The organism is Streptomyces sp. NPDC051320 (genome assembly GCF_040682175.1).
GTDB lineage: Bacteria > Actinomycetota > Actinomycetes > Streptomycetales > Streptomycetaceae > Streptomyces.
Map to the genome: position 1 here is coordinate 1 of NZ_JBFBAL010000011.1, position 55,171 is coordinate 55,171.

Below are 55,171 nucleotides of genomic sequence, written 5' to 3' on the forward strand. Positions count from 1 at the left end.
CGGGGGCGGGCGGTCCCCCCCGGGGGTGGCGGCCCGCCCGCGGCCCCGCCCCCCGGCGGGGGGCCGGGGGGGCCGCCCCCCCCCCCCCCCCCGGCGGGGGGCTGCGGCGCGCGCCGCGCTTGCGCGGCGCCTTGAACCCGTAGAGAAGGTTTCTACCAACCCTTGGTCGTGATGACTTTCCGTCCATCGTGGGAGCGCACATGCGGGGCGTCGTCCTGGAGGGCATCCGTCACGCGCACCGCGTAGACCTCGCCCATGCGGCTGGTGATCTCGGCGGGCGTCAACCACTCGACTGCGGTGGACTCGTCCGAGAGCTGTTCCCGTCCGCCTTCGGCGTGGCAGCGGAAGACCAGGGCGACGATGCCCCGGGTTGTGTTCTTGTAGACCCCGGTCAGTCGGTCCACCTGGACTTTGACCCCGGTCTCTTCGTAGACCTCGCGGCGCACACCGTCCTCAGGCGCTTCCGACAGTTCGAGCACACCGCCGGGCGGCTCCCAGGTTCCGTTGTCGGCGCGCTTGATCGTCAGTACGCGCCCGTCTTCGCGGATGACCACCCCGGCTACAGACACGGAGTGGAGCGGCGTTGACGGGGTCTCCTGGCGGCTGTTACTCATGTACATGAGAATAGGAGACTGAGAAGGACTATGGCGAGTAGCGAAGTGGCATCGTCGGCCAAGGCGAAGTATCTCCAGATCGCCGACGACCTTGCCGCACAGATCAGCTCGGGCACGCTGGCAGCTGGAGCCGCCGTGCCGAGTGAAGCGGACCTGATGGAGCGCTACGGCGTGGCCTCGGGGACCGTGCGCAAGGCTGTCGCGGAGCTGCGGACGACTCAGCTCATCGAGACGCATCACGGCCGCGGCTCCTTCGTCCGCTCCCGGCCTCCTGTGCAGAGGAAGTCTTCGGACCGGTTCCGCCGCTCTCACCGGAAGGCAGGTAAGGCGGCCTACCTGGCAGAGGCTGAGCAGTCGGGCGGCAAGCCGTCCGTGAACGTCCTGTTCATCGGTCCCACCGAGGCGCCGCCGGAGATCGCGGAGCGGCTGGGCATCGCGGCCGGCACTCAGGTGCTCGCCCGCAAGCGTCGCTACTTCCGCGACGGGGTGCCCACGGAAGAGGCCACCTCGTATCTGCCCTGGGACGTGGTGAAGGACATCCCCGAGACGTTCGCCGAGAACCCCGGCGGTGGCGGGATCTACGCCCGTCTTGAGGATCACGGGCACGTCCTCGCGGAGTTCACCGAGACGGTACGGGCGAGGCTCGCGACCAAGGCTGAAGCCTCGGCTCTGGCGCTGAGCCCCGGATCTCCTGTGATTCACCTCATTCGCAATGCGACAACGTCGGCTGACCGGGTCGTGGAGGTCTGCGACACGATCATGGCCGCTGATCAGTTCGTTCTCGACTACCGCTTCCCCGCAGGGGACTGACGACCACTCATTTCTGACGGCCCGTCACGAGATTCTTTCCGTGGCGGGTTGACTCATGTACAGGAGTCCTGCACTCTTCTAGTCCTAGCTCCTGTACATGAGTGCAGGAGATGATCTCTTCTAGAGGAGAACCATCGTGTCGTCCTTCAAGATCGATCTCTCGTCCGCCGTCGTGTTCGTCGCTGTTGAGCCGAAGCTCAAGGTGATCAACAAGGAGACCGGCGAGATCGCCATCGACCGCGAGACCAAGGCGAAGATGATGACGGTCGGCCTGACCGTCGCCGACGACGGTGAAGCGAACCTCTACACCGTCTCCATCCCGGAGACCGGCATCCCGGCCGGACTCAAGCTCGGTATGCCGATCAGCGTCGTTGGGCTCAAGGCCCGTGACTGGGAGAACACCTTCAACGGTGAGAAGCGGTTCGGTATCGCCTTCCGCGCGGTGGCTCTGGTCACCCCCTCCGGCGCCAAGGCCTGAGCGCCATGTCGGGGAACGTCTTCCTGATCGGGTTCGTGGTCCTGGTCGCGGCCGTGCTGGTGCTGCGGTCGCTGCGTCCGGCCTGGTACTGGATGGCCTTCGGTATCGCCTTCGCGATGCTTCGGGTGTCCGTCCGGTACGCCTCGGTGATGGACGCCTGTGGGCTGACGGTTCCGCCGTCCCGGCTGAGGCTGACGCTGGCGCGGGTCGCGAGTCGTCCGGCTCCGAACTCCCGGCCTCCGCGCATCGTTCGGATGCGGCCCACCCGGACTGGGCTGGTGCTGCGGCTGAAGATGCGGCCCGGTCAGGACGCCTTCGACTTCACCGCCTCCACGGACCGCCTGCGTCACTCGTTCTCCATGCAGGGCGTCACCTCGCGTGAGATCCGCTCGGGTGTGGTGGAGCTGCGGATGACGGGCTACGACGTACTCAAGCGGGTGAAGATGCCCGCCACCGTGGAGCGCGGAACCGGTCTGCGTATCCCGGTCGCACTGCGGGAGGACGGAGAGGTCCACTACCGCGACTACCGGCAGGTTCCGCACGCCCTGAACCTGGGTGCGACGGAGTCGGGGAAGTCGGTCTACCAGCGGCAGTTGGTCAAGGAACTCGCCGCCCGTGATGTGGCGCTGGTCGGGATCGACTGCAAGCAGGGTGTGGAGCTCTTCCCTCTGGCTCGCCGCTTCTCCGCCCTTGCCGACAACCCCGACACCGCCGCCGAACTCCTGGAAGCCCTCGTAGGGCGGATGGCGGACACCTATCAGGTCATCCGCCGGGAACAGCGGATCAGCTCGGACACACCGGATGCGGAGATCACCGCCGACATCTGGGGCCTGCCCGACCCGCTGCGCCCGGTCCCCGTCGTGCTCCTGGTCGACGAGGTCGCGGAGCTGGCTCTGTTCGCTAACAGTGCGGAGAAGAAGCGCCGGGAGCGGATCATCACCGCCCTCGTCCGCCTGGTCCAGCTCGGCCGTGCGGCAGGCATCTACGTCGAAATCTGCGGGCAGCGCTTCGGCGCCGAACTCGGCGACGGAATCACCATGCTCCGCGCCCAGTTGACCGGCCGTGTCTCGCACCGGGTCAACGATGAAGCCTCCGCCAAGATGGCGTTCGGCGACATCTCCCCGGACGCCGTCACCGCCACCACACAGATCCCCATCGAACGGCCCGGCATGGCAGTCGCCGGAGACTCGGCAGGCGGCTGGGTCCGCATCCGCACCCCCTTCACGTCGCTGCGGCAGGCCGTGACCGCCTGCAACACCCACGCCCACCGCACCCCGGATATTGCCGAGCTTGCCGCGTTCCGGCCGGTGCTGCCGAGCGTGTCCCTGGTCAAGGTCCCCGGCCAGGCCACCGCGCCCGCCACCGCCTGACCCACCCCGCTCGACGGTCGGCGTGACCGCACCCGCGCCATGTCCCTACCCCCGCCATGCCCGAAGGAGGAAGCCGTGACCCGCTCGATTCGCGTGGATGCCGTTCTGGTGCAAGCCGTGATTGCCGGGGCCCTGTCCTTCGCCCACCTGCACGACATCGCCCAGGCCGCCGGACAGGACGGCTGGAAAGCGTGGGCCTACCCCATCAGCGTGGACCTGCTCCTGGTCGCGGCCTGGCGGCGGCTGCGCAACCTGCGCACCGCACACGAGCCCACCCGTGCGGCCTGGACGTGGTTCGCCGTAGCCCTCACCGCGTCGCTGGGCGCGAATATCGCCACCGCCGGGCTCCTCGACCTCGACCACGTGCCCGCCTGGCTGTGCATCCTCGTCGCCGGATGGCCTGCCCTGGCCTTCCTCGGCGGAACGCTCCTCGTCCACACCCGGGCCACCGAGCCGGACACCGCACCCGACCCCGAGCCGCTGCCCTCGGCCGATCGCCCGGTCCCCGTGCCGGCCGAATCAGCACCCGAATCGGAGCCCTCGCCTGAGCAGCTGCCCGCCGCTGAGCCTGTCCCGGCTCTGCCCGCCCCGGCGGCCGTGGACGTTCCGCCCGCTCTGCTCGATCACGCCCGCAAGGTCGCCGACGCACACCGCACCGCTACCGGGGCCCCGATCGACGCCGACACCCTGCGCGCCCGCCTCGGCCTTCCCGGCCCGATGGCTGACCAACTCGCCGCCCAATTCGCCTGAAAGGACCCGCTCACCATGCATGGACGCGAAACGACCCGAGACGAATACCTGACCGCCGCCCGCGAGATGACCGAAGCAGGCCGACCGACCCTGGCCCGCCTCCTCGCCGAAGAGGCCGCCGAACGCACCCCCGACCCCGTGGCAGCGGCCCGCATCCTCGCCGAGTTCCCCGGCCACAGCCTGCGAACGCAGCTCTGAGCCCGATGGCTGCCCGCGACTTCTTCCACTCCGTGATGCGGATCGGACCGGTGCAGATCGGTACCCACCGCGACCGCAACGGCCGCACCAAGCACGCCGCCGTGTGCTCCAACGACAACTGCGGCTGGTCCGCCGACTTCTCCTCCCAGTCCGCCGCACAGCTCGCCGCCCGTACCCACCGCTGCACCGTCCGCTGACAAGGAGAGCACCGCCATGGACGTCCCGCTCTGGCTCGCCCTGATCGTCGTCGGCTACCTCGGCATCAAGCTCTTTCGCCCCCCGGCCTGGCTCGTCGCCGTGATTCTCCTGGGCGGCTACCTCCTCGCCGACAGCCTGCTCGCCCCGGTCATCAACACCGCCATCAAGTAACCCGCCCCCGAAGGGAGTACCGCCGTGTTCAAGCCCAAGTACCCGACCCCCGACGTCTTCGCCCCCGCCGTCATCACCTCGGCCCCGGCCCCGGTCGCCGACCCGGCGCCCGTCGTGATTCACCAGGCCCCGGCGCCCACGCCCACCGCGCTCGGCACTGCCCTGGAGGTCGTGAAGGAGCACCCGCTCGGTGTCGCGGCCGGTCTGGTGATCGTCGGCTTCGTCTTCGTCTCGATGTTCCTCGCCGTCGCCATCACCGCCGCCTCCGTCGCCGTGCTCGCCGTCGTCCTCCGCTCCCTGATGAACACCCCCAAGGGCCGGTGACCGCCGTGGACCTGCAAGCCATCGCCCCCGCCTTACCCGCCCTCGGCTGGGCCCTGCACAGCGGCTTCCTCACCCGCCGTCTGGCCACCGCCCGCCGCGATCCCCTGACCGGCCTCCACACCCGCGCCGGATGGACCACCCGCGCCGAACGCCTCATCACCCGCAACCCCGGCGCCCTGGTCCTGCTCCTCGACCTGGACGACTTCAAGGCCGTCAACGACACCCACGGCCACGCCGCCGGGGACGCGGTCCTCGCCGCCACCGCCGCCCGCCTCGACACCTGGTGCGACCGGCACGGCCTGGCCGCCCGAATCGGCGGAGACGAGTTCACCGCCATCGTCACCGACCCCACCCGCACACCCGGCCTCGACTCCCTGGCCGCGTCCCTGTGCCGGCCGATTTCCTACCGCGGCTTCCCACTCCCGGTCTCCGCCTCGGTCGGCGCCTGCTACGTCGCGGATCTGCCCGTACCCACGCTCACTGACGCGCTCGCCGCCGCTGACGCCGCCATGTACGCGGCCAAGGGCCACGGCCGCCGCACCACCCACCTGTAACCGGCCCTCGGGGCGGCCTCCACGACCAAGTTTCCGCCGCCCCGAGAGCCCAGCCCCTCCATCCCAAACAGAACGAAGGAGAAACCCATCATGACCCACCCCACCACCGCCCCCGTGCGTATCTGCCCGGCCTGCGACGGCTTCGCGTCCGTCGCCATCACCCTCGGCGGCCGCACCCGCACCGGCGCCCGGCGGACCATCACCGCCCACTGCCACACCTGCCACGGAACCGGCACCGTCCCGAACCTGCGGGCCCTGCTCGACACCGCCGCCACCGCCGCCTTCACCCACCGCTGACCCGCCGCCGGGACACCGCACGCCACCGCACCCGGTGTCCCGGCCCGGTCCCTTTGAGAGGAGGACCCACGTTGACCACCACAACCCCGCCCCCGGTAGGCGATCTCGCCTTCCTCGCACGGCAGGGCACCATGCCCGAACTCGTCCGCCAACTGCGCGGCCTCGGCGGCTGCACTACCCCCATCCGCCTCGACGGCCACCGCACCGACATCCACCCCGCCACCGGCGAAATCCTCCGCCACCTGAACGCCACCGACCTCCCGGCCGGGCACCTCCTGGTGCGCTGCAACAACCGCCGCGCCACCCGCTGCCCAACCTGCGCGGAGACCTACCGCCGCGACACCTATCAGCTCATCACCGCCGGACTCAGGGGCGGCAAAGGCACCCCCGAACAAGTCGCCACCCACCCCCGGGTGTTCGCGACGTTCACCGCCCCCAGCTTCGGCCCCGTACACAACCGGCCCACCAACGGCCGCTGCCGCTGCGGCACCCAGCACCCCGACGACACACTCGAGCTGGGCACCCCGCTGGACCCTGACCGGTACGACTACGAAGCGGCCGTGCTCTGGAACGCGCACGCATCCAAGATCTGGGCCCGCTTCTCCATCTACCTGCGCCGCGAAGTCGCCAAGCGCGCCGGACTCACCCGGACCGCCTTCGCCGACTGCGCCCGGATCTCCTTCGCCAAGGTCGCCGAATACCAGAAGCGCGGCGCGATCCACTTCCACGCCGTGATCCGCCTCGACGGCCCCGAAGGAGGCGACACCCCGCCCCCGGCCTGGGCCACGCCCGAACTCCTCGCCGACGCCATCCGCGCCGCCGCCACCGCAACCGAGGTGCCCGGCCCGGTCATCGGCGAGCGCGTCCACTCCTTCGCCTTCGGCCGCCAGCTAGACATCCGCCCCATCCGCTCCGCCGACTTCGACGGCGGCACCGAGCTGACCGAACGGGCGGTGGCCGCGTACATCGCGAAGTACGCCACCAAGGGAGCTGAGATCGCGACGGGCACCCTTGACCGGCCGCTCAAGTTCCTCGCCGAACTCGCCCGGATGACCATCTCCGAGCACGCCCGCCGCATGATCCGCACCGCCTGGACCCTCGGCGCCCGCAAGGACCTGGAAGACCTCCGGCTGCGGGCCTGGGCTCACATGCTCGGCTTCCGGGGCCACTTCTCAACCAAGACGCGCCGCTACTCCACCACCCTCGGCGCCCTGCGGACCGCCCGCGCCGAATGGCGACGCCTCCAAGCCGCCATCGCGCACGGTGACCAAACTCCCGTGCCGGCCGATTCGGAGGGTGACAAAACCACGCTCGTCCTTGCGCACTGGACCTTCGCTGGGACCGGCCTCTCACGCGGCGAGGAATGGCTCGCCGCAGCTTTCACACCCGATATGGAAGGAGCCGCAGCATGACTACCGCCACCGCTGAACTGCTGACCGTGCCCGAGGTCATGATGCGGCTCAAGCTCGGCCGCTCCACGGTCTACGACCTGATCCGTTCACGCCGACTGACCTCGATCACCATCGGCCGCTCGCGTCGCATCCCCGCTGACGCCGTGCGTGACTTCATCGTGCACGAAATCGATGAGGCGGCCTGATGCCTTCACAGCGCAAGCGCAACCCCAACGGCGCGGGCACGATCACCAAGCGCAAGGACGGCCGCTATCAGGCAGCGGTCTACGTGCTGCAGCCGGACGGCACGCGTGCTCGCAAGTTCGCCTACGGCAAGACCTGGGCCGAGTGCGATGCCAAGCGCCGTGATCTGCTCGCGAAGGCAGACAGCGGCATCCCGGTGCCGACTCGTTCCGCCAAGCTCGCCGACTGGCTGCCGTACTGGCTGGACAACGTGATCAAACCGCGCCGCAAGCTCAGCACGTACGACAAGTATGAGGCGCACGTACGCCTCTACCTCGTGCCGATGATCGGAACCAAGCGACTCGAATCGCTGGGCGTCGCTGACGTACGGCGCTTCCTGGTGCAGCTGGAGAAGAAGACCACCGCCGCTACGGCCAAAGAGTCGCATCGGGTGCTCCGCACGTCTCTGACGGCTGCCTGCCGGGAGGAACTGATCAGCCGGAACGTGGCCAGCCTCGTTGAGCCTCCGCGTGCCAAGTCCCGTGAGCTGAGCCCCTGGACGCTGGACGAGACGCTCGATTTCCTCGCCGCCGCCCGGATGGATCCGCTCTATGCGGCCTTCGTCCTCGCCATCACCATGGGCCTGCGCCGGGGTGAGATCGTCGGACTCCGATGGGCTGACCTGGACCTTGAGCACCGCGTTCTCTACGTCCGACAGCAGACCCAACGGCGGCGCGGCGTCCTCTACGACGACGACCCCAAGGGACGCCGCCGCCGGGCGGTCCCCCTGCCCGCCATGTGCATTGCTCCGCTGCGGTGGCACCGGATGCGGCAGTTGGACGCGAAGAAGCGAGCGGGGGAGAGGTGGCAGGAGAGTGGCCACGTCTTCGCCACCCGCACCGGCCACGCCGTCGAGCCGCGCAACGTCTACCGCTCCTTCACCCGCATCGCGGAATCCGCCGGCCTCCGGGTCATCCGGCTGCACGACGCACGGCACGGCTGCGCCACGATCCTCACCGCGGCCGGGGTGGCTCCTCGTATCGTGATGGAGATCCTCGGCCATAGTCAGATCAGCATCACCATGGACGTGTACACACACGTCGTCCAGGACACGCAGCGCGAGGCAATCAGCCACATGGACCGGCTGCTCAAGAGGAGGCCAGGCCGTGAGTGACCGTCGCCGTTGATGTCAGCCGTAGATGTCAAAGGCCACCTACCAAGATCGGTAGGTGGCCTTTTCGCTTGTGCCCCCGGCAGGATTCGAACCTGCGACACCCGCTTTAGGAGAGCGGTGCTCTATCCCCTGAGCTACGAAGGCGGGGCTATAGGAAACCTTGCCGAAAACCATAACAAGCGGGCCATCGGTTCGGCACTGGGAAGTCCCTGGCCAGACGCCCCGCGACCGTTTGCCTGAGCGCGCGGATCGGGGATGCACGGACGAGGGGTGCGACCGTGACCATCTGACCCCCGACAGGGTACCGGATCGGTCGTTCGCCGCTGCGCTGTGCGCTGCCCGTCCGTCGGGACCGGCCAGACTCAAGACGCTCGAGCGACGCAGGCGGCCGTCCGAGCGCGGCGCGGACCTGATCCGGGAGTGACCGGCGACGGGTGAAACATTCTGCCGGGTCCGCCGCATCAGAGAGATGTAAGGCCATGCAGGAGGAGGACGGGAAGCGTATGAGGCGACAGGCCCGCACGGACGACTTTCGCGAGTTCGCGGTCGGCCGGGCCAGTCATCTCTATCGCTCTGCCTGCCTCCTGACCAGCGGCGACACCCACCTCGCCGAGGACCTCGTGCAGGAGACGCTGGGGCGGATGTACGCGCTGTGGGGGCGGATCGCCCGGATCGACAATCCGGCGGGGTACGCGCAGACCGTTCTCGTACGGAACTTCCTCACTCACCAGCGCCGCCGATCGGCCACCGAGCGCCCGGTCGGAGAGGTGCCCGAGGGGGTGGCGGCCGGTGACGACCCGGCGCTGCGGGTGGCACTGCTGGATGCGCTGGCGCGGCTCGCGCCGAAGGACCGGGCGGTGGTGGTGCTGCGGTACTGGGAGGACCGCTCCATCGAGGAAACCGCCGATGTGCTGAACGTCAGCTCGGCCGCGGTGCGGACCAGGGCGGTGCGGGCGCTGGCGAAGCTGCGCGACCACCTGGGCGGCAGTCTGGCGGAGTTCGCCTCCCTCTAAGACGCTTTCACTTCGTATCTAGGTGAATGGGTAGGTTTGCTATGCCATTTGAAGAGCAGTTGAGTGACTCGCTCCGCCGAACCGGCGACAGCTTCCAACTCGAGGACCGCCCCGCGCTGGTCGAGGGCGGCCTGCGCAGGGGCCGCCGGACGATCCTCCGTCGACGCACGGCGGCCGTCACCGGCAGCGTGGTCGCACTGGCCCTGGTGGGGTTCGGCGGGGCGTATGCGGGCGGGATGTTCGACGGGGGCGGGGTGCACCGTGTATCGGTGGCGGCGCCGTCCAAGTCCGGGCCGCTCACGGTCACCGGCGATCAGATGGTCAAGACGCTCAAGTCCCTGCTCCCCGGCGGCAAGCTCACCAAGACGGCCGGCCGCGGATCGGGCGGCACGGTCCCGCCGCTGGCCTATGGGGTGTACGACGACGGCAAGGGCAAGAGTGCGATCTCACTGGTCGTGGACCGGATCGAACCCTCGGCGGTGGCGCAGTTCAAGAAGGAGTCCGGCTGCGGGAGCGCGGTGCTGGTGCGCCACGACTCGTGCACGGCCGAGACGCTCGCCGACGGCTCCTGGCTGAAGATCGACAAGGGGTACGAGTACCCGGACCACCGGACCGAGACCAAGGACTGGACCGCCTCGCTCATCACACCCCAGGGCTACCGGGTCGATGTCAGCGAGTGGAACGCCGCAGCGGAGAAGGGCGCTCCGGTCAGCCGACCTGAACCGCCGCTCTCCTCGGCCCAGTTGAAGTCGCTGGTCACGGCCGGGGAGTGGAAGCCGGTGCTCGCCACGCTCCCGGCGCCCAAGAAGCCGTCCGCCGGAGGTGTGCCCGACAGCGGCACGCCGGACCCGAGCGCCGCGTCCGTGCAGAAGGCGCTGTTGCGGTCGCTGCCCAAGAACCTGAAGGTCTCCGGCCGGGGAAGCCAGGACGGCTATGCGTTCGCGGTGGTCAACGACGGGAAGGGCGAGAGCCTCATTCAGATCAATGTCCAGCGGAAGATGTCGGACGTCACGCCGCAGGGCGACCGCACGACCCTGCCCAACGGCACGGTGCTGGGTCTGAGCAAGCAGTCGGGCGAGAAGGGCGGGGCGGGTGTGGTGAGGTGGACGGCGGACGCGGTGGCGCCCGACGGCTTCCGGGTTGTCATCTCCGCCTTCAACACCGGTGACCAGGCGAGCGCCGCGACCCGCGCCGAGCCGGCTCTCACGCTTGCCGAGCTGAAGAAGATCGCGCTGGACCCGAAGTGGCGCAAGTTGAGGTAGTCGAAGGAGGGGACGCCCGCGCGGCCCGGCGGATGACGTCGGGCGGATGGCAGCGGGCGTTCCCTTGTTTCTACAACGTGTAGTAGATTCGCCGCAGTCCCTGGGACGCGCCTGCCGCAACGGCGGGCCGTTCCGGTCGGCTGCGGCTTTGCGTGCCTGGAACCTGGTTCGGTGGCGGGGTCGGTGCTCGTCCCGTCGTTGCCAGGCCAGGTCCGTGAGGAGCTCGATCGGCTGTGTCCCATCGCGACAGCCCGGCAGATGACCGGACGCTCCCGCAGCCTGTGCCGCAGGAGCCGGCGGCCCGGCGGGTCGTGATCATCTCGGCGGCGGTGGGTGCGGGGCACGACGGTGCGGCCGAGGAGATCGCGTTGCGGCTTCGGAGCGACGGGTTCCTGGTGGATCGGCACGACTTTCTGGAGTTGCTGCCGGCTCGATTGGGGAGGCTGCTGGCAGGCGTCTATCACCGGCTGCTGACCTGGGCGCCCGGCGGCTACCAGCGGATTTACGCCGCGACCGAGCACACCGGGCGGCCCGGGCTCGCGGTGCGGCTGCTGTTCGGGAGCGCGCAGCGTCGCACGCTGCGGGCCATACCGGCGGACGCCTGCGCGGTCGTCTCGACCTATCCGGGGGCCAGCCAGGTGCTGGGAAGGTTGCGGCTGCGGGGGCGGCTGGCGGTGCCGGCGATCACCTATCTCACCGACTTCTCGGTGCACGCCCTGTGGGTGGCGTCCGGGGTGGACGCGCATCTGGCCGCGCACCCGATACCGGCCGGGCAGGCGTATGCCCGGGGCGCTGCCGGGGTCACCGTGAGCGGGCCGCTGGCCGGCGCTCGGTTCGCCCCCAGCACCGTGGAACAGCGACGGGCCGCCCGGGCCCGGTTCGGGCTGCCCGAGCGTTCCGCGCTCGCCCTGCTGGTCGCGGGGTCCTGGGGGGTCGGCCCCGTCGAGCGGGTGGCCGCCGAGATCGAGGCGAGTGGGGTCGCGGTGCCGGTGGTGGTGTGCGGGCGCAACGAGGTGCTGGCCGAGACGCTGCGGCGCAACGGGCTCCGGCATGTGTACGGCTGGGTCGACGACATGCCCGCACTGATGGCCGCCACCGACGTGCTGGTGCAGAACGCGGGCGGCCTCACCTCGCTCGAGGCGTTCGCCAGCGGTCTGCCGGTTGCCAGTTACCGCTGTATACCCGGGCACGGGCAGACCAACGCGGCAGCTCTGCAGGAGGCAGGGCTCGCCGGCTGGATACGTGGTCACGGCGAGCTGGTGCCGGTGCTCACCGAGCTGTTGTACGGGTCGCTGGGGCAGCAACAGCGGGACCGGGGACTGGAGTTGATGGCACACCGACCGGTGGGCGGCCCCGCGCAGGCCATCGCCGAAGCGGTGGGCCGCGGCGCGCCCGCCCCCGTGGCGGTGGGCCGCGGCGCCCCCGGCCCCGAAGCGGTGGCCTGCGGCGCGCCCGGCCCCGTGGTGCCGGCGCGGCGAGCAGTACGTACAACCGGCCGGAGGCGACCGCGGGTCGGCGTCCCGGTGATGGTCGCGACCGTGGCCGCCACCCTGGCGATGGGCATCGGGGCCCCGCTCGCCGAGGCGTATGGAGACGCGCCGGGCCGGTTCGGCGCGGTGGCCCACTTCCTGGACGGAGACAGGCGATGACACCCCAACGGTCAACCGGGGCAGCCCGGTCAGCACGGTCGGCCCGCACTCTGCTGCGCGCGGGATCCGTCGCGCTGCCGGTGCTCGCCCTCGCGCACGGTGCACCCACCGTCGCCACCTTCGGGCCGCTGCGCAACAGATTCATGCCCCGGCTGTCCGGGCAGGGGCGGCCGGGTCATGTCGCGCTCACCTTCGACGACGGCCCCGATGATCTGTCCACCCCGCACTTCCTGCGGCTGCTGGACACACGGGGACTGCGGGCCACGTTCTTTCTGCTCGGCTCCATGGCGGTGCGATCGCCGTGGCTCGTACGGGAGATGACGGCAGCCGGACACGAGGTCGCGCTGCACGGCTGGGCGCACCGTCCGCTGTTGTTGCGCGGGCCCCGCTCCACGTACGAGGACCTGGCGCGTGCCCGCGATACGGTCGGCGGCCTGACCGGCACGCAGCCGCTCCTCTTCCGCCCCCCGTACGGCGTGCTCACCACCGGCGCTCAGCTGGCCTGTCACCGACTCGGTCTCACCCCCGTGCTGTGGACGGCCTGGGGCGAGGACTGGCGCAGGCGGGCGACGCCGGAGAGCGTCCACGACACGGTGGTGGCCGACCTGCGCGGGGGCGGGACCATCCTGCTGCACGATTCCGACTGCACCTCGGCCGTCGGCTCCTGGCGCAACACCCTCATCGCACTGCCCCGGATCCTGGACACCTGCCAGGAACGTGGCTGGCAGGTCGGTCCGCTGCGCGAGCACGGCACCCGTGGCGCGGCCGGTCGGAAACGGTGACTGCGGCGGGTCCGGCCGGCCGGCCGCGGAGTACTTTGGGCACCCGACGGTGACGAAGGGACGGGGCGCGTGAGCGAGCAGGACCGCAGGACACCCGGGCGCCGGGCGCCCGGCGAGCTGGAGAGCGAAGTGCTGGCGGCTCTCTGGTCGGCCGGGGAACCGGTGGGTGCGGGCACCGTGCGCGAGCAGGTGGCCGGGAGGCCCGCTTACACCACGGTCCTGACGATCCTGTCCCGGCTGTACGACAAGGGGCTGGTCACCCGGGAACGCGCGGGGCGCGGGTACTTCTACTCCCCGGTGCGCGACGAGGCCGGTCACGCGGCGGCGGGCATGCGCGATCTGCTGGAGCACGGCGGGGACCGGGCCGCGGTCCTGGCCCGCTTCGTCTCCGAGCTGCCGGCCGAGGACGAGAAACTCCTCGAACAGCTGCTGCGCGGCCACCCGGAGGACTAGCCGTGGGGATCACTGGCTTCGCTCTCTGGCTGCCCCTGCTGGTCAGTGCGGCCGTCGCGCTGACCGCACCGGCGGCGGGCCGCAGGCTGCCGCCCCGCACGGCTGCCTGGCTGCTGACCACCGCTGCGGTGATCGCGGCCGGCGCCTGGGTGACGGTGCCGGCGATGATCGGGTTCACCCTGGTCGGCCAGATCCCCGAGGTGGCGGAGGAGGGGCGCTGGTCGCCACACCTGCTGGCCGCGGACACCCCGGTCGACCGGCCGGTGGCCGCGATGTGCGCGCTGGCCGTGCTGGTCTGCACGGTGACGCTGACGGTGGTGTCCTGGCGGCAGGCGCGGCTGCTGGTCGGCACCTGGCGGGAGTGCCGGGACCTGCCGGTCGCCGGTGACCTCGTGGTGGTCGACGATCCGGTGCCGACCGCCTTCGCGCTGCCCGGCCTGCCGGGCCGGGTGGTGGTGTCGTCGGGGATGCTGCGCGCACTGTCCGCCGACGAGCGCCGCGCCCTGCTGGCCCACGAGCGCGCCCATCTGCGCCACCGTCACCACGTCTTCCTGCTGGTGCTGCAGCTCACCGCGGCCGTCAACCCGCTGCTGCGGCGGGTGGTCGGGGTGGGCGGGTTCGCCCTCGAACGCTGGGCGGACGAGGAGGCCGGAGCCGTCGTCGCCGACCGTGGTCTGGTGGCCCGTGCGGTGGCCCGCGCGGCCCTCGCCACCCGCGGTGCGCCCGCCGCGGCACTTGCCGCCACCGGTGGCCCGGTTCCGCAGCGGGTCAGAGCCCTGCTCGCGCCGCCCCCGCCGGTGCGCCGCCGGCCCGCTCTGGCGTTCGCCGCCCTGCTGGTGGCCTGCTGCGCCAGCCTGGCGGTGGCGGGCCAGGACATCGACGGGCTGTTCGACGCCGCCACGACGGCCAACACCGCCGGAGCCGCGCACTGCACCGTGCATCCGCGCTGACGTTCACCCGTCCGTACGCACCCGAGCCCGGATCCGCGTACCCCCGGGCCCGCGCCCGTGGTACCGGGGTACCACGGGCGCCGTGCAGATGGGGCCTGGGTACCACGGTTCGCGCGGATCCGGTTCCTAGCCTGAGGCTGAGGTGGTCGGGGAGGCCCACCACCCGAAGGCGAGGACGATTCCATGATCGTTGCACAACAGCTGACGAAGCGGTACGGAGAGAAGACGGCGGTGGACCGGCTCGACTTCACCGTCAAGCCGGGAACCGTCACCGGGTTCCTCGGGCCCAACGGCGCCGGCAAGTCCACCACGATGCGCATGATCGTGGGCCTGGACGCCCCCTCCGGGGGCACGGTCACCGTGAACGGCCGCCGGTATGCGGAGCACACCGCGCCGCTCCAGGAGGTCGGTGCACTGCTGGAGGCGAAGTCGATCCACCCCGGGCGGTCCGCGTACGACCACCTGATGGCACAGGCGTACACCCACGGCATCGAGCGCCGCCGGGTGGAGGAGGTCATCGAGATGACCGGCCTGCAGACCGTCGCCAAGAAGCGCGCCGGTGCGTTCTCCCTGGGCATGGGCCAGCGGCTCGGCATCGCCGCAGCGCTGCTCGGCGACCCGGCGACCGTCATGCTCGACGAGCCGGTCAACGGGCTCGACCCGGAAGGCGTGCTGTGGATCCGCAACCTGCTCACCGGACTGGCCGCCGAAGGCCGTACGGTGTTCGTCTCCTCGCACTTGATGAGTGAGATCGCGCTGGTGGCGGACCATCTGATCGTGGTCGGCCGGGGCAGGCTGCTCGCCGACACCACCGTCCAGGAACTGGTCGGCCAGGCCGGCGGGGACACCGTGAAGGTCGCCACCGAGGACCCGGCCCGGCTGCGTGAGGTACTGGCGGGTCCCGGGGTCGAGATCACCGGCCGGGCCGGTTCCGAGGAGCTGGACGTCACCGGGATGTCGCCCAGGGAGATCGGTACCAGGGCCGCGAAGGCCGGCATCGCGCTGTTCGAACTCACCGCGAGGGCGGTCTCCCTCGAAGAGGCGTTCATGGAGCTGACCAGGGACGCGGTCGAATACCACGGCACCACCGAGACAACCGGGAGTGCGGCATGAGCACCATCACCTCCACGCCCGAACCCACCGTCACCCCCACCTCCCGGGGCACCCGACCGCAGTACCGGGTGACCGGGCGGCGCGTGCTGCGCTCGGAGTGGGCCAAGCTGTGGTCGCTCCGCTCCACCTGGATCACCCTCGCCCTGGGACTGGTGTTCCTGGTGGCGTTCGGCCTCATCGCCGCGGCGCAGTACAAGTCCCGGCTCACCTCCGGGCACCACATGGACCCCGACTTCGCCAGCTCCACGGCGGTCAGCCTGTCGCTGTTCGGTACGAACTTCGCCCAGCTGGCGCTGGGCGTGCTGGGGGTACTGGTCACGGCGGGCGAGTACTCCACCGGCATGATCCGCTCCACCCTGGCGGCGGTCCCGCGCCGGCTGCCGGTGCTCTGGTCCAAGTCGACGGTGTTCGGCCTGATCGCCCTGGTCCTCGGGCTGGTCGGTGCCTTCCTCACGTTCCAGATCGCCAGCGGTATCGTCTCCGGCACCCCGGCCGCCCTGACCATGTCCGACAGCGGCGTGGTCCGCAGTCTGCTGGGGGCCGGGCTCTACCTGGGGCTGGTCGGCGTGATCGGCACCGCACTGGGCGCCCTGCTGCGCTCGGTGGCGGGCGGTATCTCGGTGCTGGTCGGCGCGCTGATGCTGGTACCCGGGCTGATCTCGCTGCTGCCCAGTTCCTGGCAGAACACGGTGGAGCCCTACCTGCCCAGCAACGCGGGCGAGTCGATGTTCGCCCTGCACCACCAGGCGCACACCCTGACGCCGACGGCCGGGCTGCTGGTGTTCCTGGCCTGGACCGTGCTGGCCCTGGCGGGTGCCGCCTGGCGCCTGGTGCGTACCGACGCCTGAGTGGCGTGGTGGCGCGGGGGCGGGTGGTGGCACATGTGGCGCGGTGACCGCGGTCCTCGGGGGCCGTGCCGGTTCCGGTGCCGCACGATGGACAGGTGATTTCCTTGACTTCCGTGACTCCTGAGGGCGCCCCGGCTGCAGGTGCGGCGGCGGTCCCCGGCGGGGAACTCGATCCGTTGTGGGGACATCCGCTGGTCGTGCGGATGTCCCGGGTCGCCAGGCGGATGCGACAGACCGACCGGAACCACCCGTGGCTGCTGGACTCCGCGGTGGCCCTCGGTGTCGTCCTGTTGTTCTGCGTACCGGACCTGGTGCACGGCGGACGCCCGCCTGACGCGGCCGCCGGCGTCCCGCGGCCACCCGTTGCCGAGGTGCTTGCCCTGCAGGCCGCCCTGGTGCTCCCGCTGCTGTGGCGGCGCCGGGCCCCGTCGGCGACGTTCACGGTGGTCACCGCGGTGTTCCTGTTCCAGTGGTCGCTCGGCGTGTGGCTGCGGGCGGACGTGGCACTGATGGTGGCCCTGTACAGCCTGGCTCTGCACGGGCGGCTACGGCATCTGCCGTGGGCCTGCGCGGTGATGGCCGGTGCGATGGCACTGGTCGCGGTACGGCTGGCGGCCGCGGTGTCGGTGGGGGACGCGATGTTCGTCCTGTTCAGTGCCGCGACAGCGGCGCTCGCCCTGGGGCTGGTAGTGCGCATCAGGCGGGCTCAGCTCGCCGGTCTGCGCGACCACGCGGCCCGGCTGGAAATCGAACGCGACCAGCGCAGCAAGCTGGCCGCGGCGGCCGAACGCACCAGGGTGGCCCGTGAGATGCACGACATCGTGGGCCACAATCTGTCCGTCATCATCACGCTGGCCGACGGCGGCGCCTACGCGGCGAAGGTCACTCCGCATCGCGGTGCCCAGGCCCTCGAACTCATCGGCGACACCGGTCGGCAGGCCCTGGGAGAACTCCGGCGGATGCTCGGCGTGCTGCGCGAGCAAGCGGACGCCCCGCAGCTCAGCCCGCAGCCGGGAGTCGCCGACATCGACGCGCTGTGCCGGCGTATCCGCGCCGCCGGTCCGGACGTCGTCTACCGCACGACCGGTGAGGTGGACGCGCTGGACGCCGGCGTGCAGCTGACCGTCTACCGCATCGCGCAGGAGGCGCTCACCAACGCCCTGAAGCACGCCGGTGCCGGCACCCGGATCCAGCTGGCCGTGGCCCTGCGCGGCAGGCAGTTGTGTATCCAGGTGGTGGACACCGGACCGCCCCCCGGGACCCTGCCGCCGGTACCGGGCGACGGGGAGGGGCATGGTCTGGCGGGGATGCGCGAGCGCGCCGCGCTGTACAGCGGCAGCGTCACCGCAGGGCCCCGGCCGGGTGGCGGATGGACCGCGCGGGCGGTTCTCGACCTCACGCCGCTGCCCGAAACGCCGGCGGACGCCCGCTTGCTTCCCGACGCCCGCTTGCTTCCCGACACCGCCTCGCTCGCCGACACCGCCTCGCTCCCCGACACCCCGGAAGGCGTCTCATGACCACCGTGCTCATCGTGGACGACCAGCCTCTGCAGCGCTTCGGCTTCCGCATCCTGCTGGAGTCCGTCCCGGAAACCGATGTGGTCGGTGAGGCGGCACACGGCGCCGAGGCCGTACGGCAGGCCGCCGAACTCCGTCCCGACGTGGTCCTCATGGATGTACGGATGCCGGGAATGGACGGCATCGAGGCGACCCGCAGGATCACCGCTGCCGGTGGGCGTTCACGCGTTCTGGTGCTGACCACTTTCGACCTGGACGAATACGCGCATGCCGCGCTGCGTGCCGGAGCCAGCGGCTTTCTGCTCAAGGACGCGCGCCCCGAGGAACTGCTGTCCGGTATCCGCGCCGTGGCCACCGGTGACGCCGTCATCGCCCCGGCCCTCACCAGGCGCCTCCTGGACACCTACGCCCATCACCTGCCCGGCCGCCCGCAGGACGGTGCAGCCGACCCGCGACTGAGCGCTCTGACCGAGCGGGAGCACGAGATCCTCGTCGCGATCGGCCGGGGCTGGACCAACACGGAGATCGCCGAGCGCCTGTTCCTGTCGGAGTCCACCGTCAAGACCCACGTCGGCCGGGTGCTGGCGAAGATCGGTGCCCGCGACCGGATCCAGGCGGTGATCTGCGCCTACGACCTCGGGCTCACCCACCCCAATGCAGCGGCCACCGATTGACCGGGAGGGGCGGGTGGCGCGGGGCACCGGGAAACGTACGTCAGTCCTCGACGAGCATTCCGGTGCGCAGGCGCTTCAGAATGCGGGCCAGCAGGCGGGACACATGCATCTGGGAGATGCCGAGTTGCTCACCGATCTGGGACTGGGTCAGCTCCTCGCCGAAGCGCATCTCCACGATGCGGCGTTCGCGCCCGTCCAGCTGCTGGATCAGCGGAGCCAGCGCGTGCAGGTCTTCCACCGTCTGCATCGCCGGGTCCGGCTCGCCCAGGACGTCGGCGAAGGTGCGTCCGTTCTTCGGTGTCTGGCCGTCGGCCGCGTCACTGGGCATGTCCAGCGAGCCGGCCGTGTAGCCGTTGCTGGCGACGATGCCCTCGATGACCTCTTCCTCGGTCAGATTCAGGTGCCCGGCGAGCTCGGCGACCGTCGGATCCCGGTCCAGGGTGACCGCGAGGCGCTCCTTGCCCTTCGCGATCTCCACCCGGAGCTCCTGGAGCCTGCGCGGTACGTGGACGGCCCAGCTGGTGTCACGGAAGAAGCGCTTGATCTCGCCGACGATGTAGGGAACCGCAAAGGTGGTGAATTCGACTTCCCGGCTCAGATCGAAGCGGTCGATCGCCTTGATGAGGCCGATGGTGCCGACCTGAATGATGTCTTCCATCTCGCCGCTGCCGCGGTGCCGGAATCGGTTCGCGGCGAACCGGACGAGCGAAAGATTCATTTCGATCAGGGTATTGCGGGCGTACTGGTATTCGTGGGTGCCCTCTTCGAGCACCTGGAGCTGATCGAAGAAGACCTTGGAAAGCTGTCGGGCGTCGCGCGGGGCGATCTTGCCCGCGTCCTCGATCCACGGGAGTCCGTCGGCTTCCGTCGCCGATGGAGCAAGTGCGGATGACACAGGTGCTGACTTGGTCATGGCATCTGCTGCAGACATCGGCATCATGATGTTTCGGCCTCCGAAGTAGCGGACTCGGTGATGTAACCGCTCCTGCCCCCGGTCTGCGGCTTCAATCGCCCCGAGCCGAAAGGCGGCCAGTATGGGGGTATTTGCACCGGTTTGCACCCCCACACCGACCGCCTGGCTCCCATGGTGTGGCAACTACCAGCGGTACCACCGGCCCCTACGGCCGCCACTCCCTGCCGGGCGGACCACAAACCCGAGCAGCCACACGACGAGCACGGCGATGGCTATCCACCACAGCGCCTTCAGAGCAAACCCGGCGCCGAAAAGAATCAGGGCGAGAAGGAGAACAAGAAGAACGGGAACCATGGAAATTCGCCTCCACTTCATCGATGCTTCGGCCATCCTTGTGCCCCTGATTTCGTCGTTCACGCACGCGGGTGAATCGGGATGTGCAAACGCTGGATCGGAAGGGCCGGGGTAGGCGTGTGGCAGAAAGGAACCGCGTGGCATTCGGATTGGCGAGGTGAGTGGGATGAGTGCCCATTTCGACGGCGAGCGTGACGACAAAGGCGATGGCGACACCATCTGCCACCCGGAGATGGCGGCCGATGCCCGGGAGGCCGTATCCGGTTTTCTCGCAGGTCTGCACCCCGCGCCACCACCGCAGACCACGCAGAACCTGGTGCTGCTGGCCTCCGAACTGGTCACCAACGCCCTGCGTCATGCCGGCGGCGTGACCGCGTTGCGGCTCCATGCCGACCGGCGGTCCCTGGAGGTCGCGGTCGCCGATCCCAGCCCCGCGTACCCCCAGGACCGCACCCCCGATCTGACCGGCCGCAAGGGGGGCTTCGGCTGGCCCATGGTGCAGCGGCTCGCCCGTACGGTCGCCGTGTGGTCCGTGCCGGACGGCGGCAAGGTCGTGTCGGCGACGCTGAGCCGATGAACGGCTCGGGACGGCCGGGGTGGATTGACCGGAGCGGAGCGGGAGGCATAGCGTCCGAACGTACTGAGCAAGCGCTTGGAAAGGGACTTCCGTGCCGCAGTCCGAACCCTCCGAGATCGAGGCCGCGCTCCGCGCGCCCGGTGCGCCCTTCGCCGTGAACGCCGCCGAGGACGGCTCGCCGGTGTTCGAGAACGGGCCACGCACGCTGCGCGAGTTCGTCGAGACGGTCTGGTCCTTCGGCGACACACCGTTCCTGGTGGCCGAGAGCGCGACGTACACCTACGGCGAGTTCTTCGCCGAGGCCTCCGCACTCGCCCGCCGCTTCGTCGAGGAGTACGGACTGACGCCGGGCGACCGCGCGGTGGTCGCGATGCGCAACCTCCCGGAGTGGCAGATCGCGTTCTGGGCGGCCCAGCTGGCCGGACTCGTCGCCGTGCCGCTCAACGCCTGGTGGACCGAGGACGAGTTCGGCTACGCGCTCGACGACTGCGGCCCCCGGGTGCTGCTGGTCGACGGGGAACGACTGGCGCGGGTCGACCCGTGGGCGCGGCGGCAGGCGGAGCTGCACGGTGAGCGGCCCTGGATCGTCACCTTCCACCACGACGGGGAGGTGGCCGAACGCACCGAACGGTTCGAGCTGCGGTCGGCCGCCGATCCCGCGCTGGGTCCGCCGGACGTGCAGGTGCACCCCGAGGACGACGCCACCATCATCTACACCTCGGGCACCACCGGGCGCCCCAAGGGCGCGGTGGCCACCCACCTGGCACAGGCCGGGGCCATGCTGAACCCGCGGTACTTCGCCGCGGCCGCCGCCCTCGAACGCGGGGTGATCCCCGGCCAGGGACCGGCGCCGGTGGTGCTGATGACCTTCCCGTTCTTCCATGTGGCCGCCTTCACCAGCGTCTACTCGGCGATGGCGGCGGGCGGCACGCTGGTGCTGATGCACAAGTGGGAGGCGGACAAGGCGCTGGAGGCCATCCGCCGGCACGCCGTCACGCACTACGCGGGCGTACCGGCCACCGCGCTGCAAATGCTGGCCGCTGCCGAGCAGCACGGGGACGGCCTGGAGAGTCTGGCGATGCTCAACACGGGCGGCGCCGCCGCCCCGCCGGATCTGGTCACCCGGCTGACCGAGCGGTACGGGGAGCGCATCGAACCGCGTAACGGGTACGGCCTGACCGAGACCAGCGGCGGCGTGCTGGCCATCTTCGGCGCCGAATACCGCGCGCACCCGGAGAGCGCCGGCCGTCCGACACCGGCCACCGAGGTACGGATCGCGGACCCGGCGGGCGAGCCGCTGCCCGAAGGGGGGATCGGCGAGCTGTGGCTGCGCGGGCAGGCACTGGTCCGCGGGTACTGGAACGCGCCCGAGGCCACCGCGGCCGCCTTCCACGACGGCTGGTTCAGGACGGGTGACCTGGCGACCGTTCAGGACGGCCGGGTCACCGTCGTCGACAGGATGAAGGACATGGTCATCCGCGGCGGCGAGAACGTCTACTGCGTCGAGGTCGAGGCGGTGCTGCACGACCATCCGGACGTACTGGACGCCGCGGTCATCGGGGTCGCCCACCCGGTGCTCGGCGAGGAGGTGGCCGCCGTCGTTCAGCTCAGGTCTGGCGCCGCCGTCACCGTCGACGAGCTGCGGGCCCACGCGGCGGCGTCGCTGGCCGGCTTCAAGGTCCCGGCGCACGTCCTCGTACGGGACGAGCCGCTGCCCCGCAACGCGACCGGCAAGGTACTCAAGCGGGAGCTGCGCGGGCCGGTTCAGGAGCGGGTGACGCGCACCCGGTAGTTACCGGAACGATCCTTCGCGGCCACCATGATGCGGATTCCCGCCGCCCGGTCGGTGAAGGTCCGGCCCACCGTGTACGGGGCGTCGGAGAGCTCCGCCTGCACATTGGGGCTCAGGGTGCAGCCGCCGCTGTCCGGGGTGCTGTCCTTGACGGAGATCGGGCCCTGGCCGGTGTCGACGTCCCCGTCGACCCGGTAGATGAGCACTCCGGGCCGGCAGACCTCTCCGTCGTTGCCCGCTTGGGTACGGACCTCGGCGACATAGCCCGACGAGTCCGACAGCGGGACCACGGCGAGCTTGGTGCCGCCCCTGGTCTCCAGCGGGGAGAGCACCGTGTCGTACACGCCCTGCGCCGAGGCGCAGCTGATCTGGCGGTCGTCCAGCCAGCCGAGCTTCCATTTGTGCCAGCCCAGCATGTCGTTGTTGGCGCCCCAGTCCTCGGACATGATGTCCCAGTGCCCGACCGCTCCGCCGCCGCCGGCGGTGTAGAGGTCGGGGAGGCCGAAGGTGTGGCCGTTCTCGTGCGGCAGCACCCGGTAGCCGGTGTGGGAGTAGGAACCCGAGCCGTCGTCCTGGCGGCTGTAGACGAAGGACATGTTGGCCAGCGGGACGCCGTCGGCGACCGGGGCGTCGTCGTTGCCGGAGAACGTCACGGAGAGCACGGTGTCCAGCGCCGAGGGGCCCGCGTTCGGGGTGGCGATCACGTTGATCAGGTCGTACTTGCGGAAGTCCACCTGACGGTCGGCGACGGACACGATGTCCTCGGCGAGGTGGTGGTAGCCCGGCTTGTACGGCGAGCCGCGCTCTATTCCGTACGCGTCGAACGGGCTGGGCATCCGCAGCCAGTGCTTGATGGGTGCCTCGGGGCGGTAGTCGAGCCGCCCGTACGAAGCCGTCCGGTACCAGGCGGCGGTCTGCGGGAAGAACTCGTCGAAGCGGCTCATCGCGCTGCCCCTGCCGGGTGCGTCCGGGAAGTCGATCATGAGGGTGAGCGCGTGGATCCGGCCGGTCGAGCGGGCGTACCCCGGCGCGGTCGACAGCCCCTCGGACATCTGGACGCCCATCGAGCCGCCGATCCGGCAGGGGCCCAGTGCCAGGGCCGAGCCCGCCTGGTCGGCGTGCGGCGGGAGCCCGGCGGACGCCGCAGGGCCGCCGGGTGCGGAACCGGAACCGAGGGTGGCGCCGGCCGAGGTCAGTCCGGCCAGGGCGAGCGCGGACAGGACGAAGAAGGCCACCGGGCGGCCGGAGATACGTATCCGTGCGCGGCCGGACCGGGTGCCGTCCGTGCGCGAGCCGCTGGTCCGGGGGCGGGTCGGATGCATGCCTTCGCCTTCGGGCTCACGGCAGCCGGGCGATTCCTCGCTGCGCTCGTGCGATCACCCTCTGTCGGTGGGGGTGGGGGCGCGCGCTGAGTGAGCCGGTCGGGCGGTTTCGCGGCGAATTCGTGTGACGCAGGTCACAAAAGGCTGGGAAATAACTGGGGACGCTTTCCCCGTTTGCACCGTTGGATACAGCGAACCGGGGAAACTTCCCCCGGTTGCGCGCAACTCACTTACCGAAGCTCACTGACCGAAGCTCACTGACCACCGAGGGAAGGATGGCTACCGTGGACACCGCCACCGCCGCCCGGCAGCGCCCCAGGGCCGACGCCCTGCGCAATCGGGAGCGGATCGTCTCGGCCGCGCGTGAGATGTTCGTCGAGCAGGGGCCCGACGTGCCCCTCGACGACATCGCGCGCCGGGCCGGCGTCGGCAATGCCACGCTCTACCGTCACTTCCCCGACCGTGTCGGCCTCTTCCGGCAGGTGGTCCTCTCCGTCATGGCCCATGTAGCGGACCAGGTGGAGGCGGCCGCCGCCGAGGAGCCCGACGGGTTCACGGCTCTTCGCCGCTTCGTGCACGCCGCGGCCGACGAGAAGATCGGCGCCCTGTGCCCGATGCGCTCCGACGACTTCGACCGCGACGACCCGGAGATCCTGGCGGAGCGCGACCGGCTCGAGAGGTCCGTCGTCGGCCTCATGGACCGTGCGCGCCAGGAGGGGCAGCTGCGCTCCGACATTGCCGTCGGAGACCTCTTCGTAGCGCTGTTCCAGCTCACCCGGCCCTTGCCAGGCACGTCCTGTCTCGGCCTCGACCGCTTTGTCCACCGTCATCTGCAGCTGTTCCTCGACGGGCTTCAGGCCCCGGCGCGGAGCCCGCTTCCGGGGTCACCGGTGACCTTCGAAGAGCTGCGGCGCACCTCATGAGTCGGCCGTGAACCCGTCGTAACCGGTCGCCGACCCACCGTCTTTCGTCCCACCGTTTCGCCCACCGTCTTTCGTCCTTTTTCGCTCCAAGCCCTTAGGTGGCTCCCGCCATGTCGAAAACTGCCGACATATCACTCCCTGATCCGAATCGCTGGAGAGCGCTGGTCTTCATCGCGCTGGCCCAGCTGATGGTCGTGCTCGACGCGACGATCGTGAACATCGCTCTGCCGCACGCCCAGGCCGACCTGGGCATATCGGACGCCAACAAGCAGTGGGTCATCACGGCCTACGCCCTCGCCTTCGGCGGGCTGCTGTTGTTCGGTGGCCGGCTCGGCGACCTGTTGGGCCGTAAGCGCACCTTCGTCGTCGGACTCCTCGGTTTCGCGGCCGCGTCCGCGGTCGGCGGTGCCGCCGCCAACCAGGCGATGCTGCTCAGCTCGCGCGCCGCACAGGGCGTCTTCGGCGCCCTGCTCGCGCCGGCCGCACTCTCCCTGCTCGCGGTGACCTTCACCGACGCCAAGGAGCGCGCCAAGGCCTTCGGCATCTTCGGTGCGATCGCCGGTGGTGGCGGCGCCGTTGGCCTGCTGCTCGGTGGGTTCCTCACCGAGTACCTGAACTGGCGCTGGACGTTCTTCGTCAACATCCCCTTCGCGATCGTCGCCGCACTGGGCGCCTACTTCGTGATCCGGGAGCCGGCCGGTGGCCGCAACCGCTCGCCGCTGGACATCCCCGGTGTCGTTCTCTCCTCGCTGGGCCTGGCCTCGCTGGTCTACGGCTTCACCCGCGCCGAGACCAACGGCTGGTCCGACCCGGTCACCATCGGTCTGTTCGTCGCGTCCGTGGTACTGCTCGCGGCGTTCGCCCTGGTCGAGTCGAAGGTCAAGGCCCCGCTGCTGCCGATGCGGGTGGTCACCGACCGCAGCCGTGGTGGCATCTACCTGTCGCTGGGTCTCGCCGTCATCGGGATGTTCGGGCTGTTCCTCTTCCTGACCTACTACCTGCAGGTCGTCCAGGGGTACTCCGCCGTCAAGACCGGCTTCGCCTTCCTGCCGATGGTCGCGGCCATGATCACCGGCTCCACCCAGATCGGTGCCCGGCTGATGACCCGAGTGCCGGCCCGGCTGCTGATGGGCCCCGGCTTCGCGGTCGCAGCCGTGGGCCTGCTGCTGCTGACGCAGCTGCAGGTGGACTCCTCCTACGTCGGCGGGATCCTGCCCGGCATGGTGCTGCTCGGCCTCGGCATGGGTACGGCGTTCATGCCCGCCATGTCACTGGCCACCTACGGCATCGCTCCGCGTGACGCCGGTGTCGCCTCCGCGATGGTCAACACCTCGCAGCAGGTGGGCGGCGCGATCGGTACGGCGCTGCTGAACACCATCGCCGCCTCCGCCACCACCGCGTACCTCGCGGGTCACGCGGCGGCGGGTGCCAACCCGAAGCTGCTCCAGGCCCAGGCGCTGGTGCACGGCTACACCAACGCCATCTGGGTCGCGGTGGGCATCCTGGCGGTCGCCTCCGCGATCGCCCTGACGTTCATCAACGCCGGCCGTCCCTCGATGACCATGACGGGCTCGGGCGACAGCTCCGGCTCGGCCTCGGGCGACAGCGAGGGGATCGAGGACGAGATCCAGATCCCGGTCGTCGCGCACTGACCGGCGCGCACTGACCGTCGCGCACCGGCGGTCGGGTACCGACCCTCACGATCTGCCCTGGCTCCGCAGCACGATCAGCGGAGCCAGGGCAGATCCGCGTTCGCGCCCTCGGGCTGCAGGCCCTGGGCGATCAGCCGCATGATCTCGGTGAGCTGCTCGGTCTGCTCGGGGGAGAGCCGGTCGAACAGCGCCTGGCGTACCGCGGCGACATGTCCGGGCGCGGTCCGCTCCAGCACTTGCATACCTTCCGGCGTCAGTACGGCGTTCTGCCCGCGCTTGTCCGAAGGGCAGTTCTCGCGGCGCACCCAGCCGTTCCGCTCCAGCCGGGCGATCGCGTGCGAGAGCCGGGACCGGGTGATCTTGGCGTGCATGGCGAGTTCCGTCATCCGCAGCCGCCGCTCGGGCGCCTGGGAGAGCTGCACCAGCAGTCCGTAATAGACGTGCGGCATACCGGCGTCGCGCTGCAACTGGCGGTCGAGATGGTCCTCCAGGAGCGTGGTCGCTTGGAGATAGGCGCGCCAGGCGCCCTGCTCATCGTCGGTGAGCCAGCGGGGCGGGTCGGGCTGTGCCGACGAATCGGGCAGGGCTGCCGTGGTCATGCCTTCCACTGTACGGCCTTTCTTGAACTTTAAACTAGATGGGTCTAAGGTCGAACCGAAAGCTTGATACTTCAAGTGCCGGAGTTGTCACCATGACCGCCATCGTCCCGGAGCGCATGCCGGCCCTCTACCTCTCGCACGGCGCACCGCCGCTCGCCGACGACCCGCTCTGGCCGGGTCAGCTCGCGGCCTGGTCGGCGACCCTGCCGCGGCCCCGGGCGATCCTGATGGTCTCCGCGCACTGGGAGGAGGCCCCGCTCGCGCTCGGTGCGACCGCGACCGCGCCGCTGACGTACGACTTCCGGGGCTTTCCGGCGCACTACTACGAGGTCCGCTACGAGGCGCCGGGCGCGCCCCGACTGGCCGAAAGCGTACGGAAGTTGCTGCGTGGCGCCGGGATGCCGGTGCAGGACGTGCCGGACCGGGGCCTCGACCACGGAGCGTACGTACCGCTGGTGGAGATGTACCCGGAGGCCGACATCCCGGTCCTCCAGATCTCCATGCCCACACTCGACCCCCGCAAGCTCATGGAGATCGGGCGCAAGCTCGCGCCGCTGCGCGACGAGGGAGTGCTGATCGTCGGCAGCGGTTTCTTCACGCACAACCTGGCGGCGCTGCGGCACGGCGGTGGGGGAGTGCCCGGCTGGTCGGCGGAGTTCGACGCCTGGGGGCGGGAGGCGCTGCGGGCACGGGACATCGACGCACTGCTGGACTTCGAGAACAAGTCCCCCGCCGGACGTCTGGCGCACCCCCGCACCGAGCACTTCGCCCCGCTGTTCGTGACGCTCGGGGCGTCCGGGGACGGGGACGAGGATCGGCGCGATGTGATCGACGGTTTCTGGATGGGGCTCGCGAAGCGGTCGCTGCAGTTCGGCTGAGGGACAGTCCCCCCGGGGCCGCCGATCGGTCAGTGCTCGAGTTCCTTCTCGAACCAGGCGACGTCGTGGTATCGGCCGAATTTCCGCCCCACCTCGCGGTAGGTGCCGACCGGCGTGAAGCCGAAGCGGGTGTGCAGCCGGACCGACGCCTCGTTGGGCAGGGTGACGCCGGCGTACGCACGGTGCACGTCCTCGTTCTGCAGTTCCTCGAAGAGCGACTTGTAGAGCAGCGTGCCTATGCCTTGCCCCGCTGCCTCCGGTGCGCAGTAGACGGTCGCCTCGACCGAGGTGGAGTACGCGGCCTTCGGCCGGAAGCCGCTGCTGGTTGCGTACCCCAGAATGCGGGCAGACGGAACGTCCTGAGCAACCAGGAGACGGTGTGCGCCGTCTTCACGGTGGGAGAGCAGCCATGGCCGACGTTGTTCCGGGGTGAAGATCTCGGTGTCGAATGTGATGGCGGTCTCACGGATGTAGTGGTTGTAAAGGTCGGTGAGGGCGACCAGGTCGCCCTCGTTGCCGGGCCTGACCTGCACTTCTGCGCGTCCCACTGACATTCGCTCTCCCTCGGTGGCCGGACAGGGTACTGCATGATCACGAAAATGAAGGCGTGTCATGGGAATTCTGTCCGGATTCCAGTCGTTGTTTCCATCAGATGCAGGGCACCCGAGAGGGTGTTCCGCACCACATGAGGCCCTGATTTCCGACCTCATCACGTTACCCACGTTAGGGAGCACGCATGGCAACCCGTGCCGTCGCCCGTCGTTCCGACCGGGCAAGCAGCGTTCGCGCCGGAGGCGGCGAGATCGCCGACCGCGACCTGGTCGGCATGTACCTCGACGAAATCGCTCGTACGCCGCTGCTCGACGCCGCCAAGGAGGTCGAGCTGTCCCAGACCATCGAGGCCGGGGTGTACGCCCAGCAGATCCTCGACGGTTCCGTGCAGAGCGAGGCCGCCGGTGCCTCGCGTGAGGAACTCGAGGCGCTGGTCGCTGCCAGCGAGCGCGCCAAGGACATCTTCATCCGTTCCAACCTCCGACTGGTGGTCGCGGTGGCCCGCCGCTACCCGCGAGCCGGACTGCCGCTGCTCGACCTGATCCAGGAGGGGAACGCGGGCCTGGTGCGCGCAGTCGAGAAGTTCGACTACGCCAAGGGCTTCAAGTTCTCCACCTATGCGACCTGGTGGATCCGTCAGGCCATCACCCGCTCGATAGCGGACCAGTCGCGCACCATCCGGCTGCCCGTCCACCTGGTGGAGGAACTGGGCCGTATCCGCCGGGTGCAGCGGGAGTTCAACCGCGAGCACGGCCGGGACCCGGAGCATGCCGAGATCGCCGCCGAGTTGGGTGCCAAGCCGGAGCGGGTGAGCGACGTGCTGGACTGGGCCCGTGATCCGGTCAGTCTCAACATGCCGGTGGACGACCAGGGCGAGACGCAGTTCGGTGACCTCCTGGAGGACACCTCGGCGGTGTCGCCCGAGCAGTCCGTGATGACCCTGCTGCGCAGTGAGGAGCTCGACGACCTCATCGGCAAGCTCGACAACCGCACGGCTTCCATCATCAAGATGCGGTTCGGCATCGAGGACGGCCGGGAGCGCACGCTGACCGAGGTCGGCAAGGAGCACGGCCTGACCCGCGAGCGGATCCGCCAGATCGAGAAGCACGCGCTGCTCGAACTGAAGAAGATGGCGCGCGACACCGGCTTCGACGCGGCGGCGTGACACCGCCCCCCAACAACCGCGCCGCCCCCGTACCGGAGCCCCTTGACACAACCCCCCCCGTGTCAGGGGGCTCCTTCCGTGCTCCTTCCGGTGGGTCGTTGTGTTGCCGCCCGGGTCAGCCGGGAGCCCAGGCCGGACAGGTAATCGACCAGCTCCGGTGGCTGATGGACCGTGAACTCGGCGTCCACCAGGGCTATCCGCAGACCCAGCCACTCCACCGAATCGGTTGCTGAAGCGCGCAGCCTGCAGCGGCGATCGCCCAGCGGCTGAGGCGCCGGCAGTGAGCCCGGCAGCCGGGCCGCCACGAACTCGGCGGGGGCCTCGAAGGTGACGTCGAAGTCGACCGAAGGCTGTCGGCGCGACATGGACCGGATGACGAACTCGGCCGCGTCACCGGTGGGCAGCTCACGCGGGACGAACCGCGCTCCGGTCGCGAACGGCTCGCTGACCCGGTCGACCCGGAACGTGCGCCAGTCCTCGCGGTCGATGTCGTAAGCGACCAGATACCAGCGCCGCCCGGTGGAGACCAGCCGGTACGGCTCCACCAGCCGCTTCGTCTGCCGGCCGTCCCCCGCCCGATAGCTGAACCGCAACCGCTCGGGACCGATGGCCGCACCGGCGATCACGGTCAGCGTGTCCGGGTCGATGGTCGCGCCGTCGCCGCTGGTCAGCGGGATGGTGGCGGCCTGGAGAGTGGCCACGCGGTGGCGGAGCCGGGACGGCAGCACCTGCTCCAGCTTGGCCAGCGCCCGGACCGATGCCTCCTCGATGCCCTCCACCGCGTGCCCGGCTCCGGCGCGCAGCCCGACCGCGATGGCCACCGCCTCCTCGTCGTCGAGGACCAGCGGGGGCATGGCCTTGCCCGCGACCAGGCGATAGCCGCCGTCCGAGCCCATGGTGGCCTGCACCGGATAGCCGAGATCGCGCAGCCGGTCGATATCGCGCCGGATGGTGCGGCGGCTGACCGCCAGGCGGTCGGCGAGCTCACCCCCGGGCCATTCCCGCGGAGTCTGGAGCAGCGAAAGCAATTGCAGCAGCCGTGCCGGAGTGTCCGTCATGCGATTCAGGATGCCGGACCATTGGGACATGATCTGTCCTATATCCCGTTTAGCTTGAGGCCATGACTTCCACACCCCAGCAGACCGTGCTGCAGTCGGACCGCCGCCGGTGGTTCGCGCTCGCCATCGTCATGACGGCAGCATTCATGGACCTGGTCGACGTGACGATCGTGAACATCGCGATCCCGTCCATCCAGGACGACACCGGCGCCACCTTCAGCCAGATCCAGTGGATCACCGCGGGTTACGCGCTGGCGTTCGCCGCCGGACTGATCACCGGCGGCCGGCTCGGCGACATCCACGGCCGCAAGAGGCTCTTCCTCATCGGCATCTCCGGATTCACCCTGGCATCCGCGCTCTGCGGCTTCGCCGCCAATCCGGAGATGCTGGTCGCCTCCCGCGTCCTGCAGGGCGGCATGGCCGCGATGATGGTGCCGCAGGTGCTGTCGATCGTGCACGCGACGTTCCCGGCGGAGGAGCGCGGCAAGGTCTTCGGCCTGTTCGGCGCGGTCGTCGGGCTGGGTGCGGTGACCGGCCCGCTGCTCGGCGCACTGCTCACCGAGTGGAACATCGCGGGCCTGGAATGGCGGCCGATCTTCCTGATCAATCTGCCGGTGGGCATCGCAGGTCTGATCCTCGGCATCAGGTTTATCGGCGAATCCAAGGCCCCGAGGGCGCTCAGGCTCGACCTGGTCGGCGTCGTACTGGTCATCATCGGTCTGCTGATGCTGCTCTACCCGCTCACCCGGGGCCGCGAGCTGGGCTGGCCGCTGTGGGGGTATCTCTCGATGGCAGGCAGTGCGGTCGTCTTCGCCGCACTGGTGGCGTACGAGAAGCGCAAAGCCCGCAGGGACGGCTCCCCCCTGGTGGAGCTCTCGCTGTTCAAGGTCAAGAGCTTCGCGGCCGGTATCGCCGTGCAGACCACCTTCGGGGTGGCGCTCGGCATATTCTTCCTGGTCTGGACGCTGTACATGCAGATCGGCCTCGGCTGGAGCCCACTGAAGGCGGGGACCACCGGCATTCCGTTCTCCATCGCGGTGTCGGCCGCGGCGGGCATGTCCGTACAGAAGCTGGTGCCCCGATTCGGCCGGAAGGTGCTGCAGGCGGGCGCGCTGACGATGGTGGCCGGTCTGCTGATCTACATCTGGGAGGCGGACCGTTACGGCACGGGTATCGCACCCTGGCAGATGGCGCTGCCGCTGGTCGTCATGGGCGTCGGTATGGGCCTGATCGTCGCTCCGCTGACCGACGCGGTCCTCTCCGACGTGCCGAAGGAGCACGCCGGCTCGGCGTCCGGCTTGATCAACACAGTCCAGCAGATGGGGAACGCGCTGGGGCTCGGTCTGGTGTCGGTGGTCTTCTTCGGCTCGATCAGCGACCGCTTGGCGCCGACGGAGGTGGGCGACGCCTTCGCCCATGCGTTCATGGACTCGCTGTGGTGGGTCGCCGCGGTTCTCGGCGTCATCTTCCTGGTGATGTTCGCTCTGCCGAAGCGGGGCGGGGCGGGGGTCACCGTGGTTCCGCCGGCCGCGGTGGCGGAGGAGCGAGCGGCGGAGCGGGTGCCGGTGTCCTGAGGCGGCGGCTGCGCGAGGTGGGGCGGCTTTGCTCCGGCCCCACCTCGCGTTCCAGCCCCTGTGGCGGGCCCGATCGTGCCCAGATGTGCCCGGGTGTGTTTACTTTCCGGACCCGGCCTCGTAACCTGACGGCGAAATCACAGGTTCGGGCATCGAACGGACGTAAACCCACATGTACGCACCGGAACGTCAGCAAGAGATTATCCGCCTTGCCCGCGACAGCGGGCGCGTGGACGTCCTCTCGCTCGCCGACGAGTTCCAGGTCACCGCGGAGACCGTTCGCCGCGACCTGAAGGCCCTCGACCGGGCCGGCCTGTTGCGGCGGGTGCACGGCGGGGCCATCCCGGCGGGGCGGCTCGACTTCGAGCCGGATCTCGCGGAGCGCGAGTCGACCGCCGCGGGTGAGAAGGACCGGATCGCGCTGGCGGCCGTCGCCGAACTCCCCGCCGAGGGCAGCGTCATCCTCGACGCCGGCTCCACCGTGGCCCGGCTCGCGAACGTGGTGCCGCTCGACTGCGGGCTGACCGTCGTCACCCACGCGCTGCCCGTCGCCGCGCGCCTCGCCGACCACCCGGGTATCGACCTCCACCTGGTCGGCGGCCGGGTCCGCCACCGTACCCGCGCCGCCGTCGACGCCTGGGCGCTGCGGGCGTACGGCGAGATCCGCGCCGATGTCGCCTTCATCGGCGCGAACGGGTTCTCGCCCGGTTCCGGACTGACCACCCCCGATCTCGCCGAGGCCGCCGTCAAGCAGGCCGTGGCCGCGGCCGCCCGCCGCGTCGTCCTGCTCGCCGACTCGGCCAAGTACGGCCAGGAGCACTTCGCCCGGTTCGGCGCCCTCAGCGGTGTCGATCTGCTCATCACCGACACCGGGCTCAGCCCCGAGGACGCCGCCGCCATCGAAGCGGCCGGCACGGAGGTCGTACGCGCATGATCCTCACCGTCACACCCAACCCGTCCCTGGACCGCACCTACGAGGTGCCCGTCCTGGAACGCGGTGAGGTGCTGCGCGCCACCGCCGAGCGGATGGACCCGGGCGGCAAGGGCGTCAACGTCTCACGCGCCGTCTCCGCCGCCGGACACCGTACGGTCGCCGTGCTGCCGCTGGGCGGCGCGCCGGGCGCGGTGGTGGCCGAGCTGCTGGTGGCCGAGGGGATCCTGGTCGCGCCGGTACGGGTCGCCGAACCCACCCGCTCCAACATCTCGGTCGCCGAACCCGACGGCACCCTGACCAAGATCAACGCACCCGGCCCCGAACTCTCCGCCGCCGAAGCCGCGGCGCTGCTCACCGCCATCCGTACGCACGCGGCCGACGCCGACTGGATCGCCTGCTGCGGCAGCCTTCCGCCGGGCCTCGCGCCGGGGTGGTACGCGGACCTGGTGGCCGGTGCGCACAGTGCGGGGAAGCGGATCGCGCTGGACACCTCGGGGCCGTCGCTGCTGGCGGCACTCCGGGAGCGCCCGGACGTCGTCAAGCCCAACGCCGACGAACTCGCCCAGGCCGTGGGCCGCCCCCTGGCCACCGTGGGCGACGCGGTCAAGGCGGCGGGCGCACTGCTGGACCTGGGGGCGCGCGCGGTGCTGGCGAGTCTCGGTGCGGACGGCCAGTTGCTGGTCACCGAGTCGGGCGCACACTTCGGGTCCGCCCCGGTCGCCGCCGTACGCAGCAACGTCGGCGCCGGCGACGCCTCACTGGCCGGTTTTCTCACGGCCGGGGGAGACGCCGGGCCGGACGCCCTTCGGTCGGCGGTCGCCCACGGGGCGGCTGCGGTGCAACTACCCGGCAGCGTGATGCCGACCCCACATGATCTGGACCTGGCTGCGGTCACCGTGACCGCGGAGGTCCCGCTTGACCACGTACTGGTGGAGCAAGGGAGCCCCCGATGAGCGAGATGATCACCGCGGACCTGGTCGACCTCGACCTGACCGCCGACACCAAAGAGGCAGCGGCCCGCTCGCTGGCCGAACGGATGGTGGCCCTCGGCCGGGTCACCGACCTGGACGGCTTCCTCGCCGACGTCGCCGCCCGCGAGGCACAGATGCCGACCGGCCTGGATGGCGGCATCGGCATTCCGCACTGCCGCAGCGCCCATGTCAGCGAGCCGACGCTGGCCTTCGGCCGCAGCGCCGAAGGCATCGACTTCGGCGCCCCCGACGGGCCGGCGGACCTGATCTTCCTGATCGCGGCGCCGGCGGGAGCGGACGACGCACACCTGACCATCCTGTCCGCGCTGGCCCGCAAGCTGATGGACGCACAGTTCACCGATGCGCTGCGCGGAGCGGTGGACGCCGCCGCGGCCGCGGCCCTGGTACGGGGTGACGCACCGGCGACGGTCGCCGCGGCCCCCACGCCGGATGCGGCAGCGGTGGAACCGGCGCCGGCCGCGCCGACCGCCGCCTTCCGTATCGTCGCCGTCACCTCCTGCCCCACCGGCATCGCGCACACCTACATGGCCGCCGAGTCCCTGGAGAACGCGGGGCGCGAGGCGGGGGTGGAAGTCGTCGTCGAGACCCAGGGTTCGGCCGGTTTCAACCGTCTGGACCCCGCCGTCATCGCCGCCGCTGACGCGGTGATCTTCGCGCACGACGTCCCCGTCCGGGAGAAGCAGCGCTTCGGCGGGAAGCCGACCGTCGACGTCGGCGTCAAGGCCGGCATCAACCGGCCGGCCGAGCTCATCGCCGAGGCCCGCGACAAGGCCGAACGCGGTGAGATCACCGCGGGCTCGTCCGCCTCACCCATCGACCGGGCGGGCGAAGCCGGTGAGGGATACGGCACCAAGCTGCGCAAGTGGCTCATGTCCGGGGTCAGTTACATGGTGCCCTTCGTCGCAGCCGGCGGACTGCTGATCGCCCTGGGCTTCGCCATCGGCGGCTACACCGTCGACAAGGCGCCCTCGGTGGCCGAGCACTTCGTCTGGACCGACCACACCAGCTGGGCCGCGCTGCTCTTCCAGATAGGCGGCATCGCCTTCGCCTTCCTGGTGCCGGTCCTGGCCGGCTTCATCGCCTACGGAATGGCGGACCGGCCCGGCCTGGTCCCCGGTTTCGTCGGTGGTTCCATCGCGCTCAGCATCAACGCGGGCTTCCTGGGCGGCCTCGTCGCCGGTCTCATCGCGGGCGCCGTGGTGATGGCGATCCAGCGGGTACAGGTGCCGCCGGTACTGCGCGGCATCATGCCGGTGGTGGTGATCCCGTTGATCTCCTCGGCGGTCGTCGGCTTCCTGATGCTGCTGGTCATCGGCAAGCCCATCGCCTCGCTGCAACGAGCACTCACCGACTGGCTGAACGGGCTTTCCGGGGCCAACGCGGTCATCCTCGGTGTCGTCCTCGGCCTGATGATGTGCTTCGACCTGGGCGGCCCGCTCAACAAGGTGGCTTACGCCTTCGCGGTCGGCGGCCTCGCCAACCCCACCGACGGCAGCCTCAAGGTCATGGCAGCCACCATGGCCGCCGGTATGGTGCCGCCGCTCGCGATGGCGCTGGCGACGACCGTCCGCGGGCAGCTCTTCACCAAGACCGAACGCGAGAACGGTAAGGCGGCCTGGGTGCTGGGCGCCTCCTTCATCACCGAGGGCGCCATCCCGTTCGCCGCGGCCGATCCATTGCGGGTGATCCCGGCGTCCATGGCGGGCGGCGCGGTCACCGGTGCGCTGTCCATGGCCTTCGGATGCACCTTGCGGGCGCCGCACGGTGGCGCCTTCGTGATCCCGCTGATCGGCAACCCGTTCCTGTACCTGGTCGCCATCGCCGCCGGTACGGCTGTCTCGGCCGGACTGGTCGTTCTGCTCAAGGGGATGCGGCAGACCGCCGAGCCGGCGCCGGCCGAACCCGCCACCAACCAGGCCGAGGAGAGGCCGGCGCAGCCGGTGGCCGCCTGACGCCCCAGCCTGACGGACACACCACAACCCGACCCGTACCCCTGCCCGACACCCCGCCCGACCCCCGGGCGGGACAGGCTCAGCGCACCCGTGACCGGAGCTCCATCGCGTCACGGGCGTCGCTCTGCGATGCGTACACCTCGCACATGTGCCGGCCGTCCGGCGTCGCCGTGTGCTCGACCTCCCAGAGGCTGATCTCCTGGCCGTCGATCAGCAGAAAGGCGTGTTCGTAGAGGAAGAATCCGGCGGCCCGGCCGCTGTCGAAGTGGCACTGGCTGCCGAAGGCCTGACTGATCTGATGGGCGAACGCGGAACGCAACAGGCGCGCCATGCTCTCACCGGGCCGATCCGGATTCTCGGCACGGCGCAGCAGTCGACGGGCGTGGTCCGCCGAGCGGTCGGCGGCGTACGTCCGGGCCGACGCGACGGCGGGAGCGTTCTTCAGGGCGCTGATGAGGTCGAAGTCGCAGTCCGCGTCGTCGTCCGGAAACATCTCCGCGGCGTCCGCGCCGCGGATCCTGGTGACGGCGCGGCGCGCCTCGTCCTCGGCCGGATACAGCTCGTGCTGCGGGCCCGCACCGGTGCCGGTCTCGTACACCAGCTCCCACAGCGTCAGGTCGCTGCCGTCGGCGAGGAGGAAGGTGTGCCGGTAGGTCTCGCGGTGCAGCCCGGCGCCCGAGCTGTGGTGCGAGGAGTGCAGCGCACTGTTGTGGGCGAGTGCGGAGCCGAGTCGCTCGACGGAGGAGTCGGGCAGCTCGAAGGTGTTCAGGGCGCGGCCGAGGAGTCGTGCGAGGTACGCCTCGGTCGTCTCGTGCGGATCGCTCAAGGTCTCTCCAGGCCGTCGCGACAAGTCATGGGGTCGGAACTCAACGTAGCGCCTGGGTCCGACAACGGGCCTTCGTTCGGGAAAACGTCCGGGATACAGCGAAAGTTCCTGCCCTCCTTCCTCAACTCACCTGTCGGGGCAAGTCAGTAGATGCCGTGTCAGGTCGGTACGGATCGCGGGTACAGATCGCGGTACGCGGGGAAGCTGCCGCCGGGCCCGTGCACGGACTCCGCAGCCCGTACGGCACGCACCACCGCCCGGCTCAGGGCGTCGGCGCCCGCGGCCAGAATGCCGTTGAGCCCATCCAGGTCAGGGACGGCCGCGGTCCCCGTCGACAGGGCGAAGACGGTGTCCCCGTCATGCAGCAGATGAACGGGACGCACCGCCCGGGCGAGTCCGTCATGAGCCGTACCGGCCAGCTTCTGCGCCTGGGCCCGGGTCAGCTCCGCGTCGGTGGCCACCACGGCGATGGTGGTGTTGAGCGGTGGTTGCGCTTGGTGTTCGCGCGCTTCGGCCAGCTTCCGTTGCGCCTCCTGGTGCGTCGCGGGCGACGGATATGCGGGACGGCCCCAGCCGTACTCGCCGTGGAGCACGCCCGTCAGCGGATCGACCGGTGACCCCACCGCATTGACCACCGCCAGGGCGCCGACGACGATCCCCGAGGGCAGTTTGAGGCTCGCCGACCCGACGCCGCCCTTCATGCCGCCGGCGACCGCGCCGGTGCCCGCGCCGACGTTGCCCTGCTCGACCGGTGCGCCGGACTCCGTACCGGCGGCTGCTTGCACAGCGGCGCGGCCGGTCGCCGCATCCGGCCTGGCCCGCCAGTCGCCGCCGCGCCCCAGGTCGAAGACGCACGCCGCGGGCACGACCGGAACGACCTGCGCAGGGTCGGGACCCACCTGGAAGCCGCGGCCCTGCTCCTCCAGCCAGCTCATCACGCCCGACGCGGAGTCCAGTCCGTACGCGCTGCCCCCCGTGAGGACGACGGCGTCCACCCGCTGGACCAGATTGCGCGGGTCCAGGGCATCCGTCTCACGGGTGCCCGGGCCACCGCCGCGCACGTCCACTGCGGCGACCGCACCGCCGCGCGGAGCGAGGACGACGGTGGTGCCACTCAGCGCCAGGGCACCCGGCACCCGGGCGTGACCGACCTGAAGACCGGCCACGTCCGTCAGCGAGTCCATGGGCGGGTGCGTCGGCGGGTGTGTAGGTGGGTGCGACGGAGTGCCTGCTGGGTTCATCTTCACCTCGGTCGAGCGGGAGCCGTATCCTTGCAGTATGAGTTCCGCCCCCGCCCCCGGACCGCGCGACGACCAGCAGCCACGGCCCCGACCGAAGTTGGTCTTCGACGATCCGCTCGACCAGCAGTCATCGGACGACACGGACCGCGGGTGGGGTGAGCGGCCCGCATCGGGGGACGGCGAGGCGGATCTGGCCCGTTTCCTCGACGAGAAGCCGCCGCACCACATCTGACGCCGCTGTTCAGCACAGGGTCACCGCCAGATCGGAGTGGGCCGCCGCGCCGGCCAGCGCCGTGGCCGTGCTCCGCGATACGGCCAGCACGATCAGCGCTCCTCCGCCGCCGGTGGGGGAGGCGCTCCCCGCGTCGGGTACACCGGTCACCCGGACCCCGGTGGCCACCACGCGCGCCTCGGTCGCGGTGCCCCCGGCGTTCGGTGCCCGGTCCGGGTCGCCGGTCGCGATGACATCGACGCGGTCTCCTGGCTCGAGCAGTCGCACCGTCGCCGCATCGGCGATCCGTACCGGAGCGGACACCACAGTGGTCTTCCCGGCGTCCGGGCCGCCGGCCCGCACCGCCGGCCGATGGTCAGCCGCACCCGGCGCTGCCCGGGCGGCGTGCGCCGGTGGTGCGGCGGGAGGGTCGGGGTCCCCGCGATCCGGTGGCGCCCACGCCACCAGCGCGGCGGCGGTGACCACCAGCCCCGCCGACAGCGCGCGGTGCCTCCGGCGCAGGGCCCGTCGCAGCCGCTGCCTGCCGCCGCGCACCCGCAGCGGGGCGAACAACGGCACACCGCGCGGCTCGGGCGCGGAGACGACCGGTACGGGCATGGGGATCATGGCAACCACCGCCTGGTGAGAAGGGCTTGTCGAACGCCCTCCACCATCCAGGCTTCCGCCGGATCCCGCTGCGGCCTGTGGACTACTCGGCGGTTGTGGACAAACCAGTCACCGGATCAGGGCAGTTCGATACCCGTGTCGAGCCCGTCCAGCGCATGCGAGCAGACGCAGCCCTGCAGCTCAGCTTCCGGCCGCTCCGACTTCGGCAGCCCCGCCACCGCGTCGAACAGCACCGTCCGCAGCCGGTCCACGTTGGCGGCGAACACCTCGAGCACCTCTTCGTGGGAGACGCCCTCACCGGCCTCCGCGCCGGCGTCCAGGTCGGTCACCAGCGTCATCGACGTGTAGCAGAGCCCCAGCTCGCGGGCGAGTGCTGCCTCCGGGTGCCCGGTCATGCCGACCACCGACCAGCCCATCGCGGCATGCCACCGCGACTCGGCCCGGGTCGAGAAACGCGGCCCCTCTATGACCACCAGGGTGCCGCCGTCCACCGGTTCCCACCCGCGGCCTCGCGCGGCCGCGAGGGCTGCCTTGCGGCCGTTGGGGCAGTACGGATCGGCCAGCGATACGTGCACCACGTTCGGCAGACTGCCGTCCGGCAGCGGGTGGCCGTCGTAGTACGTCTGCTCCCGGGCCTTCGTACGGTCCACCAGCTGGTCGGGGATGAGCAGCGTCCCGGGGCCGTACTCCGGCCGCAGCCCGCCCACCGCGCACGGTCCGAGCACCTGCGTCACTCCCACCGACCGCAGCGCCCACAGATTGGCCCGGTAGTTGATGCGGTGCGGCGGCAAGTGGTGACCACGCCCGTGCCGGGGCAGGAACGCCACCCTGCGGCCTTCGATCTCGCCGAGGAAAAGAGAGTCGCTCGGCGCCCCGTAGGGGGTGTCCACCTGGACCTCGGTCACGTCGTCCAGGAAGGAGTAGAACCCGGAGCCGCCGATCACGCCGATCTCGGCGCGGATCCCCGTCTCAGCCGCCGTATCGGCCGCCACCTCAGCCGCCTCGGCCGCCGTACCGACCGCCGCGCCGGCCGTATTCGCCACATTCGCCATACCGGTCAGACTATCCGGGCGCGGCACACGCCAAGAACCCCGTCGTCCACCATGACGACAGGGTTCCGGCAAAGCTGAACTAGGCGGCTGAGCTGCTGCTGCCGGAGGAGCTCGACGAAGACGTGGACGACGTCGCGGCGGACGTCGACGACTTCCCAGCCCCGGACTTCGACTCGGAGCCCGAAGAGGACGACGCGGACGAGTCCGACGTGGACGATCCCGTCGAAGCGGACGCGGCAGTCTTGGAAGACGGCGCCGAGCTGCTCGACGACGAGCTCCGGCTGTCATTCCGGTAGAAACCGGATCCCTTGAAGACAATGCCGACCGCTGAGAACACCTTCTTCAGGCGTCCTTCGCAGCTCGGGCATACGGTCAGGGCGTCATCGGTGAACTTCTGCACCGCCTCGAGGCCCTCGCCGCACTCGGTGCACTGGTATTGATAGGTCGGCACTTGCTCCTCCTGGCACTCTCACTCAGTGAGTGCTAACGACGTTCTATAGTGACCTATTCCGCTGGATCAGTCCACTGAGACCGGCGGTCGGTGACCGATCACACGCTCGGACGCCGTCCCCGCGCTGCCGTTCACCACCCGGCCCACCCCTTTCGGAGCCAGCCGCGCCCGGAGCGCCAGCAGGGTGACCAGCGCCAGTACGGTCCCGCCCATCGGCACCAGGAACCCGGTGCTCGCGCCGTATCCGTCGGCCAGCTGACCGGCCACGGTGACCGCCGCGGCCTGCCCCAGCGCCACCGAACCGGTCAGCCAGGTGAAGGCCTCGGTCCGCGCGGAGGCCGGGATCAGCGTTTCCACCAGGGTGTAACCGGTGATCAGCGCGGGCGCGATGCACAGCCCGACCAGCAGGCCGAGACCCGCGAGCAGCGGCACGGTGTGCATCGCCCAGAGCCCGGACGCGGTCAGCGCCAGCGCCGGGTACGCGACGAGCAGCCGGCGCCGGGGCGCGGACTTCCAGGCGATGGCGCCGCAGGCGATGCCCGAGAGCATGTTGCCCGCGGCGAAGACCCCGTAGAGCAGACCGTTCACGCCGGGCCGGCCGATTTCTTCGGCGAAGGCGGTGAGCGATACCTGCATGCCGCCGAACACCGTGCCGATCCCGAGGAAGACCACGGCCAGCACCCGCACCCCGGGCACCGACAGCGCGGACACCTGCCGGACGGACCTGTGCTGAGCCGCGCCGCCGCCGACCGCGGGCTGGGTGCGGCGCTGGGCCGCGAAGGCCAGGCCGCCGGCCAGCGTGAGGACGGCCTCGGCGATCAGTCCGGCCGCCGGGTGCACCCCGGTGCACAGCGCGGTGGCCAGCACCGGGCCGATGACGAAGGTGAATTCGTCCGTCACCGATTCGAACGCCGCGGCGGTCGTCATCAGCGGTGAGCCGTCCAGCTTCGCCGCCCAGCGGGCCCGCACCATCGGCCCGATCTGCGGGACGGACGCCCCGGTCGGTACGGCGGCGGCGAACAGCGCCCACAGCGGGGCGTGCGCCAGCGCGAGCGCTGTCAGCGCGCTCACGGACGCCGTATGGACGAGGACCCCGGGAAGCAGTACGGCGCCCTGGCCGAACCGGTCGGCCAGCTGCCCGCTCTGCGGCGCGAACAGCGCCATCGCGACGCCGGTCACCGCGGCGACCACGCCTGCACTGCCGTACGAGCCGGTGGTGTGCTGCACCAGCAGCACGATGCCGATGGTCAGCATCGCGAACGGCTGCCGCGCGGCGAAGCCGGGCAGCAGGAACGTCCAGGCGCCAGGTGTACGCAGCAATTTCCCGTACCCGGGACGGGGATCGGAGACCGTGGACACCACGGCCTTGCCTTTCTGCCGCCTGGTGGCGCTCCCCGGGTCACGGCGTGCGAGGCCATGGGTACGGGAGCTGCCGAGAGCTGTCCTCTTGCGCGGAACTGCGGTAGATGTCGGGCCGCCCCGCTGAGGAGGGTGCCACGACCGCCATACGGTCGCGCCAGCTCTGCATCAGGCAGAGTTGGTGAATCAGGTGGTTCGGTACTTCGAGACTTCGGTATGTCGGTACTTCGGGCCGGCCGGGTCAAGCCGACCGGCTCATGGTACCGCTGTTGTTCGTACCGCCGCTGTTGTTCGTGCCACGGTTGTTTCTGCCGGTGTTGTGCAGCCAGCCCGCCAGCTTGCCTCCCTGTCCGATGGCCCGCAGCCGTGCCTCGGCCGCGTCCCGTACCGGGTCGGTCGCCACCACCAGCAGTTCGTCCCCGCGCCGCAGCACCGTCGCGGGCGCCGGCACGAAGCTCCTCCCGTCCCGTACGACCAGGGTGACGGCGGCGCCGGCCGGCAGCCGCAGCTCACCGACCTCCACGCCGTGCATCCGGGACTTCGGCGGGATCGCCACCGACAGCAGATGGCCGCGCAGCCGCTCCAGCGGCGCCGACTCGATCCCCAGGTCGGAAGCGCTCTCCGCGGTGTCGCCGAGCTTCAGCACGCGGGCCAGCCAGGGCAGGGTCGGCCCCTGCACCAGGGTGTAGACGACGACCAGCACGAACACGATGTTGAAGATCCGGTCACTGCTGCGGACCCCCGAGACCGTCGGGATGGTCGCCAGGATGACGGGCACGGCGCCGCGCAGCCCGGCCCAGGACATCAGCGACTGTTCCTGCCAGGGCAGCCGGAACGGCGCCAGGCTCAGCAGGACCGAGACGGGCCGCGCCACCATGGTGAGCACCAGGCCGACGATCACCGCGGGCCAGAAGTCGTTGGCCAGTTCGTGCGGGGTCACCAGCAGACCGAGCAGGACGAACATGCCGATCTGCGCGATCCAGCCGAGCCCCTCGGCGAACCCCCGGGTGGCGGGCCAGTGCGGCAGCTTGGCATTGCCCAGCAGCATGGCGGCGAGATAGACCGCCAGGAAGCCACTGCCGTGCGCGATCGCTCCTGCCGCGTAGGCCAGCACGGCGATCGCCATCACCGCGATCGGGTAGAGACCCGACGCGGGCAGGGCCACCCGTCGCATCCCCCACGAGCCGAGCAGGCCCACCGCGATACCGATGGATGCTCCAATCGCGAGCTCCAGGGCGATCTCGCCGATCAGTACGTACCAGTGCTCCACCGGGCCCGCCGCGGAGAACGCCACCACCAGGATCACCACCGGGGCGTCGTTGAAGCCGGACTCGGCCTCGAGCACACCGGTGATCCGGCTCGGCAGTGGCACCTTGCGCAGCACCGAGAAGACGGCCGCGGCATCGGTGGACGAAACCACCGCGCCGATGATCAGCGCCTGCCGCCATTCCAGACCGACCAGGTAGTGCGCTCCGGTGGCCGTGACCCCGACGCTCACCGCGACGCCGAGCGTCGACAGCACGACCGCCATGGGCAGTACCGGCCGGATCTCCTTCCACTTGGTGCCCAGGCCACCCTCGGCAAGGATCACCACGAGGGAGGCGTAGCCGATCACCTGCGTCATCTCGACGTTGTCGAACTTGACGTGGAAGATGCCGTCCTGCCCTATCACCATGCCGATGCCGAGATACAGCAGCAGGCTGGGAAGACCGCTGCGCGAGGAGATGCGCACCGCGGCCACGGCGATCAGCAGGACGAGCGAACAGATAAGCAACAGCTCGTTCAGGTGGTGGACAGTCAGCGGCCCTTCCTTCCCTCGTACGCAGCGGGGTACTTCGTTACCCTACCTAATCCTTGACGATTCCTTGACGCTTCTACGGCTTGCGCGATCTCTGCAGGCATACCGCGTCCGGCCCGCTCGGCCGCTGCGCCTATGGTTGCTCCTGCGCTCAGTCGGCACTACAGACCACCCTGCCCTCGAAGGACAGCGATGCCCGCCACCACCTCCGCCGCCCCTTCCGGCACGACTTCCGGCACCACGTCCCGCAAGAAGAAAGGGCGTCGCGCCCGGCTGCTCGTGATCGTCCTGGTGCTGGCCCTCGTCGCGGGTGTCGGCTACGGCACGTACTGGGGCATCAGTACGGTGCGGGCCTCCTTCCCGCAGACCACCGGCGAGATCAAGGTCCCCGGTCTCTCCGGCGCCGTCGACGTCAAGCGCGACGCGTACGGCATCCCGCAGATCTACGCCGACACCGACGAGGACCTCTTCCGCGCGCAGGGCTACGTCCAGGCCCAGGACCGCTTCTACGAGATGGATGTCCGCCGCCACATGACGTCGGGCCGGCTTTCGGAGATGTTCGGTTCGAGCCAGGTCAAGACCGACTCCTTCCTGCGGACGCTCGGTTGGCACCGGGTCGCGCAGAAGGAGTACGACAGCAAGCTGTCGCCCTCCACGAAGAAGTACCTGCAGGCCTACGCGGCGGGGGTGAACGCCTACCTGAAGGGCAAGGACGGCAAGCAGATCTCCGTCGAGTACGCGGCCCTCGGCCTCACCAATGACTACAAGCCCGAGAAGTGGACGCCCGTCGACTCGGTGGCCTGGCTGAAGGCGATGGCCTGGGACCTGCGCGGCAACATGCAGGACGAGATCGACCGTTCGCTGATGACCTCGCGGCTCACCGGCAAGCAGATCGATGATCTGTACCCGGCCTATCCGACCAGCAGGAACAAACCGATCGTGCAGCAGGGCGGAATCAGCCCGGTGACCGGCACGTTCGATCCGGAGGCGACCCCGACCGGCTCCGTGGGCGGCACCACGAACACGACGAACACCGCATCGGATGCCGTCGGCGGCATGCAGTCGCAGCTCTCCTCGCTGTCCGACTCCCTGGACGAGATCCCGTCGCTGCTCGGTCCGAGCGGCAGCGGCATCGGATCCAACTCCTGGGTGGTGGCGGGCAAGTACACGACCACGGGCAAGCCGCTGCTGGCCAACGACCCGCATCTGGCGCCGCAGCTGCCGTCGATCTGGTACCAGATGGGTCTGCACTGCCGGACCGTCTCCAGTACCTGCCACTACGACGCCGCGGGCTACACCTTCTCCGGCATGCCCGGCGTGGTCATCGGCCACAACCAGAACATCGCCTGGGGCTTCACCAACCTCGGGGCCGACGTCACCGACCTCTACCTCGAGAAGGTCACCGACACCGGCTACCTCTACGACGGCCGGGAGAAGCCCTTCACCACCCGCGAGGAGACCATCAAGGTCGCCGGCGGCAAGTCGAAGACCATCGTGGTGCGCGAGACCAACAACGGTCCGCTGGTCTCCGACCGGGACACCGAGCTGGCCAAGGTCGGCGAGACGGCCCCGGTCACCGCGGCCGCCCCGGACCGCGGCAACGGTTACGCGGTCGCCCTCAAGTGGACCGCGCTGCAGCCCGGCAATTCGATGGACGCGGTCTTCGAGCTGGACAGGGCGAAGGACTGGACCGGCTTCCGCGCCGCCGCGAAGGACTTCGACGTCCCCTCGCAGAACATGATCTACGCCGACACCCAGGGCAACATCGGCTACCAGGCCCCGGGCACCATCCCGATCCGCGCCAAGGGCGATGACGGCACGATGCCCGCCCCCGGCTGGGACTCCGCGTACGCCTGGAAGAAGGACCCGATCCCCTTCGACCAGCTGCCCTACGAGTACAACCCGGAGCGCGGCTACATCGTCACCGCCAACCAGGCGGTCATCGACGCCAAGAAGTACCCGTATCTGCTGACCGAGGACTGGGGCTACGGCACCCGCAGCCGGCGGATCACCGATCTCATCACGCAGAAGACCAGGGACGGGGGGAAGATCTCGACCGAGGACATGCAGAAGATGCAGATGGACAACAGCAGCGAGATCGCGAAGCTGCTGACCCCGCTGCTGCTGCAGCTGAACATCAAGGACCCCGACGTACGGGACGCGCAGAAGCTGCTGGAGGGCTGGGAGTACACGCAGGACTCGGACTCGGCGGCCGCCGCCTACTTCAACGCGGTCTGGCGCAACGTCCTCAAGCTGGCCTTCGGCAACAAGCTCCCCAAGGAGCTGCGACCCAGGGGCGACTGTCTCAACGTGCCGCCCGCCGACAAGTCCACAGTCCCCGCGGACGAGCAGAACAAGCTGGTACGGGAGTGTGGCCAGCGGTCCGCCGACGCGGCGCAACCGGACGGTGGCGACCGCTGGTTCGAGGTCGTACGCAATCTGCTGAACAAGCCCGACAGCGACTGGTGGAAGGCGCCGAGGACACGCCTCGACCCCGCCACCCACAACCGTGACGAGCTGCTCGCGCGCGCCATGAAGGACGCCCGCTGGGAGCTGACCGCCAAGCTCGGCAAGGACATGGACACCTGGAGCTGGGGCCGGCTGCACCAGCTGATGCTCACGAACCAGACGCTCGGCACCGACGGCCCGGGCGTCCTGCAGTGGATGCTGAACCGGGGCCCGTACAACCTGAGCGGTGGCGAGGCGGCGGTGGACGCCACCGGGTGGAACGCGGCGGGCGGTTACGACGTCATCTGGGTCCCCTCCATGCGGATGGTCGTCAACCTCGCCGATCCGGACAAGTCCCGCTGGATCAACCTGACCGGCGCCTCCGGGCACGCGTACAGCGCGCACTACACCGATCAGACGGAGAAATGGGCCAACGGCGAGCTGCTGAAGTGGTCGTTCAGCAAGGCGGCGGTCGACAGCAGCACGGTCGACACCCTGGTGCTCAAGCCGTGAAGCGCCGTACGCCCGCGGGGGTCACCACCGCGTGAACGGGGTGGTCGTGCGGTTCCTCCGGGACCCGCGCGACCACCTCGTCGTCGTACAGCAGCACCACCAGCGCGGGGTGGGCGCCCGACCGTTCGATACGGGCCAGCACCCGGTCGTAACTGCCGCCGCCGCGCCCCAGCCGCATCCCGCGTCCGTCCACGGCAAGACCGGGCAGCAGCACCACCTCGGCATCGAGCACCGCCCGCTCACCGAGCCGCGTGCCGCCGGGTTCGAGCAGTCCGCGTCCGGCGCGCCGCAGGGAGTCCGCGCCGTCGTAGGCGGCCCAGTCGAGGTCGTTGTCGGGGAGCAGCACCGGCAGCAGCACGGGCACCCCGTGCGCCCGGAGCGCGTCGAGCAGCGGGCGGGTGCCCGGTTCGCGGCCGACCGAGACATAGGCGGCCACCGTCCCGGCCGATGCCAGCTCGGGAAGGTCCATGGCCCGGCGCGCCAGTGCCGTGGCGGCCGTCTGAGCGTCCTCGCTGGTCAAGAGGGTTCTCGCGGCGAGCAATTGCCGTCGCATGGACGCTTTGTCCGGTCTCGTGGTCATCTTCGGCCGTTCGCAATCGTCTCGTAAGCCCTGTATGAGAGCGCATTAACCGGAGGGTCATGTTCCGCCCAGAGCCAGCGGATATGGTGCCCCTCATGACTAAGTCGCACCCCAGGATCAGCAAGGCTGTCATCCCGGCAGCGGGTCTCGGAACCCGGTTCCTGCCGGCCACCAAGGCCACTCCCAAGGAAATGCTGCCTGTCGTCGACAAGCCGGCCATCCAGTACGTGGTCGAGGAAGCGGTCTCGGCGGGTCTCGCCGACGTACTCATGGTCACCGGTCGCAACAAGCGCCCGCTGGAAGACCACTTCGACCGCAATTACGAGCTGGAGTCTGCGCTCACCGCCAAGGGCGACGCGGAGAAGCTTGCCCGGGTGCAGGAGTCCAGCGACCTCGCGAACATCCACTACGTCCGCCAGGGCGACCCCCGGGGCCTGGGCCACGCCGTGCTCTGCGCCGCTCCGCACGTCGGTGACCAGCCCTTCGCGGTCCTGCTCGGCGACGACCTGATCGACCCGCGCGACCCGCTGCTCGCCCGGATGGTCGAGGTCCAGGAGCGCGAGGGCGGCAGCGTCATCGCGCTGATGGAGGTCGATCCCGGCCAGATCCACCTGTACGGCTGCGCGGCCGTGGAGCCGTCGGGCGACGCGGACGTCGTCAAGGTCACCGACCTGGTGGAGAAGCCCGCGGTGGACGAAGCCCCCAGCAATCTGGCGATCATCGGCCGTTACGTCCTGGACCCCGCGATCTTCGACATACTGCGCAGGACCGAGCCGGGCCGGGGGAACGAGATCCAGCTGACCGACGCGCTGCAGCACCTCGCGGCCGACGAGCGGATCGGCGGCCCGGTGCACGGCGTCGTGTTCAAGGGGCGGCGCTATGACACCGGCGACCGCGGCGACTATCTGCGGGCCATTGTCAGACTCGCGTGCGAACGTGAAGACCTGGGCCCGGACTTCAAGGCCTGGCTGCGCCGTTATGTCACCGAGGAGATGTAGCACGTGAGCAACACCCCGATCTGGTCGGTGGACGAGCATCTGGACGACATCCTCGGCTCGATCTGCCCGCTCGAGCCGATCGAGCTGCCCCTGCAGGACGCGCAGGGCTGCGTTCTGGTCGAGGACATCACGGTCCAGATCTCGCTGCCGCCCTTCGACAACAGCTCGATGGACGGGTATGCGGTCCGCACCACCGATGTGGCGGGCGCCGGCGAGGAGTTTCCCGCGGTTCTCACCGTCATCGGGGATGTCGCCGCGGGCAGCGGCGAGCTGCCCACCGTGGGACCCGGCGAGGCCGCCCGGATCATGACCGGTGCCCCACTGCCGCCCGGCGCGGAAGCCGTCGTGCCGGTCGAATGGACCGACGGTGGGACGGGCGGCGGAGCGGCCACCACCATGCGCGCCGCCAGTGGTGCCCCCGAGGGCGCGAGCGGGGAGGTCCGGGTCTACCGCCCGGCCGAGGCCCGTGCCCACGTCCGTGCCGAGGGCAGCGACGTCCGACCCGGCGACCTCGCCCTCGAGGCCGGTACGGTGCTCGGCCCGCCGCAGATCGGTCTGCTGGCCGCCATCGGCCGGGGCACCGTCAGGGTCCGCCCGCGCCCCCGGGTCGTCGTCCTGTCGACCGGCAGCGAACTGGTCCAGCCCGGCGAAGCGCTCGCCGGCGGCCAGATCTACGACTCCAACAGCTTCGCGCTGGCGGCCGCCGCCCGGGACGCAGGAGCCATCGCCTACCGCGTCGGCGCCGTCACCGACGACGCGGACACACTGCGCGCCACCATCGAGGAGCAGCTGGTCCGCGCCGATCTGCTGGTCACCACGGGTGGGGTGAGCGTCGGGGCGTACGACGTGGTCAAGGAGGCGCTCTCCTCGGTGGGTGACGCCTTCTCCCCGTCCGGTGACGATGCCGACGGCGACGCGGGAAGCGAGGAGAGGGGCCGTGACGGGGGCGGCACCGGGGTCGACTTCCGCAAGCTGGCGATGCAGCCGGGTAAGCCGCAGGGCTTCGGCTCGATCGGTCCCGACCACACCCCACTGCTGGCGCTGCCCGGCAACCCGGTCTCCTGCTACGTCTCCTTCGAGCTGTTCGTGCGGCCCGCGATCCGGGCCCTGATGGGCCTCGCCGAGGTCGGCCGGCCGAGTGTGCGCGCCGTACTGAAGGCCGACAAGGCGCTCACCTCCCCGCCGGGCCGGCGGCAGTTCCTGCGCGGAATTCACGACGCCGCAGCGGGCACCGTCACCCCGGTCGGCGGCTCCGGATCGCACCTGATCGCGGCCCTCGCCCACGCCGACTGTCTGATTGTCGTGCCCGAGGACACCACCGGAGCGGAGCCCGGTACGGAGCTCGAGGTGGTCCTCCTGGGCTGAACCCTCGGCTGTGGCGGTAGCGTGTCTGACCACACAGGCAGACCGGGAGCGCACAGCAATGAGTACGCAGCAACGGCTCACCCATATCGACGAGGTGGGCGCGGCCCGCATGGTCGACGTCTCCGAGAAAGACGTCACCGCGCGCACCGCACGCGCGAGCGGGCGGGTCCTGGTATCGCCGCGCGTCGTCGAGTTGCTGCGGGGCGAGGGCGTCCCCAAGGGCGACGCCCTGGCCACGGCCCGCATCGCCGGCATCATGGGCGCCAAGCGGACCCCAGACCTGATCCCGCTCTGCCACCCGCTCGCGGTCTCCGGGGTCACCGTCGATCTGGCGGTCACCGACGACGCGGTGGAGATCACCGCCACGGTACGCACCACGGACCGGACCGGCGTCGAGATGGAGGCCCTGACGGCCGTCGCGGTCGCCGGGCTCACCGTGATCGACATGGTGAAGGCCGTCGACAAGGGGGCGGTCATCACGGACGTACGCGTCGAGGAGAAGTCGGGCGGCAAGTCCGGGACCTACCGGCGCCCGGCACCGGAGGGAACGGACGGATGACCGCCCCCGATGCCCGGCCGCACGGTGACCGGCCCCCGACCCCGTACACCGCCCTCGTCGTGACGGCGTCGAACCGCGCGTCGGCGGGTGTCTACCCCGACCGCGGCGGCCCGCTGATCGCCACCGCGCTCACCGGTCTGGGCTTCGCGGTCGAAGGACCGCAGGTCGTCCCGGACGGCGAGCCGGTCGAGCAGGCGCTGCGCGCCGGGGCGGCGGCGGCGTACGACGTCATCGTGACCACCGGCGGTACCGGCCTGTCACCCACCGACGGCACGCCCGAGGCGACCCGCCGGGTGCTGGACCGCGAGATCCCCGGCATCCCGGAGGCGATCCGCGCGGAAGGCCTGGCCAAGGTCCCGACCGCCGCGCTGTCCCGGGGACTCGCCGGAGTGGCCGGTACGACGCTCATCGTCAACCTGCCGGGCTCCACCGGCGGAGTACGCGACGGACTCGCCGTACTGGAGGGGCTGCTGCTGCACGCCGTCGACCAGATCAGGGGCGGCGACCATCCCGGACCAGCCCCTCGGACCCCGTCCGGGCCCGCCCCCAGGAGCATGAGCTGAACGTCTCGCCCTGGCCCGTGGTACTGGCGGAAGGCCCCGTCGCCCTCCGCCCCATAAAGCTGCGCGACCAGAAGGCCTGGCGCGAGGTCAACCAGCGCAACCGCGACTGGCTCCGCCCGTGGGAAGCGACCGTTCCGCCCCCCGTCCCGGGCGGCCCGGTCGCCCAGCGTCCGACGTATCGCCAGATGGTCCGCCATCTGCGCGCGGAGGCACACACCGGCCGGATGCTGCCCTTCGTCATTGAGTACGAGGGCCGGCTGGTCGGCCAGTTGACGGTCGCGGGGATCACCTGGGGCTCGATGTGCTCGGGACACGTGGGGTACTGGGTCGACCGGGACGTGGCCGGCCGCGGGGTCATGCCGACCGCCGTCGCACTCGCCGTCGACCACTGTTTCCGCACCGTCGGCGTCCACCGCATCGAAGTCTGCATTCGCCCGGAGAACGGGCCCAGCCGCCGGGTGGTGGAGAAACTCGGATTCCGCGAGGAAGGGCTGCGCCCGCGCTATCTGCACATCGACGGCGGCTGGCGCGACCACCTGGTGTACGCCCTCACCGCGGAGGAAGTGCCGGACGGCCTGCTCAACCGCTGGCGCAGGGCACGCCCCGGCACGACCAGGAACAGCCCGTAATCAACGGCCAGCACTCCGTAAATGCAATATGTGTTCGAAATTGCTCGGCAATCGGCGTGCCTTGACCAAGAAGGTGCCACTAATAAGAGACCTTTGATCCGAACCGCTACAAAAAAAGTCCGAGATATCGGCCGGTTCGGGCGACACACCGAGCCAATTGGGCGATGCCTTCGCGTGCACCCCTCTACGGTGTGAGGGTGAGCAGCAGTGGCCTCATCTACGCAGTCATCGTCGGGGCCTGGGCCGCCTATCTGGTGCCGATGTGGCTCCGCAGGCAGGACGAGCTGAACGAGGCCCGTCCGACGGAACGCTTCTCCACCGCCATCCGGCTGCTGTCCGGGCGGGCGGGCATGGAGCGCCGGTACGCCAAGGAGCTGCAGGAGCGCACGGACGACGAGGGCGGCCCCGGCACCACGGAGCCGGATGTGACGACGGACTCCCCGAGTTCCGTCGACGTCCGGTCCTTCGCCGTGTCCCCGGCACCACCGGAACCTCCGTCGCGCCCCGAACCTTCGGCGCCCCGGCAGTCCGCACCCCGCCAGGAGCGCCCCGCGCAGCCGGCGCGCCGGGCCCGTCCCACCGGAGCCGCCGCCGAGCGCGCCCGGCGCATGAAGGTCCTCGCGCGCCGCCGCCGCACCACGGTGCTGCTCTTCGGGGCGTTCACGCTGGGGGCGGTCGTCGCCGCGGTCGGCGGCCTCGCCTTCCTCTGGGCGCCCGCCGTACCCGCACTGCTGCTGAGCACCTACATCGTGCATCTGCGCACCCAGGAGCGACGCCGCTTCGCCTTCACCATGGACCGGCGCCGGGCCGAGCTGGCCGCGCAGCGGCTGCGCGAGAACCGGCCACCCCGGCAGAGCGCCGCCCCGTCCGACGACGAGCCCGACGAGCACCACCCGGGACCGGAACCCGCACCGGCCGTGTCCGCCCAGGAAGCCGGCCGACGCGCTCTGGTCGAGCAGACCGACCACGCCGAGTGGGTCGACCAGCAGCGCGACCGCGGCCGCGCCCAGGGCGACAGCTGGGAGCCGGTGCCCGTACCGCTGCCCACCTACGTCACCGCCCCCGTAGCCCCGCGCGCCCCCGGCAGCGTGGACCTCGGCGCGCCGGACACCTGGAGCTCCGCCCGCTCCTCCACCGCCGGCCCCACCGCCGAGCTCGCCCCCGCGGAGAACCCGCCCCCGGCCCCCCGCCAGCAGACCGCGGCCTCCCGCCGCGCCCGTACCCCGCTCTTCGACCAGTACGAGGACGACGACCGGCCACGCGCCGCCAACGAGTGACGGCATCCGCCGACCGGACCGGGTGACCGGACCGGGTGACCGGACCTGGCGACGGGACCGGGCGACGGGATCCACCGGCGGTCCGTGACCAGCGAAGGAACGGATTTCCAAGCACCCCGATCGGGGTGCTAAGGTTTCACACGTTGCAAGGGCCTGTGGCGCAGTCTGGTAGCGCACCTCGTTCGCATCGAGGGGGTCTGGGGTTCAAATCCCCACAGGTCCACCGCAGGGCCGTTCATGGGTTCATTCCGGAACGGTTCACGAGATCCCGGTCAGACGGTCACCGTCTGACCGGGATCTCGTCGTTTGAGCTCCTGCTTGTGTGAAAGTCAGCCTGCCGGGCCGCCGGGAAGCGCGGCGGCCCGCGTCGGAACGGACCGGGGGTCGGGATGCGGACATGCCGCAGGGACCGCAGGCGTGGAGGCAGGCTCCTGCGGTCTCGCGACGTGTCGATCTTCAATTACCCGGAACGTGCCCGCTCAGGGGCTACGGCTCAGCGCCTGGTAGCGGGACGGGACCGTCAAGCCGATCGTCGGGTAGGGGAGAAGGACGTCGTTCGGCTCGAGGTCGAGGCCGGTGATCGCGCTCTGCTTGCTCGCGGCCAGGTACTGCTCGAGCTCCTTGATGTTGTGGACCATGACGGTGATGGCGGACAGCAGGGTCTGGGCAACACGGCCACGGGGCTGACGCCTCTCGCGGGCGTGCAGGGCGGAGTCGACGGACTTCAGCCGCCCGTTGCCACCTTCGATGTGAGACCGCAGCGTCTGGTAGGCCAAGGCCCAGGAGGGCGTCTGCCAAGGCAACTCCTGGCGCGTGCGGGGCATGACGTGCGCCTGCACGGTGACGGAGGACTGGCGGCAACATTTGGGGCGTTCGGCGAGTGGCAGGGCCGGGGGCTCTACGGTGGGCCGGCTTGCGGGGTGCGCGGTGCGCTCCCTGTGGGCATCGAGGTTGATGACGACCGGTACGGGCCCCTTCTTCGGTGGTGTGCCGCGGCCCTCACGCTCCTGGGCCCAGGGGCAGTTGAGCTTGGTGATGGGGCAGGCGAACCGCTCGGTTCCGCGATCGTCGAGTGTGTCCTTACGGGTGAGTGCGTACGCCTCGATCTCCTGCAGCCGCTCTCGAAACGGGATGCGTTCACGCTCGTTCTTGGCGCTGCGGATCTGCGAGTACAGGTCGAGCAAGCGGCGTGGGGTGAGGGGGCAGAAGAGTCGGCCGACTTTCGTGATCGCACCCTGGTGATGGCCTTCCGCCCTGGCGGAGGTGACCTGGGGGCCAGTGAAGTCGAGCACGGGCATGTAGCCGAGGGCGCGCATCGGCCGGTGGAAGTTCTCGGGGAGGAGCTTGGTGTAGGCGCGGTCGGTCGCCGTGAAGCCACGGAGCTCGGTGAGCTGCGCCAGCACAGCACTGACGTAGTAGGCGTGGCGGCCCATGTCCTTCTCGGGCGGGTGCAGCACCATGCCGAGGATCAGCTGTGGGTAGCGGCCGGCTCGGTCCGGGTCGGCGTGGGCCGCGATGGCGAGCGTGGCACTGTAGCCGAATTCCCGGTCGCCACCCCCCTTGTAATGCCAGTTGGCGCTCGCCGCAAGAGAGGAGCGCTTGCGTGTGTGGCGACGGGCCCCAGTTGGCACGCAGGTGGTGTCGATCGCAGTGTCACCGCGCCAGTGACGCATCAGACCTTTCGCGAAGGCGATACGGACCGGGGCGATGACCAGCCGGTTGGCGAGTTCTTCCAGACGCGGAGAGCGGGCTGTTCGTGTTCACCGTTCCGCTGAGCGGCCACTTTGCGGCCTGCTGCCCTGGGAAGCCGACTGCGGCGCTGGTGCGGTGCAGCGCTCAACGGAGCCCGTCCCCTTCCCCCCGCAATGGGAGGAGGTAACCTCGTCAACAGTTACGGCAGATCAGGCTCTGCTGTCGCGGTTCCTGACGCCACGTCTTCGAGGACGAGGTCCGGAAGGATCGCAAGTCCCAGACTCTGAATATCCACGTTCGGGCTGGCTGCCTTCTCTGCGATGCGGGGCAGCCAAGAGACCAGCCGGTCCAGTGCAAGTACCAAGCCTTCTCGGTCGTCACTGAGCATGGCCGCCACAAGCGACACCACATCGGCACGGGAGCTGCCTGCTGGAGCCGGGAGAGCGGCCAGCCCTGAGAGTACGCGCTGGTCGCGAGTGCCACAGAGCGCTGCGAGGGCGGCGAGAGCGAATCGGGCAACGTCGCTCTCGTCTTCCCAGCGGGAGAGCAGTCTCGGCAGCTCGCTGCCGATGGCCCGCCGTGTCAGATATTCAGCTGCAGACTCCTCCCAGACACCCCCGAGTGCGGTGATGCGATCGGCCAGGGAGACTGCGGCTGCCGGCCCCGAAGCAGCAAGCCGCAACAGGTCGCCGAGCAGAACCAACCGGCTGCCGGGCGCGACATTGTCATCGCAGACCAGCTCCATGAGGAACGGGACAGCCTCGACGCTGGTGTCGGTGCAGGTGCCTTGGTGGGCCACAGCATCCGCCAGATCGCCGAGGAACTCGCCCGCTGACCCGTAGGGCTCGCCGAACGCGAACTCCTCATCGAGTAGCCACCCGACGGCCTCCGGAACGCCTTCCGCGCTGCCGTATATGCGCTCCGCGACCGCCACCACGGCCTGGACCAGCACTGCGGGCTCACCGACTTCAC

At 70.3% G+C, this 55,171-nt stretch carries 58 protein-coding genes and 2 tRNA genes (1 of these 60 cut by a window edge); 42 read left to right on the forward strand and 18 right to left on the reverse strand.

Annotation, left to right across the window (positions count from 1 at the left end; genetic code table 11):
* Nucleotides 1-152 precede the first annotated feature (152 nt).
* Nucleotides 153-626: an NUDIX domain-containing protein gene (locus AB0M87_RS23390; protein WP_365856429.1), complete on the reverse strand. Its 474-nt coding sequence runs from the start codon at nucleotides 624-626 to the stop codon at nucleotides 153-155.
* An 18-nt stretch (nucleotides 627-644) separates the two neighbouring features.
* Between AB0M87_RS23390 and AB0M87_RS23395 the strand changes: the two genes are divergently transcribed.
* The 13 genes from AB0M87_RS23395 (at nucleotide 645) to AB0M87_RS23455 (ending at nucleotide 8,512) form a co-directional block, all read left to right on the forward strand.
* Nucleotides 645-1,424, forward strand: a complete 780-nt coding sequence (locus AB0M87_RS23395) for a GntR family transcriptional regulator (protein WP_365855960.1) — start codon at nucleotides 645-647, stop codon at nucleotides 1,422-1,424.
* 136 nt (nucleotides 1,425-1,560) lie between these two features.
* Entirely contained in the window at nucleotides 1,561-1,902 is a 342-nt protein-coding gene (locus AB0M87_RS23400; RefSeq protein WP_365855963.1) for a hypothetical protein, read from the forward strand.
* Between the two features lie 5 nt (nucleotides 1,903-1,907).
* Nucleotides 1,908-3,272 carry an FtsK/SpoIIIE domain-containing protein gene (locus AB0M87_RS23405; protein WP_365855965.1) on the forward strand — a complete coding sequence of 455 codons (1,365 nt, stop codon included), beginning with the start codon at nucleotides 1,908-1,910 and terminating at the stop codon, nucleotides 3,270-3,272.
* 75 nt (nucleotides 3,273-3,347) lie between these two features.
* A complete protein-coding gene (locus AB0M87_RS23410) occupies nucleotides 3,348-4,022 on the forward strand; it encodes a DUF2637 domain-containing protein (protein ID WP_365855967.1) in 675 nt (224 codons plus the stop codon).
* A 15-nt stretch (nucleotides 4,023-4,037) separates the two neighbouring features.
* Complete coding sequence (locus AB0M87_RS23415; protein ID WP_365855969.1) at nucleotides 4,038-4,220, forward strand: hypothetical protein; 183 nt, start codon at nucleotides 4,038-4,040, stop codon at nucleotides 4,218-4,220.
* Nucleotides 4,221-4,225: 5 nt separating this feature from the next.
* Complete coding sequence (locus AB0M87_RS23420; RefSeq protein ID WP_365855971.1) at nucleotides 4,226-4,417, forward strand: mobile element transfer protein; 192 nt, start codon at nucleotides 4,226-4,228, stop codon at nucleotides 4,415-4,417.
* A 16-nt stretch (nucleotides 4,418-4,433) separates the two neighbouring features.
* Nucleotides 4,434-4,589, forward strand: coding sequence for a hypothetical protein (locus tag AB0M87_RS23425; protein WP_365855973.1), 156 nt, complete (start codon nucleotides 4,434-4,436; stop codon nucleotides 4,587-4,589).
* A 24-nt stretch (nucleotides 4,590-4,613) separates the two neighbouring features.
* Nucleotides 4,614-4,913, forward strand: a complete 300-nt coding sequence (locus AB0M87_RS23430) for a SpdD protein (protein WP_365855975.1) — start codon at nucleotides 4,614-4,616, stop codon at nucleotides 4,911-4,913.
* 5 nt (nucleotides 4,914-4,918) lie between these two features.
* Entirely contained in the window at nucleotides 4,919-5,467 is a 549-nt protein-coding gene (locus tag AB0M87_RS23435) for a GGDEF domain-containing protein (RefSeq protein WP_365855977.1), read from the forward strand.
* Between the two features lie 90 nt (nucleotides 5,468-5,557).
* Nucleotides 5,558-5,764: a hypothetical protein gene (locus AB0M87_RS23440; RefSeq protein WP_365855979.1), complete on the forward strand. Its 207-nt coding sequence runs from the start codon at nucleotides 5,558-5,560 to the stop codon at nucleotides 5,762-5,764.
* A gap of 131 nt (nucleotides 5,765-5,895) precedes the next feature.
* Nucleotides 5,896-7,176, forward strand: a complete 1,281-nt coding sequence (locus AB0M87_RS23445; RefSeq protein ID WP_365856431.1) for a replication initiator — start codon at nucleotides 5,896-5,898, stop codon at nucleotides 7,174-7,176.
* Nucleotides 7,173-7,361 (forward strand): helix-turn-helix domain-containing protein, encoded by a 189-nt coding sequence (locus tag AB0M87_RS23450; RefSeq protein WP_365855981.1) that lies wholly within the window; start codon nucleotides 7,173-7,175, stop codon nucleotides 7,359-7,361. Before AB0M87_RS23445 ends, AB0M87_RS23450 begins: the two co-directional genes overlap by 4 nt.
* Nucleotides 7,361-8,512, forward strand: a complete 1,152-nt coding sequence (locus AB0M87_RS23455) for a site-specific integrase (RefSeq protein ID WP_365855983.1) — start codon at nucleotides 7,361-7,363, stop codon at nucleotides 8,510-8,512. The genes AB0M87_RS23450 and AB0M87_RS23455 overlap by 1 nt, the downstream gene beginning before the upstream one ends.
* Nucleotides 8,513-8,583: 71 nt before the next feature.
* Here AB0M87_RS23455 and AB0M87_RS23460 read toward each other — a convergent pair.
* Nucleotides 8,584-8,656 (reverse strand) — tRNA-Arg (locus AB0M87_RS23460).
* A gap of 359 nt (nucleotides 8,657-9,015) precedes the next feature.
* On the opposite strand from AB0M87_RS23460, the gene AB0M87_RS23465 reads away from it, so the two are divergent.
* From AB0M87_RS23465 to AB0M87_RS23510, 10 genes are all read left to right on the forward strand, one after another.
* Nucleotides 9,016-9,525, forward strand: a complete 510-nt coding sequence (locus tag AB0M87_RS23465) for a SigE family RNA polymerase sigma factor (protein WP_365855985.1) — start codon at nucleotides 9,016-9,018, stop codon at nucleotides 9,523-9,525.
* Between the two features lie 59 nt (nucleotides 9,526-9,584).
* Nucleotides 9,585-10,787 carry a hypothetical protein gene (locus AB0M87_RS23470; RefSeq protein ID WP_365855987.1) on the forward strand — a complete coding sequence of 401 codons (1,203 nt, stop codon included), beginning with the start codon at nucleotides 9,585-9,587 and terminating at the stop codon, nucleotides 10,785-10,787.
* Between the two features lie 233 nt (nucleotides 10,788-11,020).
* Nucleotides 11,021-12,436 (forward strand): UDP-N-acetylglucosamine--N-acetylglucosamine transferase, encoded by a 1,416-nt coding sequence (locus AB0M87_RS23475; protein WP_365855989.1) that lies wholly within the window; start codon nucleotides 11,021-11,023, stop codon nucleotides 12,434-12,436.
* On the forward strand, nucleotides 12,433-13,218 hold the full coding sequence (locus AB0M87_RS23480) for a polysaccharide deacetylase family protein (protein ID WP_365855991.1): 786 nt from the start codon (nucleotides 12,433-12,435) through the stop codon (nucleotides 13,216-13,218). Before AB0M87_RS23475 ends, AB0M87_RS23480 begins: the two co-directional genes overlap by 4 nt.
* 69 nt (nucleotides 13,219-13,287) lie before the next feature.
* Nucleotides 13,288-13,671 carry a BlaI/MecI/CopY family transcriptional regulator gene (locus tag AB0M87_RS23485; RefSeq protein WP_365855993.1) on the forward strand — a complete coding sequence of 128 codons (384 nt, stop codon included), beginning with the start codon at nucleotides 13,288-13,290 and terminating at the stop codon, nucleotides 13,669-13,671.
* A 2-nt stretch (nucleotides 13,672-13,673) separates the two neighbouring features.
* The gene (locus AB0M87_RS23490; RefSeq protein ID WP_365855995.1) at nucleotides 13,674-14,621 is read left to right on the forward strand and encodes a M56 family metallopeptidase; all 948 of its coding nucleotides are present in this window, start codon (nucleotides 13,674-13,676) and stop codon (nucleotides 14,619-14,621) included.
* 183 nt (nucleotides 14,622-14,804) lie between these two features.
* A complete protein-coding gene (locus tag AB0M87_RS23495; protein WP_365855997.1) occupies nucleotides 14,805-15,734 on the forward strand; it encodes an ATP-binding cassette domain-containing protein in 930 nt (309 codons plus the stop codon).
* Nucleotides 15,731-16,582, forward strand: coding sequence for an ABC transporter permease (locus tag AB0M87_RS23500; protein WP_365855999.1), 852 nt, complete (start codon nucleotides 15,731-15,733; stop codon nucleotides 16,580-16,582). Before AB0M87_RS23495 ends, AB0M87_RS23500 begins: the two co-directional genes overlap by 4 nt.
* A gap of 203 nt (nucleotides 16,583-16,785) precedes the next feature.
* The gene (locus tag AB0M87_RS23505; RefSeq protein ID WP_365856433.1) at nucleotides 16,786-18,099 is read left to right on the forward strand and encodes a histidine kinase; all 1,314 of its coding nucleotides are present in this window, start codon (nucleotides 16,786-16,788) and stop codon (nucleotides 18,097-18,099) included.
* Nucleotides 18,096-18,773: a response regulator transcription factor gene (locus tag AB0M87_RS23510; protein WP_365856001.1), complete on the forward strand. Its 678-nt coding sequence runs from the start codon at nucleotides 18,096-18,098 to the stop codon at nucleotides 18,771-18,773. Before AB0M87_RS23505 ends, AB0M87_RS23510 begins: the two co-directional genes overlap by 4 nt.
* Nucleotides 18,774-18,813: 40 nt before the next feature.
* Here the strand turns inward: AB0M87_RS23510 and AB0M87_RS23515 are convergent, their stop codons facing one another.
* The gene (locus AB0M87_RS23515) at nucleotides 18,814-19,686 is read right to left on the reverse strand and encodes an RNA polymerase sigma factor SigF (RefSeq protein ID WP_365856436.1); all 873 of its coding nucleotides are present in this window, start codon (nucleotides 19,684-19,686) and stop codon (nucleotides 18,814-18,816) included.
* 183 nt (nucleotides 19,687-19,869) lie between these two features.
* Entirely contained in the window at nucleotides 19,870-20,040 is a 171-nt protein-coding gene (locus AB0M87_RS23520) for a hydrophobic protein (protein ID WP_365856438.1), read from the reverse strand.
* Between the two features lie 166 nt (nucleotides 20,041-20,206).
* Here AB0M87_RS23520 and AB0M87_RS23525 point away from each other — a divergent pair, with 166 nt between their 5' ends.
* Nucleotides 20,207-20,617 (forward strand): ATP-binding protein, encoded by a 411-nt coding sequence (locus tag AB0M87_RS23525; RefSeq protein WP_365856003.1) that lies wholly within the window; start codon nucleotides 20,207-20,209, stop codon nucleotides 20,615-20,617.
* A 91-nt stretch (nucleotides 20,618-20,708) separates the two neighbouring features.
* The gene (locus AB0M87_RS23530) at nucleotides 20,709-22,409 is read left to right on the forward strand and encodes a class I adenylate-forming enzyme family protein (RefSeq protein ID WP_365856005.1); all 1,701 of its coding nucleotides are present in this window, start codon (nucleotides 20,709-20,711) and stop codon (nucleotides 22,407-22,409) included.
* On the opposite strand, the gene AB0M87_RS23535 is transcribed toward AB0M87_RS23530, so the two are convergent.
* Nucleotides 22,382-23,731, reverse strand: a complete 1,350-nt coding sequence (locus tag AB0M87_RS23535; protein ID WP_365856007.1) for a M6 family metalloprotease domain-containing protein — start codon at nucleotides 23,729-23,731, stop codon at nucleotides 22,382-22,384. The genes AB0M87_RS23530 and AB0M87_RS23535 overlap by 28 nt on opposite strands.
* 284 nt (nucleotides 23,732-24,015) lie before the next feature.
* Between AB0M87_RS23535 and AB0M87_RS23540 the strand changes: the two genes are divergently transcribed.
* Nucleotides 24,016-24,654 (forward strand): TetR/AcrR family transcriptional regulator, encoded by a 639-nt coding sequence (locus AB0M87_RS23540; RefSeq protein ID WP_365856009.1) that lies wholly within the window; start codon nucleotides 24,016-24,018, stop codon nucleotides 24,652-24,654.
* 110 nt (nucleotides 24,655-24,764) lie between these two features.
* Nucleotides 24,765-26,306, forward strand: a complete 1,542-nt coding sequence (locus AB0M87_RS23545) for a DHA2 family efflux MFS transporter permease subunit (protein ID WP_365856011.1) — start codon at nucleotides 24,765-24,767, stop codon at nucleotides 26,304-26,306.
* Nucleotides 26,307-26,380: 74 nt separating this feature from the next.
* Here the strand turns inward: AB0M87_RS23545 and AB0M87_RS23550 are convergent, their stop codons facing one another.
* Nucleotides 26,381-26,905, reverse strand: coding sequence for a MarR family transcriptional regulator (locus AB0M87_RS23550; RefSeq protein WP_365856013.1), 525 nt, complete (start codon nucleotides 26,903-26,905; stop codon nucleotides 26,381-26,383).
* 92 nt (nucleotides 26,906-26,997) lie between these two features.
* Here AB0M87_RS23550 and AB0M87_RS23555 point away from each other — a divergent pair, with 92 nt between their 5' ends.
* Nucleotides 26,998-27,783 (forward strand): class III extradiol ring-cleavage dioxygenase, encoded by a 786-nt coding sequence (locus AB0M87_RS23555; protein ID WP_365856015.1) that lies wholly within the window; start codon nucleotides 26,998-27,000, stop codon nucleotides 27,781-27,783.
* A gap of 29 nt (nucleotides 27,784-27,812) precedes the next feature.
* Here AB0M87_RS23555 and AB0M87_RS23560 read toward each other — a convergent pair whose 3' ends face one another.
* Entirely contained in the window at nucleotides 27,813-28,337 is a 525-nt protein-coding gene (locus tag AB0M87_RS23560) for an N-acetyltransferase family protein (protein WP_365856017.1), read from the reverse strand.
* Nucleotides 28,338-28,519: 182 nt separating this feature from the next.
* On the opposite strand from AB0M87_RS23560, the gene AB0M87_RS23565 reads away from it, so the two are divergent.
* A complete protein-coding gene (locus AB0M87_RS23565) occupies nucleotides 28,520-29,500 on the forward strand; it encodes a sigma-70 family RNA polymerase sigma factor (protein ID WP_365856019.1) in 981 nt (326 codons plus the stop codon).
* 62 nt (nucleotides 29,501-29,562) lie between these two features.
* Here AB0M87_RS23565 and AB0M87_RS23570 read toward each other — a convergent pair whose 3' ends face one another.
* Nucleotides 29,563-30,558, reverse strand: a complete 996-nt coding sequence (locus tag AB0M87_RS23570) for a WYL domain-containing protein (protein ID WP_365856021.1) — start codon at nucleotides 30,556-30,558, stop codon at nucleotides 29,563-29,565.
* A 62-nt stretch (nucleotides 30,559-30,620) separates the two neighbouring features.
* Here AB0M87_RS23570 and AB0M87_RS23575 point away from each other — a divergent pair, with 62 nt between their 5' ends.
* The 4 genes from AB0M87_RS23575 (at nucleotide 30,621) to AB0M87_RS23590 (ending at nucleotide 36,010) form a co-directional block, all read left to right on the forward strand.
* The gene (locus AB0M87_RS23575) at nucleotides 30,621-32,132 is read left to right on the forward strand and encodes an MFS transporter (protein WP_365856023.1); all 1,512 of its coding nucleotides are present in this window, start codon (nucleotides 30,621-30,623) and stop codon (nucleotides 32,130-32,132) included.
* A gap of 172 nt (nucleotides 32,133-32,304) precedes the next feature.
* A complete protein-coding gene (locus AB0M87_RS23580) occupies nucleotides 32,305-33,066 on the forward strand; it encodes a DeoR/GlpR family DNA-binding transcription regulator (protein WP_365856025.1) in 762 nt (253 codons plus the stop codon).
* A complete protein-coding gene (gene pfkB / locus AB0M87_RS23585; protein WP_365856027.1) occupies nucleotides 33,063-34,019 on the forward strand; it encodes a 1-phosphofructokinase in 957 nt (318 codons plus the stop codon). Before AB0M87_RS23580 ends, pfkB begins: the two co-directional genes overlap by 4 nt.
* Entirely contained in the window at nucleotides 34,016-36,010 is a 1,995-nt protein-coding gene (locus AB0M87_RS23590) for a fructose-specific PTS transporter subunit EIIC (protein WP_365856029.1), read from the forward strand. The genes pfkB and AB0M87_RS23590 overlap by 4 nt, the downstream gene beginning before the upstream one ends.
* 79 nt (nucleotides 36,011-36,089) lie before the next feature.
* Here the strand turns inward: AB0M87_RS23590 and AB0M87_RS23595 are convergent, their stop codons facing one another.
* Both AB0M87_RS23595 and AB0M87_RS23600 read right to left on the reverse strand, forming a co-directional pair.
* Nucleotides 36,090-36,836: a DUF6227 family protein gene (locus tag AB0M87_RS23595; RefSeq protein WP_365856031.1), complete on the reverse strand. Its 747-nt coding sequence runs from the start codon at nucleotides 36,834-36,836 to the stop codon at nucleotides 36,090-36,092.
* A gap of 158 nt (nucleotides 36,837-36,994) precedes the next feature.
* The gene (locus tag AB0M87_RS23600; protein ID WP_365856033.1) at nucleotides 36,995-38,020 is read right to left on the reverse strand and encodes a P1 family peptidase; all 1,026 of its coding nucleotides are present in this window, start codon (nucleotides 38,018-38,020) and stop codon (nucleotides 36,995-36,997) included.
* Between the two features lie 94 nt (nucleotides 38,021-38,114).
* Between AB0M87_RS23600 and AB0M87_RS23605 the strand changes: the two genes are divergently transcribed.
* Nucleotides 38,115-38,309 (forward strand): hypothetical protein, encoded by a 195-nt coding sequence (locus AB0M87_RS23605; RefSeq protein ID WP_365856035.1) that lies wholly within the window; start codon nucleotides 38,115-38,117, stop codon nucleotides 38,307-38,309.
* Nucleotides 38,310-38,318: 9 nt separating this feature from the next.
* Here AB0M87_RS23605 and AB0M87_RS23610 read toward each other — a convergent pair whose 3' ends face one another.
* From AB0M87_RS23610 to AB0M87_RS23630, 5 genes are all read right to left on the reverse strand, one after another.
* Nucleotides 38,319-38,915, reverse strand: coding sequence for an RcpC/CpaB family pilus assembly protein (locus tag AB0M87_RS23610; RefSeq protein ID WP_365856037.1), 597 nt, complete (start codon nucleotides 38,913-38,915; stop codon nucleotides 38,319-38,321).
* Between the two features lie 116 nt (nucleotides 38,916-39,031).
* Entirely contained in the window at nucleotides 39,032-39,967 is a 936-nt protein-coding gene (locus AB0M87_RS23615; protein WP_365856039.1) for an S-methyl-5'-thioadenosine phosphorylase, read from the reverse strand.
* A gap of 79 nt (nucleotides 39,968-40,046) precedes the next feature.
* A complete protein-coding gene (locus AB0M87_RS23620) occupies nucleotides 40,047-40,418 on the reverse strand; it encodes an FmdB family zinc ribbon protein (protein ID WP_365856041.1) in 372 nt (123 codons plus the stop codon).
* A 66-nt stretch (nucleotides 40,419-40,484) separates the two neighbouring features.
* Nucleotides 40,485-41,780, reverse strand: a complete 1,296-nt coding sequence (locus tag AB0M87_RS23625) for an MFS transporter (RefSeq protein ID WP_365856043.1) — start codon at nucleotides 41,778-41,780, stop codon at nucleotides 40,485-40,487.
* 238 nt (nucleotides 41,781-42,018) lie between these two features.
* Nucleotides 42,019-43,551, reverse strand: a complete 1,533-nt coding sequence (locus AB0M87_RS23630) for a potassium/proton antiporter (RefSeq protein ID WP_365856045.1) — start codon at nucleotides 43,549-43,551, stop codon at nucleotides 42,019-42,021.
* 216 nt (nucleotides 43,552-43,767) lie between these two features.
* Here AB0M87_RS23630 and AB0M87_RS23635 point away from each other — a divergent pair, with 216 nt between their 5' ends.
* Nucleotides 43,768-46,536, forward strand: a complete 2,769-nt coding sequence (locus AB0M87_RS23635; RefSeq protein ID WP_365856047.1) for a penicillin acylase family protein — start codon at nucleotides 43,768-43,770, stop codon at nucleotides 46,534-46,536.
* On the opposite strand, the gene AB0M87_RS23640 is transcribed toward AB0M87_RS23635, so the two are convergent.
* Complete coding sequence (locus AB0M87_RS23640; RefSeq protein ID WP_365856049.1) at nucleotides 46,526-47,089, reverse strand: 5-formyltetrahydrofolate cyclo-ligase; 564 nt, start codon at nucleotides 47,087-47,089, stop codon at nucleotides 46,526-46,528. The two genes, AB0M87_RS23635 and AB0M87_RS23640, sit on opposite strands and share 11 nt — an antisense overlap.
* A 122-nt stretch (nucleotides 47,090-47,211) precedes the next feature.
* On the opposite strand from AB0M87_RS23640, the gene galU reads away from it, so the two are divergent.
* The 7 genes from galU to AB0M87_RS23675 all read left to right on the forward strand — a co-directional run bounded on the left by galU (nucleotide 47,212) and on the right by AB0M87_RS23675 (nucleotide 52,730).
* Nucleotides 47,212-48,114, forward strand: a complete 903-nt coding sequence (gene galU, locus AB0M87_RS23645) for a UTP--glucose-1-phosphate uridylyltransferase GalU (RefSeq protein ID WP_365856051.1) — start codon at nucleotides 47,212-47,214, stop codon at nucleotides 48,112-48,114.
* A 3-nt stretch (nucleotides 48,115-48,117) separates the two neighbouring features.
* Nucleotides 48,118-49,479: a gephyrin-like molybdotransferase Glp gene (gene glp, locus AB0M87_RS23650; RefSeq protein WP_365856053.1), complete on the forward strand. Its 1,362-nt coding sequence runs from the start codon at nucleotides 48,118-48,120 to the stop codon at nucleotides 49,477-49,479.
* Nucleotides 49,480-49,537: 58 nt separating this feature from the next.
* On the forward strand, nucleotides 49,538-50,038 hold the full coding sequence (moaC, locus tag AB0M87_RS23655; protein WP_365856055.1) for a cyclic pyranopterin monophosphate synthase MoaC: 501 nt from the start codon (nucleotides 49,538-49,540) through the stop codon (nucleotides 50,036-50,038).
* Nucleotides 50,035-50,601, forward strand: coding sequence for a MogA/MoaB family molybdenum cofactor biosynthesis protein (locus tag AB0M87_RS23660; protein WP_365856057.1), 567 nt, complete (start codon nucleotides 50,035-50,037; stop codon nucleotides 50,599-50,601). The genes moaC and AB0M87_RS23660 overlap by 4 nt, the downstream gene beginning before the upstream one ends.
* 17 nt (nucleotides 50,602-50,618) lie before the next feature.
* Nucleotides 50,619-51,230 (forward strand): GNAT family protein, encoded by a 612-nt coding sequence (locus tag AB0M87_RS23665; RefSeq protein ID WP_365856059.1) that lies wholly within the window; start codon nucleotides 50,619-50,621, stop codon nucleotides 51,228-51,230.
* A 164-nt stretch (nucleotides 51,231-51,394) separates the two neighbouring features.
* The gene (gene glpR, locus AB0M87_RS23670) at nucleotides 51,395-52,507 is read left to right on the forward strand and encodes a gephyrin-like molybdotransferase receptor GlpR (RefSeq protein WP_365856061.1); all 1,113 of its coding nucleotides are present in this window, start codon (nucleotides 51,395-51,397) and stop codon (nucleotides 52,505-52,507) included.
* Nucleotides 52,508-52,656: 149 nt separating this feature from the next.
* Nucleotides 52,657-52,730, forward strand: a tRNA-Ala gene (locus AB0M87_RS23675).
* 256 nt (nucleotides 52,731-52,986) lie between these two features.
* Here AB0M87_RS23675 and AB0M87_RS23680 read toward each other — a convergent pair.
* Nucleotides 52,987-54,138, reverse strand: coding sequence for a hypothetical protein (locus AB0M87_RS23680; protein ID WP_365856063.1), 1,152 nt, complete (start codon nucleotides 54,136-54,138; stop codon nucleotides 52,987-52,989).
* 260 nt (nucleotides 54,139-54,398) lie between these two features.
* On the reverse strand, nucleotides 54,399-55,171 hold the 3' portion of the coding sequence (locus AB0M87_RS23685; RefSeq protein ID WP_365856065.1) for a hypothetical protein. 292 nt of this gene lie beyond the right edge of the window; only the last 773 of its 1,065 coding nucleotides appear in the window; the start codon falls outside the window, past its right edge; it ends in the stop codon at nucleotides 54,399-54,401.

Bases quoted from the DNA above. Each gene is read 5' to 3' on its own strand.
- AB0M87_RS23395 (WP_365855960.1), top strand. From the start codon at position 645: ATGGCGAGTAGCGAAGTGGCATCGTCGGCCAAGGCGAAGTATCTCCAG.
- AB0M87_RS23405 (WP_365855965.1), top strand. From the start codon at position 1,908: ATGTCGGGGAACGTCTTCCTGATCGGGTTCGTGGTCCTGGTCGCGGCC.
- AB0M87_RS23415 (WP_365855969.1), top strand. From the start codon at position 4,038: ATGCATGGACGCGAAACGACCCGAGACGAATACCTGACCGCCGCCCGC.
- AB0M87_RS23420 (WP_365855971.1), top strand. From the start codon at position 4,226: ATGGCTGCCCGCGACTTCTTCCACTCCGTGATGCGGATCGGACCGGTG.
- AB0M87_RS23425 (WP_365855973.1), top strand. From the start codon at position 4,434: ATGGACGTCCCGCTCTGGCTCGCCCTGATCGTCGTCGGCTACCTCGGC.
- AB0M87_RS23440 (WP_365855979.1), top strand. From the start codon at position 5,558: ATGACCCACCCCACCACCGCCCCCGTGCGTATCTGCCCGGCCTGCGAC.
- AB0M87_RS23445 (WP_365856431.1), top strand. From the start codon at position 5,896: ATGCCCGAACTCGTCCGCCAACTGCGCGGCCTCGGCGGCTGCACTACC.
- AB0M87_RS23450 (WP_365855981.1), top strand. From the start codon at position 7,173: ATGACTACCGCCACCGCTGAACTGCTGACCGTGCCCGAGGTCATGATG.
- AB0M87_RS23455 (WP_365855983.1), top strand. From the start codon at position 7,361: ATGCCTTCACAGCGCAAGCGCAACCCCAACGGCGCGGGCACGATCACC.
- AB0M87_RS23465 (WP_365855985.1), top strand. From the start codon at position 9,016: ATGAGGCGACAGGCCCGCACGGACGACTTTCGCGAGTTCGCGGTCGGC.
- AB0M87_RS23480 (WP_365855991.1), top strand. From the start codon at position 12,433: ATGACACCCCAACGGTCAACCGGGGCAGCCCGGTCAGCACGGTCGGCC.
- AB0M87_RS23495 (WP_365855997.1), top strand. From the start codon at position 14,805: ATGATCGTTGCACAACAGCTGACGAAGCGGTACGGAGAGAAGACGGCG.
- AB0M87_RS23500 (WP_365855999.1), top strand. From the start codon at position 15,731: ATGAGCACCATCACCTCCACGCCCGAACCCACCGTCACCCCCACCTCC.
- AB0M87_RS23505 (WP_365856433.1), top strand. From the start codon at position 16,786: ATGTCCCGGGTCGCCAGGCGGATGCGACAGACCGACCGGAACCACCCG.
- AB0M87_RS23510 (WP_365856001.1), top strand. From the start codon at position 18,096: ATGACCACCGTGCTCATCGTGGACGACCAGCCTCTGCAGCGCTTCGGC.
- AB0M87_RS23515 (WP_365856436.1), bottom strand. From the start codon at position 19,686: ATGACCAAGTCAGCACCTGTGTCATCCGCACTTGCTCCATCGGCGACG.
- AB0M87_RS23520 (WP_365856438.1), bottom strand. From the start codon at position 20,040: ATGGTTCCCGTTCTTCTTGTTCTCCTTCTCGCCCTGATTCTTTTCGGC.
- AB0M87_RS23525 (WP_365856003.1), top strand. From the start codon at position 20,207: ATGAGTGCCCATTTCGACGGCGAGCGTGACGACAAAGGCGATGGCGAC.
- AB0M87_RS23535 (WP_365856007.1), bottom strand. From the start codon at position 23,731: ATGCATCCGACCCGCCCCCGGACCAGCGGCTCGCGCACGGACGGCACC.
- AB0M87_RS23545 (WP_365856011.1), top strand. From the start codon at position 24,765: ATGTCGAAAACTGCCGACATATCACTCCCTGATCCGAATCGCTGGAGA.
- AB0M87_RS23550 (WP_365856013.1), bottom strand. From the start codon at position 26,905: ATGACCACGGCAGCCCTGCCCGATTCGTCGGCACAGCCCGACCCGCCC.
- AB0M87_RS23555 (WP_365856015.1), top strand. From the start codon at position 26,998: ATGACCGCCATCGTCCCGGAGCGCATGCCGGCCCTCTACCTCTCGCAC.
- AB0M87_RS23560 (WP_365856017.1), bottom strand. From the start codon at position 28,337: ATGTCAGTGGGACGCGCAGAAGTGCAGGTCAGGCCCGGCAACGAGGGC.
- AB0M87_RS23565 (WP_365856019.1), top strand. From the start codon at position 28,520: ATGGCAACCCGTGCCGTCGCCCGTCGTTCCGACCGGGCAAGCAGCGTT.
- AB0M87_RS23570 (WP_365856021.1), bottom strand. From the start codon at position 30,558: ATGACGGACACTCCGGCACGGCTGCTGCAATTGCTTTCGCTGCTCCAG.
- AB0M87_RS23575 (WP_365856023.1), top strand. From the start codon at position 30,621: ATGACTTCCACACCCCAGCAGACCGTGCTGCAGTCGGACCGCCGCCGG.
- AB0M87_RS23580 (WP_365856025.1), top strand. From the start codon at position 32,305: ATGTACGCACCGGAACGTCAGCAAGAGATTATCCGCCTTGCCCGCGAC.
- pfkB (WP_365856027.1), top strand. From the start codon at position 33,063: ATGATCCTCACCGTCACACCCAACCCGTCCCTGGACCGCACCTACGAG.
- AB0M87_RS23590 (WP_365856029.1), top strand. From the start codon at position 34,016: ATGAGCGAGATGATCACCGCGGACCTGGTCGACCTCGACCTGACCGCC.
- AB0M87_RS23600 (WP_365856033.1), bottom strand. From the start codon at position 38,020: ATGGACTCGCTGACGGACGTGGCCGGTCTTCAGGTCGGTCACGCCCGG.
- AB0M87_RS23605 (WP_365856035.1), top strand. From the start codon at position 38,115: ATGAGTTCCGCCCCCGCCCCCGGACCGCGCGACGACCAGCAGCCACGG.
- AB0M87_RS23610 (WP_365856037.1), bottom strand. From the start codon at position 38,915: ATGATCCCCATGCCCGTACCGGTCGTCTCCGCGCCCGAGCCGCGCGGT.
- AB0M87_RS23615 (WP_365856039.1), bottom strand. From the start codon at position 39,967: ATGGCGAATGTGGCGAATACGGCCGGCGCGGCGGTCGGTACGGCGGCC.
- AB0M87_RS23635 (WP_365856047.1), top strand. From the start codon at position 43,768: ATGCCCGCCACCACCTCCGCCGCCCCTTCCGGCACGACTTCCGGCACC.
- AB0M87_RS23640 (WP_365856049.1), bottom strand. From the start codon at position 47,089: ATGCGACGGCAATTGCTCGCCGCGAGAACCCTCTTGACCAGCGAGGAC.
- galU (WP_365856051.1), top strand. From the start codon at position 47,212: ATGACTAAGTCGCACCCCAGGATCAGCAAGGCTGTCATCCCGGCAGCG.
- moaC (WP_365856055.1), top strand. From the start codon at position 49,538: ATGAGTACGCAGCAACGGCTCACCCATATCGACGAGGTGGGCGCGGCC.
- AB0M87_RS23660 (WP_365856057.1), top strand. From the start codon at position 50,035: ATGACCGCCCCCGATGCCCGGCCGCACGGTGACCGGCCCCCGACCCCG.
- glpR (WP_365856061.1), top strand. From the start codon at position 51,395: ATGCCTTCGCGTGCACCCCTCTACGGTGTGAGGGTGAGCAGCAGTGGC.